Source organism: Microbulbifer aggregans (genome assembly GCF_020524005.1).
GTDB lineage: Bacteria > Pseudomonadota > Gammaproteobacteria > Pseudomonadales > Cellvibrionaceae > Microbulbifer > Microbulbifer aggregans_A.
The window spans coordinates 173,015-230,685 of sequence record NZ_JAIVKK010000004.1 but is presented as its reverse complement, the minus strand read 5'-3'; the positions used below and the strand labels follow the sequence as shown (position 1 = coordinate 230,685).

Genomic DNA, 57,671 nt, shown 5'->3' with positions numbered 1-57,671 from the left:
CGCTGCGGCGAGAACGGTTTTGATGGCTTCCACCAATCGCTCGTAACGGGGGCGGGAGATTTTGCCTGCAGCAGTTTGCGGGCGGATGCCTGCCATGAACAGGGCTTCGCTGGCGTAGATATTGCCGACGCCGACGACGATACGGCCGTCCATGATGAAGGTTTTGACCGGGGCTTTACGCCCACGAGAGGCACTGAACAGGTAATCGGCGTGAAAGTCGTCGCTCAGTGGCTCGGGACCCAGGTGCGCGATGAGCTCGTGTTCTGCGGGATCTTCGGTTGTCCACAGCAGGGCACCAAAGCGACGAGGGTCATGGAAGCGCAGGCGCTGTCCGCTGTCCAGCAGCCAGTCGATGTGGTCATGCTTTTCCGGGGGCAGGCTCACATCCACCATGCGCAGGCTTCCGGACATTCCCAGGTGCCAGATTGCCATCCCCTTATCCGTTTCTACCAGCAGATACTTGGCGCGACGATCCAGGCGCAGGATACGCGCGCCACGAATCTTCTCAGCAAAATCCGCATCCACCGGCCAGCGCAGACTGTGCTGGCGGATTTCGCACAGTTTTACCTTGCGGCCTTCCAGGTGGGGGGCCAAGCCGCGTTTGGTGGTTTCTACTTCTGGTAGCTCGGGCATCGTTCGGGTTCCGGGGAAGCCAGTTATTTAGTCTGGTGGCGGCTCCGCTACCGGTAGCCCTTTGCCAGACACGCCGTGAACCCATCCATGGGGGCTCTGCAAAAACATCCTGTTTTTGACAAAACCCGCAGGGTTTTGGACGCCAAAGGCGCCCGCAGGGTGAGGGCCAGTATTGGCCCGAATCAACGTCTGGCAAAGGGCTACCGGCATCGAAGCCTTCGCTTCTAGCTTTCGTCCGTTCGACAGACACAAAAAAGCCCGGAAAACCGGGCTTTTTCGCGAACTAGCAAGGCAATCAATTACTTGATTTTGCCTTCCTTGTACATAACGTGCTTGCGAGCAACGGGATCGTACTTTTTGATCTCCATTTTCTCAGGCATGTTGCGCTTGTTCTTGTCAGTGGTGTAGAAGTGGCCGGTACCGGCGCTGGAATTCAGGCGAATCTTGTCACGCATTGCTCTATCTCCAATCTGCTATTAAAGCAGCAATTAAACTTTCTCGCCGCGCTTACGCAGCTCAGCCAGAACGGTATCGATACCTTTCTTATCGATAATACGCATACCTTTAGTAGAAATGCGCAGCTTAACGAAGCGCTTCTCTGCTTCTACCCAGAAACGGTGGGACTGCAGGTTCGGCACGAAGCGACGCTTGGTGCGGTTTTTGGCGTGAGAAACGTTGTTTCCGGTTACCGGGCGCTTGCCGGTTACCTGACATACCTTGGACATCTGATTGGCCTCTATAAAACTCTCGTGCCCTCAGCACTGAGGCGGGGCAGGGACTAAATTCGTTATCCAGCGGACCGCGGGATCTGTACAGAATCTGGCCCGGCCGCAAAGAGCGGCGTTTTATACCAGAACCCCCTATGCGGGGCAAGTTTTGATCAATATTTTTACTGTCTGGGCGGCCACTTTCGGTCGCCTCAATGAAGCCTCCCGCCTCGGATCACGGGGCCTGCGGCCCTTAGCCGTCACACGGACTCGAAAGCAGCAATCAAATCAAGCCCCGCTCCGCAAAGGAACAACCCTCGCCCTCACCGACAATCAAATGGTCCAGCACCCGGATATCCACGAGGGCCAGCGCATCTTTCAGCCGCCTGGTTATGTGAATATCCGCCTGGCTGGGCTCACTGACCCCGGAGGGATGGTTGTGGGCAAGGATAACCGCAGCGGCACCTTTGCCCAGCGCGGCCTGTACTACCTCCCGGGGATACACGCTCGCAGCGTTCAGGGTACCCTCAAACAGCTCTTCAAAGGCAATGACGCGGTGCTGACTGTCCAGAAACAGGCAACAGAACACCTCGCGGGTGCGATGCCGCAGCTGCGCGGACAGGTAGTCACGCACCGCCTGGGGGCTGGTCAGGACATCGGAGCGCTTGAGCTGCTCCGCCAGATGTCGGCGCCCCATCTCCAGCACAGCCTGTAACTGTACAAATTTGGCATCGCCAAGCCCTTTGCCCGCGCAGAATGCCTTGCGATCAGCTTCCAGCAGCGATCTCAGGCCACCAAAATCCGTTAATAGCTGTCGCGCCAAATCCACCGCGGAGACCCCTCGCAGCCCGGTGCGCAAAAAGATCGCCAGCAACTCCGCATCGGATAAATTACCCGCGCCCTTCGCCAGCAGCTTCTCCCGCGGACGTTCCTCCGGCGGCCAGTCGGTAATCGCCATCTTTCCTCCCTGAATAAGTGAATACTCGCTTTCCGTGCGAGATGCGTCAGACATATTGCCCGCCGCACTAAAGTGGTAACCTTACCGGCTACGCCTTTGTAGAGTTTCACAAATATTTCGAGTTACGGAAACGCAAAATATGTCCTCCCTGGCCAACAAACGGATATTGCTGGGCGTGTCCGGCGGCATCGCCGCCTATAAAAGCGCCGACCTGGTACGAAGGCTCCAGGATCGGGGCGCCAATGTGCGTGTGGTCATGACCGCAGGGGCACAGGAATTCGTGCGCCCGCTGACGTTCCAGGCCCTCTCCGGCAACCCGGTGCACACCGACCTATTGGATCCCGCTGCCGAAGCTGCCATGGGGCATATCGAGCTGGCCAAGTGGGCCGACTTTATTCTCATCGCGCCGGCCAGTGCCAGTGTCATGGCACGGCTCGCCGCCGGCATGGCCGATGACCTGTTGTCCACGCTGTGTCTCGCCTCGGAAGCGCCGCTGATACTCGCCCCGGCAATGAACCAGGCGATGTGGCGGCATCCCGCAACCCAGGCCAACGCACGTACACTGCAGGGTCGCGGCGTGACACTGCTCGGCCCGGCTGCCGGCAGCCAGGCCTGTGGGGATGTAGGGCCAGGGCGTATGTTGGAACCGCTGGATATCGTCGAACAGTTGGTTGAAACCCAGTTACCTCCGCAGGTGCTGGCAGGCAAAAAGGTCACCATCACCGCAGGCCCAACCCGGGAAGCGCTGGATCCCGTGCGCTATTTGAGCAACCACAGCTCCGGGAAAATGGGCTTTGCCATCGCCGCAGCAGCGGCAAGGGCCGGTGCCGCAGTCACCCTGATAGCCGGCCCGGTAAAACTGGATACACCCGCCGGCGTGCACCGGGTGGATGTAGTCAGCACCAACGACATGCTGGCTGCGGCCGAACAGGCCGCGGACGATTGCGATATTTTCATCTCCGCGGCAGCGGTAGTGGACTTCCGCCCGGCGGTTGTGGCCGAACAGAAAATCAAAAAGGAAGCCGGCAACGATGCTGACGTTTTATCGCTGGTTAAGAACCCGGATATCGTCGCCACTATCGCCGCACGTACCGCCAGGCGGCCATTTGTAGTCGGCTTTGCCGCGGAAACAGAGAAGGTGATCGCCCACGCGGAGGGCAAGCTTGCGCGCAAGCAACTGGATATGATCATCGCCAACGACGTCAGCGATCCCGAAGGCGGGTTTAACAGTGACCGCAACCAGGTCGTCGTGATAGACCCAAGCGGCCAGCAGGCTCTACCGGCCGGACTTAAAACCGAACTCGCGGCGCAGCTGATCGAACTTATCGCCGAGCGAGCAGCGACAGCTCGCTGATCCGCGGCAGCAATACAACAAAAATACAGATACAACAGCACCCAAGTTATCGCTTAACACATATTGGTCTGGGTAGATTTCGTGGCATCACAAACACAAACAGAAAAAAAACCGCTGCTGAATAGCGGAATACTCCTACCGGCCCTGCTGGTCGCAGCCATTTGGCTCGGAGGGAGCCACCTGCTGTTTACCAATATCATCGCCGAACGCAATGCAGCCAGTGTACAAGCGGCGAGCCAGCAGGCCGCCGATGACCTGGCAGCGCAACTGCAACCCTTTTTCAGCACTCAGAGAAAAAAGCTACAGGATTTTTCATCCGAGCCCGGGGGCTCCACCAGAAGCCGCAGCAGCAAGGTCTTGCCACAGGCATCGGTACAGCTTTTCGCGCCGGAAGAGCTCAGTGTGGGCGTCGGCAAGCCTCCCCTGAGTTTTGCTCTGGTGGACCTGCTCAAGCGCAGCCTGGAGGGACAACAACCGCAACCCGAGTTCCTTCAGGGAAGCGACAGGCAATGGCACCTGTACAATGCCGTTGCCGATACCCGCGGCGCACTTCTCATTGAACAGCCGTTCACGGTGTTCACCCAACAGCTCGACGCGCTCGATCTGAGTGCCGGCAAAGTACAGATCAGCCAGCAGTTTGCCGACGGCCCGGCGCGATCGCTGTGGACGTCACCCGTTTCCGAATCCACGGGTAACGCAGCAACTGCCAAGGTGCCTGGCAGCCATTTACAAGTTTCGCTCAGTCCCTCTGCTGCGTTCGTTGCTCAACACAGTATCCCCGCCAGCTGGATCTATACGCTGGCGACACTCGGTCTACTGGGCACCCTTTATGTCCTTTGGCGCAATACGCCTGGTGACACGGCAGCCCCCTGGGAAAAGGCGGCGCGACGCGGCTCCACCGCCAAGGACAAGCTGCGCAAAGAGGACCTCGAGGCCAAGCCCACAGCCGCGCAACCCGCGGCAGTGGCAACGGAGCCTCAAGCCGCGGCCGCGGCACCGCAGGCCGAGGAGGGGACGGCCGACCACCGCGCGCTGATGCGCACGCCCAGCACGGACTTCCCGCGCCACGTATTTCGCGCCTACGACATCCGTGGCGTGGCAGGGGAAGAGATCAACGAACCTTTTGCCTACCAGCTCGGCCGCGCACTGGGCACGCTTGCGCTACAGGCCGGCGAGGAAATCCTGCTGATCGGCCGCGACGGCCGCAACAGCAGTGAGATGCTGAGAGACTGCCTGATCGAAGGTATTCTGGAGAGCGGCTGTAATGCTGTGGATCTGGGGCTGGTGCCATCCCCGGTACTGTATTTCGCCTGCGCCAAAGCCAAAAACACCAGTAGCGGTGTGGTAGTGACCGCGAGTCACAACCCGGCAGATTACAACGGCTTCAAGATGGTACTTGGCGGACGCCCCCTGGCCGATGACAAGCTGGCGGACGTTTACGAGCTGATGAAGTCGGGCAAAGTGGCCAGCGGCCAGGGCAGCCACCACCAGCAGGATGTCAGCGAAGCCTACATCGATGAAATCTTCAATGACGTCGCTCTCGCCGGACAGCCCCAGATCGTGATTGATGCCGGTAATGGCGCCACGTCGGAGCTGGCACCGGAGCTTTTCGAACAACTTGGCTGCGCCGTAGAAACGCTCTACTGCGAAGTGGACGGCAATTTCCCCAACCACGCACCGGATCCCTCACGCCCGGAAAACCTGCAGGCGCTTATAGAAGCGGTAAAAAATTCTGGTGCCGACCTGGGTATCGCCCTCGACGGCGACGGCGACCGGGTAACCCTCATCACCAGCAGCGGCCGCATCGTCTGGGCCGACCAACTGGTAATGCTGCTGGCAAGGGACATCCTCGCCCGCAACCCCGGTGCCGATATCGTATTCGACGTTAAGAGCTCCCGTGCACTGGGCGACCTGGTCAACCAGTATGGCGGCCGCCCAATCATGTGGAAAACCGGCCACGCGCCGATGAAAACCAAAATGCTCGAAACCGGCGCCCTGCTGGGTGGTGAGCTTTCCGGGCATATCTTTATCAAGGATCGCTGGTACGGTTTCGACGACGGTAGCTACGCCGCGGCCCGTGTACTCGAAATCATGGCACTGCGTGAACAGTCACTCGACGAGCTGATTGACTCTCTGCCGCAAATGATCAATACCCCGGAAATCCTGCTGCCGGTAGCGGAGAGCGAAAAATTCGCGCTTGTCGACCGGTTGCGTGCATCGGGCAAATTCGGCCAGGCGGACCTCAACACCATTGACGGCCTGCGCATAGAATTCGCCGATGGCTGGGGCCTGGTACGCGCTTCGAATACCACCGCGGCATTGACCCTGCGTTTCGAGGCCGACAACGAACAGGCGCTTGAGCGCATCCGCCAGGTGATCGCCAGCCAACTACAGAAACTCGATCAGTCCCTGGTACTCCCGGGCTGATCACACTATCCCAGCAGTAAGACCCGAGCGGTAAGGAATACGCCATGTCCCTGGATCAGAAGTCCGCCCTGCGCGTCGCGCAGGTTCTCAATGAAGCGCTGCCCTATATCCAGCGCTTCATCGGTAAGACCGTCGTAGTGAAGTTTGGCGGCAACGCCATGGTGGACCAGGAACTGCAGAACAGTTTCGCCCGCGATGTCATTCTGATGAAGCTGGTGGGCATGAACCCGGTTGTGGTGCACGGCGGCGGGCCACAGATCGGCGACCTGCTGGACAAGCTCAGCATCGAATCGCGCTTTGTGGATGGCATGCGGGTTACCGATAGTGAAACCATGGACGTGGTGGAAATGGTGCTCGGCGGTACCGTCAACAAGCAGATCGTCAACCTGATCAACAAGAACGGCGGCCGCGCCGTGGGCGTTACCGGCAAGGATGGCCTGCTGATCCGCGCGAAAAAGCTCCGCCGCAAAGAGGATTCTGCGGGCCTGCACGCTTCCGAGATCATCGACATCGGCCATGTGGGCGAAGTAGACAGCATCGACACCGGCGTGATCGATATGCTGATCAACAGCGACTTCATCCCGGTAATTGCCCCGATCGGGGTAGGTGAGCATGGCGAGTCCTACAACATCAATGCGGACCTGGTCGCCGGCAAGATTGCCGAATACCTGAAAGCGGAAAAGCTGATGTTGCTCACCAATGTCGCGGGTTTGCAGGACAAGAATGGCGAAGTTCTCACCGGTCTTTCGACCCTGGAAGTGGACGGCCTGATCGCCGACGGCACCATTTACGGCGGCATGCTGCCAAAAATCGCCTGTGCGCTTGATGCCGTAAAGGCGGGCGTCACATCCGCGCACATTATCGATGGGCGCGTGCCGCACGCTGTGCTGCTTGAGATCTTCACCGACACCGGCGTAGGCACCCTGATCACCAATAGCACCCTGAGTCCCGCGTGAAATTTGTCACATTAACGATGTTAACAAGCGCTAACAATTGATGGCGCGGCGGCGAATGGTTAGGATTCCGCCGCCGGCACAAGGCTTTTCAGCGACATTCGACGGGCTTCTGACACCCAGCGCCGAAAACCGATCAACAAAAAAGCGGGCACAACAACAAAATCAGTTCCCGGCTGAACTCCCGGGTATAGGCAGTCAATGAGCAGCGAAAAAATCAATCGGCGCCAGCAGATACTGCAGGCCCTGGCCCATATGCTGGAAGCCAGCCCCGGCGCCCGCATTACCACCGCGGCACTGGCCAAAGAGGTGGGCTTTTCCGAGGCGGCCCTCTACCGCCACTTCCCCAGTAAATCCAAAATGTTCGAGGGACTGATCGAGTTCATCGAAGAAACCATCTTCAGCCGGATCAAGCTGATTGTGCAGGAAGAGCCCAGCGCGCTGGCGCGCTGCCAGAAAATCCTGCACCTGCTGCTGGCCTTCTGTGAGCGCAATCCGGGCATTACCCGGCTGCTCACCGGCGACGCCCTGACCGGCGAAACCGAGCGCCTGCACGGCCGTATCCTGCAGCTGTTTGACCGCCTGGAAACCCAGCTCAAGCAGATCCTGCGCGAGGCAGAGTTGCGGGAACAGTTGCGACCGGCGATTCCTTTGACCGCAGCGGCGAACCTTCTGCTCTCCAGTGCGGAAGGCCGGATCGTTCAGTACGTACGCAGTGGTTTCAAACGCCGCCCAACCGAGCACTGGGCGGAACAGTGGCCTGTACTGGTCGCGGGCTTTTTCCGCGAGAGTGCGCTGGCTGCGCAGGCGTAAAGACGGCTGCGGAAAGTGAAGAAAGCAGCCCTGAGCGGGAAGAAAGAAGCTCTGAGCGGGAAGAAAAAAGCCGGCTACTTGCCGGCTATTTCCTGATATCGGTTGGATGCCTGGTCATACTCGCCGTTGATCGCCACGGCTTCTTTTTCGCGCAGTGAAAGCCGTTCTTTGACCACACCGACCTCGGTGCGCAGGTTTTCGATACGCTCCAGGAGCTCTGGAGAAACCGTGTCACCATTGCGCTGGGTGCGCGCGGCAACCGCCTCTTCGCTCTCGATCTGACGTTCCAGGCTGACCAGATTGGAGCGCAGGATCGCCATATCCTGCTGCACGATTGCGAGCTTGCGCTTGCGCGCAGATTCGATGTCGGCAACGCTGTTGTAGCGTTTGAGCAACTGCAGATCGGCGGCCTCACGGGCCTCACGGCGCTTCTTTTCCGCCAGTTGCTTGCCGGTGAGCTCCGGCTCAACCACTTCAAGTACCCGCCCGGACGGAGTCATCACCTCGTAACCGCCGGCCACATACCGTGGGGGCACGAGATCGTCCAGCACCTGGACGCCGTGTTCGTTGGTATAGCGGTAGAGAACCTTGCCATCCCAGTTCTTCTCTGCAGCACTGACATCCATTGTCAGCAGAGCGCCGGCCAGTGCCAGCGCAAATGCGGTATTCACGAAAACCTCATTTTTTATTCTGTTTTTCATTTTACTTCCGACCTGTAGCGACAATCCCTTCGCGCCGCGCTTAGGCAGGTACTATACACGCTTCCCGGGTTACCCCCTGGAACTGACGCCGTAACGCTGCCGGTAGTCGATAATTCGTGCCAGCAAATCGTCGCTGCCGGCTTCCGCCTTAAGATAGGCAATAATATCGTCAAGTTCCACAATACCGATCACAGGAATGCTGTATTCCTGCTCAACCAGCTGAATTGCGGACATGTCGGTATTGTCATTGGCCTTTTCCTGACGGTTGAGACCGATCACCACTCCCGCAGGTTCTGCGCCCTGCTGGCTGATAATCTGCATGACCTCCCGCACTGCGGTACCCGCGGTAATGACATCATCGATAATCAAAACCTTGCCTTTGAGCGGCGCACCCACTAAGGTTCCGCCCTCGCCGTGGTCCTTGGCCTCTTTCCGGTTATAACAGAAGGGTTTATCAACCCCTTTCTGCGCCAATGCCACCGCGGTTACCGCACCCAGCGGGATGCCTTTGTAGGCCGGCCCGAATATGACATCAAACTCCACTCCTGAGGCAATAATCGCCTCGGCATAGGCGTTGCCCAGAGCGGCCAACGCCGCACCGCTGTGGAAACGGCCGGCATTGAAGAAATAGGGACTCTGGCGGCCTGATTTCAGTGTAAAGTCCCCGAAACAGAGCACATCGTGCTCCAGGGCCAGTTGGATAAAGTCGCGCTGGTACTGCTGCATGGCAATTTGATAACTATTGGCTAAGGTGAAGGAAGATCCCCACGGAATGGGGAGCGGCTATAGAAAATGTTCAGACGAATAACGACTGCAATTTTACACAGTCCGCTGGTAAGGGGCTAATAATGCGAATAGTGAGTTTGTCCGTAGATGGCGTGCACCAGGCTGCACAGCGCGGACTGTATGATTGGCTGGCAGAGCAGGACGCAGACATCATTTGCCTGCAAGATCTACGCTCACTGGAACCGGAACTCGATCACCCGATATTCCATCCGGATGGCTACTACAGCTACTTCTTCGATTCCGGGACGCCCCACGAAAACGGCGTCGCCATCTATACCCGTGCGCAGCCAAAAGCGCTGATCTATGGCATGGGCTTCGCGAATGGCGTTGATATGTACGGCCGCTACCTGCAGGCCGACTTCGAGCGCCTGAGTGTGGGCTCTCTGCTGGCGCCGGTGGCAACCGACGAGGCCTCTCTGGAGGTCAAAGTACAGTTCTTCGACGATATGCAGGCCCATTTGGCCAAAATCAGCCGCAAGCGCCGCGACTTTATCTTCTGCGGCAACTGGGGCATGGCTCACCGCCGCGCAGACGTCCAGAACTGGCAGGATCACCAGGACACCCCCGGGTTCATGCGTCACGAACAGCGCTGGCTCGACCAGCTGTTCAATGAAATCGGCTATGTGGACTCTTTCCGTCGCGTGGTGAAAGACGCCGATGAGTTCACCTGGTGGCCCAGCGGCGAAGTCGGTAAGGGCGACGGCTGGCGCACCGATATGCAGATCGTGTCGCAGACCCTGAAAAACAAGATCGAGTACGGGGCCATTAACAAGAATGTGACCTTCTCCAGCCACCTGCCGGTGATCATGGATTACGACCTCGAGGTCTGAGGCGCGGGCACTCGCCATACGACACCATGAAAAGGGCGCTCTCGATGCGCCCTTTTTTGTGCCTGAAAATCGCTGCCTGAAATGTGCCCGGCGCTAGCGTATACGCGACGCCTTCAGCTTCACATCCGCATTGCGCCACGCCTTTTTGAAGCGGGCGCCTATCAGCTCTGCCTCATCGTGTTTCCGCTGCTTGCGCAGGGCTTCAGCGAGGCCGTACAGCGCCCAACCATTGTCCGGGTATCGGTTCAGGTTCTGCCAGTAGACCGTTTCTGCCTCGCCTGCGCGGCCTGCCTCCAGCAGCACGGCCCCCAGGGCGAGGCGCGGTGGGTAATGCCATTCGGTGGGCTCGGTGTAAACAAGCCCTTCTTCAAGGCGCACAGCGCGCTCGAGATGCCCGACTGCGGCATCAAACTCACCCCTGGCCGCAGCAATTTCTCCCGCCAGCACTTCCGGCGCAATCGCCAGGACGGCAGCCGCGCTGTTCGGGGAAAACATCGTGTAGTCCATCCCCTTGTCCGCAGCGATCTTCTGCACCTGCTCCAGCTCCTTTTGCGCCGCATCCAGATTACCTTTTCCCACCTGCGCAAGACCACGCACATAGTGCCAGGCACCGGTCAGGAACAGATCCTTCGGCGGCTCCGGTAGCGCCAGGACCTCATCCCACTTGCCGAACCGTGCCAGAGCCCAGTAGGGCACCACGCGAAAGCCCGCCAGCAGGGGCATTTCCGCCAGCGCCTCGTCAGAAATCTGTGCCGCCGTCTTGTTGGCGGCGTCTATCGCGGCCTCGCTGCGCCCCTGTGCGGTGGTCGCAAACCACAGGAAGTGGATGTTGTGGGGGTAGTAAGCCATCGGGTAAATCCCCTGGGCACGACACTGGCTGATGTAATCCTCGTCGGCTGCAATGGCGCGCTCGTTGGTCTTGGCGGAATCCTCGTAGCGGCCCACCCGCTGGTAGATATGCGCCGGCATATGCACGATATGCCCGGCGCCCGGCATCAAGCCGCTGAGGGCATCGGCAGCCTTTTCCGCCCGCTGTGGCTGATTGGTGGGCTCAATCAGGTGAATGTAGAGGTGCAACGCCCCGGGATGCTTGGGGTTGCGCTCCATTACCGATTCAAGCAGCCCAACAATGTCTTCTGTACCCTCGTAGGGAGTTCCGTCTCGCATCCAGTAATTCCAGGGGCGCAGGTCCATCATGGATTCCGCGTAAAACGTCGCGATATCCAGATCATCGGGAAATTGCCTGGTGACCTCTGCCATGGCGCTGGCATAGTCGCTATCGCCTTTGGCACGGTCTGTGGGATCTCCGCTATAGCGCTTCGACAGCGCGCCAATCAGGGCGCGCTCGCGGTCATTCAGTCCGCCCTGCAGGGAAACCGCCTGCTGTACCAGTTCGTAGGCCCTGGGTTCATTTTCCTGATCCATGGGCACATTGATATTTGGCCCAAGTACCAGAGCCTGGCCCCAGTAGGCCATGGCGCATTTGGGATCCAACCGCGCCGCTTCGCGGAAAGAGCGACCCGCTTCTGCGTGATTGAAGGCGTAGGCGAGATTAATGCCCTGATTGATAAATTGCTGCCCGCGTTCCGAGGCACAACTCACGGGAAAGGTGTGGCGGCCCAGATTCTGCAATCGTGGCGCCACTGCTCCTGAGGGTGCCGGCTTGTCCGCCACAGGTTCGCGGTAGTGTTTATGGTGGGGTTTGCTTTCCTGTCGGAGGTGCTGGGCGCTGGACGCGCCCGTGGTCAGCAGGGCGACAATCGCCACTAGCACCACAGGGGAAGTTACAACCAGGCTGCTATTCATTGTTCATTCTCATCCATATCCTGGGTCTGGGTGAGAAGCCTAATGGCAATTCGGACGGGGCGCGGCGGTTAGAAGTGGCAGGACCTGCCAAATTTTTTAGTCGGGGAGGGCGTACGCGCCTGACACAGTAAAATCGCGTCGCAGTCCTTAGCCAACGCCAATGCGTTCGCCAAACTGCCAACGGCGCGCTGCCGCCAACACCCTTTCACCGGGTGCCAGCGGCATCTCAGGTTACTCGGCCAGTGCTTTTTTCTGCAGACTGATGAGCTCCTTGATACCAGCCTTACCCAGGGCCAGCATCTCGGCAAATTGATGCTCGGTAAACGGTGCACCCTCGGCGGTGCCCTGAACCTCGATCATACCGCCATCTTCCGCCATCACCAGATTCATATCGGTATCCGCATTACTGTCTTCCGGGTAGTCCAGATCCAGCACCGCTTCGCCGTCGTAAATACCGACAGAGATCGCCGCTACCATATTTTTCAGCGGGTCAGTCGCAATCATTTTTTCCCGCTGCATATAGCGAATGGCGTCAACCAGAGCGATACAGGCGCCAGTAATGGAAGCCGTACGGGTGCCGCCATCCGCCTGGATGACATCGCAATCCAGCGTAATCTGGTGCTCGCCCAGCAGCTTCAGATCTACCGCCGCGCGCAGGGAGCGGCCTATCAGGCGCTGGATTTCCACGGTGCGCCCGCCCTGTTTGCCACGTGCCGCCTCACGTCCCATCCGGGTGCCGGTAGAGCGGGGAAGCATGCCGTACTCGGCGGTGATCCAGCCGCTGCCCTGCCCACGCAGGAAACGCGGAATGTCCGCTACGACCGTCGCGTTACACAACACCTTGGTGTCGCCGAACTCCACCAACACGGAACCCTCCGCGTGGCGCGTGTAGTTGCGGGTGATACGCACTTCGCGCAATTGCTCTGGTTTGCGGCCGCTCGGTCGCTGCATAAGACACCTCAGTTTTGCGTCAAATCATTCAAGGCCCGGCATTATAGCCATCAATTCCCCTAATCACCCTGTGCTATGCTGTGCCGCTCTTTTTCTAGTAAGCAGCTTTTCTGGAGCACGGCAGTATGGCCAACAACAAAGTGCGCAGCATGACCTCCTTCGGCCGTGCCGAAGTGAACTTCTCTACCGGCACCACCGTGTGGGAAATGCGCTCCGTCAACCATCGCTATCTGGAACCGCACTTCCGCCTGCCGGAGGCCGCCCGTTCACTGGAACCCAAACTGCGCGAAGTCCTGCGCAAGACTCTGAACCGCGGCAAGGTGGAAATGACCCTGAACCTCAAGGCCACCAGTGGTGAAGTTACCGGCCTGCAGGTAAACCAGGCACTTGTCGACCAGTTAATCAAAGCCGCAAAACAGGTGGCACCGGACAACCCGCCATTAAATCCACTGGAAGTGCTGAAGTGGCCAGGGGTCATCGCCGAACCGGAAACCGATGCCGACGAGCAGGCCAGCGCAATCCTCGATGGCTTCAAGCAAGCACTCAAACAGATGGTGGAAAATCGTGAGCGCGAAGGCGCAGAGCTGGCGGGTTTTATCGAAGCCCGTCTCGTGAGTATCGACGAACAGGTCACCACCGTGCGCGCACTGCTGCCACAAATTCTGCAAAACCAGCGTGAAAAACTTAAAACGCGCCTGGAAGAATTACTGGAAGAAATCGACAGGGATCGCATCGAACAGGAAATCGCTCTGCTCGCACAGAAGGCGGATGTCGATGAAGAGCTCGACCGCCTGGACGCCCATATCACCGAGACCCGTCGTGTATTGAAAAACGGTGGTCCCATCGGACGGCGCCTGGATTTCCTTATGCAGGAATTCAATCGCGAAGCGAATACGCTCTCGTCAAAAGCCGTAGTGACAGACACCACTCAGGCCGCGGTGGAATTGAAAGTCCTGATCGAGCAGATGCGAGAACAGGTGCAAAACATCGAGTAATTCGCCGGTGTATTTCTGCAGAGCACACTCAAAAACCGGGCGCGCCGCACCTACAAACCTCACAGCCAGACCATGAGCACATCCGCCAAACGGGCGCTGCTGATCGCCAAGCAGTGGCCCGAACCCAACTCTACCGCTGCCGGCCGCCGCACCCTGGATATTCTCCAGTTGCTCAAGGAGGCAGGCTATCAGGTGGACATCGGCAGCCCCGCCCAGCCCACGCCCTTTCAGGCAAAAACCGGTTACGGTGAGCACCAGATCGAAGTCAATGACGAGAGCTTTGATCACTGGGTGCGCGTATTGGCCCCATCCGTCGTGATTTATGATCGCTTTATGATGGAAGAGCAGTTTGGCTGGCGGGTGCGTGAACAGTGCCCGAACGCTATTACACTGCTCGACACCAGCGACTTCCACAGTCTGCGCGAGGCCCGTCACCAGGCGCTTAAAAGCGGCCAGCCGTTAAATCTGTTTCACCCGACGGCTGAGCGCGAAATTGCGGCCATGGCCCGTTGCGACCTCACAATAATGATCTCCCAGGTCGAGCTCGACCTGCTGAGACAGTATTTTTACCTGCCCGAATGGCAACTGCACTATCTGCCATTTCTGGTGCGAGAACTACCCGACCAAAAGGCTCAGCCTGGCTTCGAAGAGCGCCAGCACCTGGTGATGATCGGTGGCTTTAAACACGCCCCAAACCGCGATGCCACCATCTGGTTTGCCGAGGAGATCTGGCCGAAACTGCATGGACTACTGCCCGGCGTTGAGTGCCACGTATACGGCGCCTATTCAGATCACGCGATGCACCGCCTCAGTGACCCGACAACAGGATTTCGCGTACATGGGCGCACGGAAGATGCTCTCGCCACCTTGGCACGCTACCGGCTGAACCTGGCACCGCTGCGCTTCGGCGCCGGGCAAAAGGGCAAAATATTGGAAGGGTGGCTCAGCGGCACGCCGACAATTACCACGCCTATCGGTGCCGAATCCATGGCTCCTGACGATGCCTGGGGCTATACGTTGAGCGATGCTCCCGATCAATTTGCCGCAACGGCCGCACGTTTGTATCAAAAAAAATCGGCCTGGCTGTCCGCACGCGACGCAGGTAACCGCGCACTTGAACGCGGATTTTCCTATAGCGATCACGCCGGTGCATTTGTCGAACGACTGGAAGAGATCGCCGCAAACTTGGAAGCGCATCGCAACCGCAATATCTGGGGACGCATTCTCCGGCGCACTGAACACCGCGCCGAAGAATTTATGAGCCGCTGGATTGAAGCCAAGAATAAAGACACAAAAGAGTAGTATTACGCCCTTAAGTATCTTCTAGCTGTGCCAGCAAAATGCCCACACGCCAATTAATTTATCCTTATTAAAAGGCATCATCCGAACAGGCAGCCTTTGTTACTGTATTTGTTGCACCCGTTCTACGTAATCTTGGTAGGCGGGTATTGCGATTGCGGCAACCATTCCGATGTAGGCTGTGCCAAGCAGGATACTGATAATGAAAGCAACAATTACGCCAGCAGAATTGTTCCTGACTTTCGGTCCGTGGCGGTTTACCCCTGCATTACCGGGGAAAAACAACAGATAGAGCGCAAGCCCGAAGTTAACCAGCGGCACCAGGATCACAATTGACCACCATCCAGAATGGCCAAGGTCATGCAATCGGCGGACATAAAGCGAAAAACCATAAATAGCACAGAGTGCGAAAAATAGAACATTGACGGCTACCAGGAAGGTGATACTTATCGGCGCTAATAATGCGCCAACAAACCCGGCCAAAATCATAAGTAACATCGAAACCATCACACCATAGGCCGCAAAGCGAATCCGGCCAAGCCGCCCACCAAATGAAAAGATTTTAGGAATGCCCTCCTGCACACCGTCAGCCGGGGCCAGATCCAACGTTTTTGGCGAAGCGTAGGGATTTTCTGCGGTAGTCATAAATAATTCCTGTTGCACTAATTATTAAACGTGCCTGTTTAACGCAGCTCAAATAATACAAGGTCAAACCCTAATTGGCGCCATAAGGGTCTTTTATTTTTCTTTAGTACTTCGCCCCCACCCTGAACTTACTGCGGGTTGAACCGATCCAGTTTTCTGATTTTCCAGACTTTCGCAAGCACCCTGCTGAAAAAACCTACTAATGGTTAACAAACGTACCAATTACCGCCTAAATTTGGCGCGAATTACAAAGAGTTGTCCTTATTTCTTGGTGAGGCGGAGAGTCAATGCCTCGTTAAACCATAACCTTAGGAGGAAAGCGTCGGAGCCATTTTCCGGCAGCTGAATTTTGAGGGGCACTGCCCAGGAGTTCCGCAGTGGAAATGTCGACGGTGTGCTCGCGATTTCGTCGGCAAAAAAATAATTAAGGAGAACCTTACAACAATGAAATTATTACCATTCCTGAAAAGGCAGCCCGGGGCGATTATCGGCGCCGCTGCTCTTCTGCTGGGAACATCCTTTTCTGCCCACGCGGTCGAACCGCAATTGTCTTCGATGTCAGTGGCTCCGGCGGAAGTGGTCACGGACCGCATTATCATTAAATATAAAAATACAATTGCCGGCGCCAATGCGACAACCATGTCGCAAGGCGCTGTACAACGTGCGGCGCACAGTGCCGGTCACGGTTTCAAACACATGCGCAAGCTGGCTACCGGTGCCCAACTGCTAAAACTGGAAAAGCGCACCAGCAAGGCCGAGTTGGATGCCATCATCAGCCGCCTGCAGCAGGACCCACAGGTCGAATACGCCGAGCCCGACCGTCTTATGCAGCCGATGGCCACCCCCAACGACCCCTATTACAACCAGCAGTGGCACTATTTCGAATCCACCGGCGGCCTGAACCTGCCGACAGCCTGGGATGTGACCCAAGGTGAAGGCGTGGTGGTTGGTGTCATCGATACCGGCTATCGCCCGCACGCCGACCTGGTTGCCAATATCCTGCCAGGGTACGACATGATCTCAGACACCACCGTTGCACAAGATGGCAACGGTCGCGACAGCGACGCCAGCGATCCCGGTGACTGGTCACCAGCCGGTGCCTGCGGCAGCGGCCAAGCCGCTCGCAACAGTAGTTGGCACGGTACCCATGTAGCCGGAACTGTTGCAGCGGTTTCCAACAACGGCACCGGCGTAGCCGGCGTTGCTTACAAAGCCAAGATTGTGCCAATCCGTGTGCTCGGTCGCTGCGGTGGTTACACCTCCGATATCGCCGACGGCATCATCTGGGGCGCGGGTGGCAGCGTCAGCGGCGTACCCACCAACGCGAACCCGGCGCAGGTACTTAACCTGAGCCTCGGTGGCGGCGGCAGCTGTGACACCACGACCCAGAATGCGATCAACACTGCGCGCAGCCTGGGCACTACGGTCGTCGTTGCCGCAGGTAACTCCAGCGATAACGCCGGCAATTACAGCCCGGCCAGTTGCTCCGGGGTCATCTCAGTGGCCTCGACCAACCGAGCCGGCAGCCGCGCCTACTATTCCAACTACGGCAGCGTAGTGGATTTGGCGGCGCCGGGCGGCGAAACCTCCACTTCATCCAATGGCGTTCTGTCTACTTTGAACAGTGGCAGTCAGGGGCCAGGTAGTGACAACTACTCGTTCTACCAGGGCACCAGCATGGCTGCACCTCATGTGGCGGGTGCGGCGGCGTTACTGTATGCAGTGGACAGCAGCATTACGCCCACCGAAGTCGAATCCATCCTCAAAAACACCGCTCGCGCTTTTCCGGGCTCTTGCAGCCAGTGTGGTACCGGTATCGTTGACGCAGCAGCCGCCGTGGCAGAAGCCAACGGGGGCGGTGGTGGTGGTAACCCCAATCCGGGGGATGGTGAGCTGACCAACGGTGTAGCCGAAACCAGTCTTTCCGCCAGCACCGGCACATCGCTTTACTTCACCCTCGATGTTCCGGCCGGCGCCAGCAACCTGAGCTTCCAGATCTCCGGAGGCAGTGGCGACGCGGACCTTTATGTGCAGTACGGCGCCCAGCCCACTACCAGCAGCTACGAATGCCGCCCATACCTCAACGGCAACAACGAGACCTGCACCATCAGCAACGTCCAGGCGGGCACTTACCACGTGATGTTGCGCGCTTACAGCAGCTTCTCCGGCGTCAGCCTGGTGGGCAGCTTTGATGAGGGCGGCAGCGGCGGCGGTGGTGCCACCGGCTGGACCGAGAGCAACCTCTCCGGTAATTCCGGGGCCTGGCAGCACTTCACACTGGACGTGAACAGCGGCATGTCTTCTCTCGAAGTCTTGATGAGTGGCGGCAGTGGCGATGGTGATCTCTATTTGCGCTATGGCTCTCAGCCCACTACTAGCAGCTACGACTGCCGGCCCTATCGCTATGGCAACAATGAAAGCTGCAGCATCAGCAATCCGCAATCCGGTACCTGGTATATCAGCATCCGCGGCTACAGCGCCTACTCAGGTGTAACCCTGCAAGCGGAAGCTGCACCCTAAAGATCTCACTCCTGGCGCGTGAGCTGCGCCTGACCACCTTGTTGTTTTGGCCGGTACTTTACCGGCCTTTTTTATTTTTGGTTTTGACCCAGGGCTCGCAGCGGGATTCGGTCATAAAGTCTCACGGATTTTGAAATCCGCGCTCTCAGGACATTGCCCACCCTTCCCGATGTGGCACCATTAGCTGGCCGGCCAGAGCCAATAAATATAACGATACAAACAACTTTCCGAGGTAGCCGTGAGCCTTGTCACTCTCGCCATTCCGTTTTTCCTGCTTGCCGTTTTACTGGAGCTGGCGCTGGACCGCTGGCGCGGCTGGGGCCTGTACCGGCTGAATGACGCCATCGGCAGCCTCAGCGCCGGCATTCTCAGCCGTATTCTCGGGCTGGTACGTGTGGGCATTCTGATGCTGATCTACATACCGCTCTACCGGTGGTTGGAGCCGGCGTACCAGAATCTCGGCATAGCCTGGTCTGTGGACAATCCCTGGCACCTGGTATTGGCAGTGTTCGCCTACGACTTCTGCTACTACTGGAAGCACCGCATCAGCCACGAAATCAATATCTTCTGGGCCGAGCATCTGGTGCATCACCAGAGCGAGGATTACAACCTCACCACCGCACTGCGACAGTCCAGCGACCTGGTGCCACTGGGGTGGGTCTTCTATCTGCCACTGCTGTTAATTGGTATGCCCCCGGAGGTGTTGATCACGGCAGGGGCCATCGATCTGATCTACCAGTTCTGGGTACACACCCAGAAGTTTCCCAAGGTGCGCTGGATGGAATGGATTCTGGTTACCCCCTCCAACCATCGCGTTCACCATGCCCAGAACAAGATCTACGTGGATCGCAATTATGGCGGTGTGCTGATCATCTGGGACCGCCTGTTTGGCACCTACCAGGAAGAGCTGGACGAGGAGCCCTGTATCTACGGCGTACGCAAACCACTCAACACCTTCGACCCTCTGGCCGCGAACCTGCAGCACTTCAAGCGTATGTGGCTGGACGCGGTGTACACAAAGAGTTGGAAAGAAAAGCTCTCTCTGTGGTTCCGCGCTACTGGCTACCGGCCCGCGGACGCGGAAGCGGCGATGCCGGTGCCCAGTGGTGACCTGGACAACTTTCGGCGCTTTGACCCGCAGATTGCACGCGGCCTTCGCTTCTATGTACTCGGCCAGCATCTCTGCTACTCGGTCGCCACACTGGCCCTACTCTGGTATGGCAAAACCCTCGGGTATGGAGTCACCGCGCTACTCGTGCTGATGCTGGTAGCAGGGCTGGTTCTGAACGGACGTATCCTCGATGGCGAGAGCCGTACACGCCACTGGGAACTAGCACGATTGTCCCTGGTGTGCACGGCCATACCACTTGTCCCGACAGCGGTCTGGCCAGTGCTTCTCGGCTATACCGCCGCCAGCGCATTTCTCTGGTGGCTGTTGGTTTTTACTGGCAAAGACGATAGAGTCTCGCCCGTTAGTCATTAACATTAGGGATCCGCGGTAGCCCTGCGCCTTCCCCAAAAAGGCGTAAAGGTTGTGATTCCGCAGGGAACCCCGGCCGGCCGCGGCGGCGATACCCTCAGGTACTGCCGCCACAAAGCCCAACACACTTTGCCCCCAGCACCGGCCGTGTGGTTGCCTGTTTGCTCACTTCGGCTTAGCCCCCGGGCCCACGCTTTCGTTATAATCCCGCGCTCATTGCCCAATGTTTTACCCGCAACAGGATCTGCCGTGTCTACAGGTACCCTCTATACGGTCTCCGCGCCCTCCGGCGCAGGCAAAACCAGTCTCGTGAAAGCACTGGTGGAAAGTGACAGTCAGGTCACCGTATCCGTTTCTCACACTACCCGCCCGATGCGCCCCGGTGAGACCGACGGCATCAACTATCATTTTGTCGATCGCGACGAGTTCGTGCAGATGTTGGGGAAGGGTGATTTCCTGGAACATGCGCAGGTATTTGAGAATTACTACGGCACGTCCAGAGCCTGGGTAGAGGAAACCCTCGCCAGCGGGCGCGATGTCATCCTCGAGATCGACTGGCAGGGCGCCGCCCAGGTGCGCAAATTGAAGCCGGAGACCGTAGGGATTTTCATTCTGCCTCCCTCACAGCAGGCCCTACTGGAGCGCCTGACCGGCCGCGGCCAGGACGAGCAGAGCGTGATCGACAAGCGCATGGCTGAAGCCATCAGTGAAATGTCGCATTACCCCGAAGCTGACTTCGTGATTATCAACGACGATTTCACCACCGCCTTGGCTGAACTGCGCGCAGTGATGGTGGCGGAACGCCAGCGCCTGTATCGCCAGCAGTCACGCCACGGCGCACTGTTGCAATCGCTTCTGCGTCAACAGGGCGATTGAGGCGGTTGATCGATTTGCGTACACTGCGCGGTCCGGTAGAATAGCTACCCCCCATCCGTTTGCCGGCGCCCTTGGCGCGCCCGCCCGGATCCTAGAATTCGCACACCTTGCCCGAAGCATCGGGCACATACTGGAACAGAAGATTTATGGCACGTATCACCGTTGAAGATTGCCTCGACCACGTCGACAACCGCTTTGAACTGGTTATCGTCGGCAGCAAGCGCGCTCGCCAGATCGCTACCGGCGGCCGCGACCCGCACGTCCCGGAAGAAAACGATAAGCCCACCGTAATCGCTCTGCGCGAGATCGAAGAGGGTTTCGTTGACGCCAGCATTCTCGACGAGCCGGAAGACGAGCCTACCCCTCGCGCAGCACCGGCGCCGGTGTTCCTGTCCGAACAGGACATGTAATCCGAAACCTATACGTTTGATGCTGATTAGTTAGAGGCGAGCGCGGCTTTGCACACAATCGACAGTCTGGCCCATCGCCTCTCGTCATACCTTCCTCCCGACCAGATCCAGTTCGTCCGCCGCGCCTATTTCTATGCGGAGCAGGCCCATGAAGGCCAGACCCGGCGCTCCGGCGAGCCCTATATCACCCACCCGTTAGCCGTTGCCACGATTCTGGCCGGCATGCACATGGACGCCCAGAGCCTGGCCGCGGCCATGCTACACGATGTGATCGAGGACACCGGCGTACCCAAGGCCGCGCTGGCGGAGCAATTCGGGGAAGAAGTCGCGGATCTGGTGGACGGGGTCTCCAAGCTGACCCAGTTCGAGACTGACAGCCCGGCGGAAAAGCAGGCGGAAAACTTCCAGAAGATGGCGCTGGCGATGGCGCGGGATATCCGCGTCATCCTGGTCAAGCTGGCCGACCGCCTGCACAACATGCGCACACTTGGCGCCCTCAAGCCGGAAAAGCGCGCACGTATCGCCCGCGAAACCCTCGAAATCTACGCGCCGATTGCCAACCGCCTGGGCATGAACGATGTCCGTATCGAGTTCGAGGATCGCGCCTTCTTCGCAATCCATCCGCTGCGGGCCAGCCGCCTGCGCGCGGCACTGGTGGCCGCCCGCGGCAACCGCAAGGAACTGCTGGAGAAGATCCAGAACGCCATCGAATTGCGCCTGGAGCGTGAGAATATCGATGCGCTGGTGATCGGCCGCGAGAAGCACCTCTACAGCATTTACCAGAAGATGCGTTCGAAGAAGAAGTCGTTCAAGGAAATCATGGACGTCTACGCTTTCCGCATCATCGTCGACAGTGTGGATACCTGCTACCGCTCCTTCGGTGTTATCCACAACCTGTACAAGCCGGTCATCAGCGAATTCAAAGATTACATCGCCATCCCCAAATCCAACGGCTACCAGTCACTGCACACGGTGCTGCTGGGCATGCACGGGGTACCGATTGAAGTACAGATTCGCACCAAAGAGATGGACGAGATGGCCAATAGCGGTATTGCCGCCCACTGGCTGTACAAATCCTCTGGCGACGAAGTGCTCAATACCGGCGGTACCAGCCAGGTGCGCGCCCGCCGCTGGGTTCAGGGCCTGCTGGAAATGCAGCAGCGTGCCGGCGACTCACTGGAATTCATTGAAAACGTAAAGATCGACCTGTTCCCGGACGAGGTTTACGTCTTTACTCCCAAAGGCAAAATCATCGACCTGCCGGCCGGTGCCACCGCCGTGGATTTTGCCTATTCGGTTCACACCGATATCGGCAACTCCTGCGTAGCCGTGCGTATCAACCAGCGCCTGGCACCACTGTCGCAGCCGCTGGAAAGCGGCCAGAAGGTCGAAATTCTGACCAGCAAAAACGTGCAGCCAAATCCGAACTGGCTGAACTTTGTGGTTACCGCCAAGGCTCGCAGTGCCATTCGCCACTTCCTCAAGCATCAGCGCCACCACGATTCCATGACCCTCGGCCAGCGCCTGCTGGAAAAAGCGCTGGCGAAGTTCAAGCTGAAAATTGCGGACCTGAGCGAAGAGGATATGCGTCGGGGCGTGAAGGAGGCCAGGTGCGACAACTTCGACAACCTGCTGGAAGAGATCGGCCTCGGTAACCGGGCCGCGTATTCTGCGGCAAAATTACTGGTGCCCGTGGGTACCGAAGAGGGCGAAGCGAGCCATATCTCGTCGCCGCTGACCATTGATGCCCAGGAGGGCATGATGATCAGTTTCGCCCGCTGCTGCCGGCCAATCCCGGGCGACACCATCATCGGTCATATCAGCTCCGGCAAGGGCGTAGTGGTGCACCGGGATACCTGCCGCAACACGGGCGACCTGCGTGAACATCCGGAAAACATCATGGCGGTCAACTGGTCGCCGGATGTAAAAGGGGAGTTCCTCGGCGATGTGCGTGTGGAGGTGGAGTCCGAACGCGGCATCATCGCCCGCCTCGCCACCCGGATTACCGAAGAAGGTGCGAGTATCGAGCAGATCCATGTGGACGAGAAAGATGCGCAGCACAGCGTAATCTCGCTCACCCTGGAGGTCACCAACCGGGTTCACCTGGCGCAGGTGATGAAGCGGTTGCGCAACCTGCCGGCGGTTATTCGGATTGCTCGCCCATAAGCCGCACCGCGCACCGAAGTGCAATGCTAAAGCTCAGATACAGGGGCTGTTCTCGGTAGAAGTACAGCCACCAAATCCTCCACAAAGCTCATAGTAAAGCTGCGTCTTTTTCGCGCCCGCCCCCTCCCGGGATCCACCCGCCAAACAACCTCATCGGCAATCGTTTGTCGGGCGGATCCCGGGAGAGGCCTCCGTGAGATACCGCTATTTCGTTGACTCGAGCTTATTGCGGACAAACCCTCAGAACCCGGCAACGAATCGAAAGAAAAAGTTCGGAAATATCGCGAAATAGGGACGGGTTCCGCCTATCGCTGGTCACACGGCGCCAAATCTCCCAATCGCAAAGAAAGCGCGCTATATTCTCCCGCTTCTTTTTTCAGTAAGCAGGACCGAAAGGCCCGGGAGAGAAGTAACCATGCCCAATCGCGCCGTGATAAAAACCGATAAGGCACCGGCCGCAATCGGCAGCTACTCGCAAGCCGTTAAAGTCGACAACACTGTGTATCTGTCCGGCCAGATCCCCCTGGTTCCCGAAACCATGGAAATGGTCTCCGACAATTTCGCAGACCAGGCCCGCCAGGTATTCAAGAACCTGCGCGCTGTCTGCGAAGCGGCCAATGGCTCACTGGATGACATCGTGAAACTGAACCTGTACCTCACCGACCTGAGCAACTTCGCCACGGTCAACGAGGTAATGGAAGAACTGTTTACCAAGCCATTCCCGGCACGCGCAGCCGTCGGCGTCAGCGAGCTGCCCAAGGGCGCGCAGTTTGAAGCCGAAGCGATCATGGTGATCTAAAGGGAAATTTGGTCAGGACTGCGCCGCGAACGCGGCGCAGTTTCAGGCTATCAATCGTTTTCCAGCAGTGTGCTGTAACCCGCACGATAATCCGGATATAGCATTTCGTATCCGCTCTCGAGCAAACGCTTGTTGCTCAATTTCTTGGAGCGCCGCTCACTGGTAGACACCTCTTCACGCAGGTGTGCGCTGGTGTAGCCCATTGATTTCGCCAGCCAGCTCTGCAACTCGTACATGGGTACAGGTGTACAGTCTGCACCGATATACAGTCTTTCCAGCGGCATACCCTTTTTCTGCCCCTCGATCAGGTGCGCCAGAAAACCCACAGCATCATCAACATGAATCCGGTTGCTGAACTGTGGCGGCGAAGGGGGTGCACAGCGACCTGCGCGCACTTGAGATAACAGTCGATCGCGGCCGGGGCCGTATATACCGGCAAACCGAACCACGCAGGATTCCGTGGCCACCTGCTGTACGATCTTTTCCGCCGACAACAGGGACTCACCCTGAAAACTGCTGGGCAGTGGCTGTGAGCGCTCATCGAGCCAGTGGTCGCCACTCTGGCCATATACCCGGGTAGAAGAAATCCACAAAAACAGCCGCGGCGGTTTTTCCAGCTGGGCAATAGCGTTGCGCAGCGCGGTGGCGGTTTCCACATACGCACGATGATATGCCTGGGGAGTGCTTGCACCGGGAGTGAAAGTGGCGATGACAATATCCGCACCGCTGGACAGGTGCCGCTGGATATCCTCGGGCTTGGTAGCATCGCCCCGTCGCCAATTCACCACATCCGCGCGACGCTTGCGCGCCAGCGCCTGCAGTGGATTGCGCCGCACGCCGAACACGGTGTACGCCTTGCGATCCAGCTTTAATGCCAGCCGAGTGCCGAGATCACCGCAGCCGAAGATCCAGACTTTTTCCTTTGTCATAACCGCTTGTATAAACCTCCAGACTCCGTTGCCGGATCCTGTCAATGCTATGCGCCATACCCTGGCGCCTCTGCGGAACTCATCATGTTATCGGATAACGTGCCGCACGGGCACACGGCATTTATAGCCTGTTTCACTTTTTTATTCTGTGAACAGAGCCCGGAAGCGGGCGCCCCCGGGCTCACATCGGGGTCAGAACAGGACGCTAGCTGCGCGACTTCACCATGCGGTAGATGACGAGCAATACGATTGCGCCGATCACTGCCGTGATGATGTCGCCCAGTGAAAACCCCGTCACCGGACCACCAATGCCCACCATGGAACCGAGCCAGCCGCCGATAAAGGCACCGACGATACCGATAATCATGGTGACAATCCAACCACCGGGATCCGGGCCTGGCATGATCCACTTGGCCAGCGCACCCGCGATCAGGCCAAGAATAATCCACGATAAAATTCCCATAGCGATTCTCCGCTCTACATGTATTTCAACACTTGCACATACACGTATAGCAAAAGCAGCGCCATTCCACCGAAATTTAACCGGCAGTTAATAGCAAAAGTTACTATCTTGGGAAGGTTTTAATAGCATTTTTTTCTAGTTTGAGAACTTTAACCGTGCGTTTCACAGTTTTACTGGCCGCTCGGCCGCATTTATGAATAAACTCTATCGCCAAGTTTTACCTGATTGCCTTCACCATGACACTCAACGAATTGCGCTACATCGTCACCCTGGCCCAGGAGCAGCACTTCGGGCGCGCAGCCGAACGCTGCTTCGTCAGCCAGCCGACACTCTCCATTGCCGTCAAAAAGCTCGAAAAAGAGCTGGGCGTCGCCCTGTTTGAGCGCTCCAAGACGCGTGTACAGGCGACCCCTCTGGGGGAGCGCATCGTGGCTCAGGCACAACTGGTGCTGGAGCAGGCGGCTGCGATCAAGGACATCGCCAGCGCCGGCAAGGATCAGCTCAGCAGCCCGCTGTCCGTGGGCGCGATTTTTACCATCGGCCCCTACCTGTTCCCGCACTTTATTCCGCAGCTTCAGCAGCTGGCGCCGCAAATGCCGCTTTACGTGGAAGAGGGTTACACCTCCACGCTGCGTGCGCGCCTGCGCAAGGGCGAGCTGGATGCGGTCATCATTGCACTGCCATTCACCGAACCGGATGTAGTGACACAGCCGCTTTACGACGAGCCGTTCGTCGTCCTGATGCCCTCAGATCACCCGCTGGCAAAGTACGAGACGCTCACGCCGGAACAGCTATGCGAGGACAATGTGCTGCTGCTCGGTGAAGGGCACTGCTTCCGCGACCAGGTACTCGAGGCCTGCCCCCAGCTACAGCAGTCCATCGAAAAGGAAGCGGGCAGCGGCCACATCCGCACCGCCGCCGATGGCAGTTCGCTCGAAACCCTGCGCCACATGGTGGCCTCGCGCCTGGGTATTACCGTTCTGCCGCTTTCCGCGGCCGCAGCCTCGCAGTACGCGAGCGGCGTGTTGGTAACCCGCCCATTCGCGGCACCGGCGCCACAGCGCACTGTGGCCCTGGCGTGGCGCGCGAGCTTTCCTCGTCACCGCGCAATCGACATGCTGCGCAACGCGATTAACCAGTGCCAACTTAAGAGTTCGTGAACGCGCTGACGTGAACCGGGAAACAAAAACACTGGCGGAGATCCCCGTCACCGCGCTCAAGGGCGTGGGCGCCAGGCTCGCTGAAACCCTGGGCAAGCTGCATATCAGTACGCTGCAGGACCTCATGTTCCACCTGCCGGCGCGCTATCAGGATCGCACCCGCGTGATTCCACTGGCCGGGTTACGCCCGGGCATGGATGCTGTAATTGAAGGCGAGGTGCGCGCTGCTGACGTGGTTTTCGGCCGCCGGCGCAGCCTCGCGGTACGTCTGCAGGACACCACCGGCAGCGTAACCCTGCGCTTTTTCCACTTCACCGCTGCGCAAAAAAATCGCCTGACTCCGGGCACCCGTGTGCGCTGCTACGGCGAGGCCCGCCGGGGCAGTGCCGGTGTAGAGCTGTATCACCCGGAAACCGAGGTCCTCGGTGAAGAGCAGTCGCCAACCGCCGATACCCTGACGCCGGTCTACCCACTGACGGAAGGACTCGGCCAAGGCAGACTCAGGGCTCTGATCGGGCAGGGGCTGGACTGGCTCGCCGAGGGAAACGTCACCGAGCTGCTGCCGCAGCAGTTACTTCCCGGCCAACTGCAGCTCCCCCTGGCCGGGGCGCTGATGTACCTGCACCAGCCACCAGCCAACGCAGACCTGGCGCAACTTTCCGAAGGGCAACACCCGGCACAGCAGCGCCTGGCGCTTGAAGAGCTGCTGGCCCACCACCTCAGCCTGCTTGAACTCCGCCGCAGTGCGTCGGCTATTGCCGCACCGCCACTTGCCTCCAACTTGGCGCTGGAACGGGACTTCAATGCCCGCCTTCCATTCACGCCAACTGGCGCCCAACAACGGGTTGGCGAAGAAATCGCACAAGACCTGCGTCAGACAAAACCGATGATGCGCCTGCTGCAGGGCGACGTTGGCGCCGGCAAAACCCTGGTGGCCGCGAAGGCCGCACTGCAGGCGATAGGAGCCGGCTACCAGGCCGTGGTCATGGCACCGACGGAAATTCTGGCCGAGCAACATCGCATCAACTTTTGCGGCTGGCTGGAGCCTCTCGGTATTACGGTGGCGTGGCTTACCGGCAGCATGAAAGCCGGCGAGCGCCGCCAGCAACTGGCCGCCATTGAGAGCGGCGAGGCGCAACTGGTTGTGGGTACCCACGCCCTGTTTCAGGAAGGGGTCAGCTTTCACCGGCTGGCCCTGGTCATCATCGACGAGCAGCACCGCTTTGGCGTACGCCAGCGCCTGCAGCTGCGCGAAAAGGGCAGCACGGAGGGCACACAGCGCACCCAGCCGCACCAGCTGATCATGACCGCAACCCCCATACCACGCACACTGGCGATGTCCGCTTTTGCGGACCTCGACTGTTCGGTAATCGATGAGCTGCCCCCCGGGCGCCAACCGATCAACACAGTCGCCATCTCCAATGAGCGCCGCGACGATGTCGTCGCGCGCGTCTACGGCGCCATTCAGGAGGGTCGCCAGGCGTACTGGGTCTGTACCCTGATCGAAGAGTCCGAAACTCTGCAGGCGCAGGCCGCGGAGTCCACAGCAGAAGAGCTTGCCGACGTACTCAACGGCGCCCGTGTGGCGCTGGTTCACGGGCGCATGAAGCCCGACGCCAAAGACCTGGTCATGAAAGCCTTCAAGGCTGGTGAAGTGGACCTGCTGGTGGCCACAACCGTCATCGAAGTGGGCGTCGACGTGCCCAATGCGAGCCTGATGATTATCGAAAACCCCGAGCGGCTCGGCCTCGCCCAACTGCACCAGCTGCGCGGACGGGTAGGGCGGGGAAGTATCGCCAGCCACTGCGTGCTGCTCTACAGCACACCACTGTCAGCCAATGGCCGCGCGCGCCTGCAGGCCCTGCGCAGCCACTCGGATGGCTTTGCTATTGCCGAGGAAGACTTGCGTCTGCGTGGTCCCGGTGAAATTCTCGGCACCCGGCAGACCGGTGAAATCCAGCACCGTATTGCCGACCTGCAAAGAGATGCCCATTTGCTACCACTGGTGCAGAAAATTGCCGCCTCCAATGCGCTGGATGAGAACCAGCGCAGAGCCATCGTACGCCGATGGCTGCACAATAAACCCCGATTCGCTGAAGCATAACGCCCATTCCCGGGCGAAATCAGGTCGACAGGCCATAAATACGACCAATTGGTCATGCGTGGTCACCAATATTTTTGCAATGCTCCGCATGCGGTGGCAGCCTGTCACCAAAATAACCAGGGCGGATGCTTATCCAGTCGTACACCGCCCGAAACGCATCACCCTTTCAGGGTAACCATCAATCTCTGTCTAAAGATTTCAGGAAGGTTTCCGTGAATACCTCACATGTGCGCGGCATTTTTCTCGCAGGCCTGCTGTTGTCCTCTTCCATTGCCAGCCAATCCACCCTGGCCCAGGGTTTATTTGGCAGGGGTGGTGAGGAGCCACCCGTTCCACATATCACGCTGGCCCGCGCAGAAATTGCCCTCGAAATCCCCACGCCCCTGCAGGGCAACGATTTCGATGCCCTGCTGGCCCAGGCTACCGCCGGAAGCGGCGCATCAGCAGCAAAAGAAGCGGCGACCCGTCGCCATACCGATCACCTGCGCCAGACGCTTGAGACCCAGTTGCGTGCTTTTTTTGCCGACGAAGAAGTGCCGCTGATTGCCGACAACACGGCCCTGACCCTGCACAACTTCATTGATGTAGTAGTAGTGAAACAGTTAAGTGGCCTGAAAAGCACCAGCGAGTATGAGCTTGAGCGAGGCAACCTGAGCATCAATGGCGAATTCCGTTTCCGGGTGCACGCGCCGAGCGGCCAGGTTCTACACGAGAAGCGCCTGGATCTGGCAGACCTCTATCTCAAGGAAAAATACGAGATCAAATCTCCGGCGGATGGCAGCAGCAGTGAAGATAACACCGATGAGAAACTGGACAAGTTACTCGCTCAGCTCGTAGACCGCCTACTGGCAAAAATCGATAACGACCTCGAAGCCGACAGCTTGCGCGAGCTAAACAGCAGCGACAATTGACCCCCATTCTGCGGGCTTCGGACGACAATTAGCGTAGCCCGCAAACTCACAGCGAAAGACCTACAGCCACCCGGCACTGCACTCGCTGGTCTGCCTGGCACTCCCTCCAAATATCCACTACCAGCCACCGCTTGATCCTTTTTAGCCAGGGGACTTACCCCATATCGACTTTAAAAACCACAAAATGACGCACAACAACACCTAATGACGCCTAAGTCATCGAAAAATTTTGCTCTTCATCGCAATAAATGGCAGCCTGTTACCGCTAATTAAATAATTCAGAGCGAAAACAACTTCGCCAGCTACCTATTCCCATACAGCACAAAAAAATATTGGGGAGTGACGAGTGAATACGTTCAAGATCCGCAGCCTGGCGCTCGCCGGACTGCTCAGCGCCGTCAGTGCGCCCGGCATGGCCCAGGGCGGCCTGTGGGGTGGCGATGAAGCCAACCCAAGCATGACCATCGCACCGGCCCAACTGAAGATTGACGTCCCGATGCCGGTATCCAGCGGCAATCTGCAGTTGATGCTGGCCCAGGCCACCAACGGCGGCGGCCTCGCCGACCTGAAGCAGGAGGCGGTACGCAAATACACCCAGTACCTGCACAGTGAATTCGGACGAGAGCTCGATGAGATGCTCGAAGACGAGGATGTACCGCTCGTGTCAGAAGACGGCGTCCTCAATCTTCAGAACAACCTGCAGCTCAAGGTCATCAAGCACCTGGGCGGTATGGCCCCTCGGGGGAGCTACGACCTGGAAAAAGGAACCATCCAGCTAACCGGGGAATTCAGCTACACCCTGAGCAACCGCACCGGCAGCGCCCTGCGCGAACAAAGCATTGATCTCGAAGAGCTGAAAATCAAAACGAAATATCTGGTGCGAACACCGCACGACGGCTCTGCTGCTGACGACAATACCGAAGAAGCGATCAAAAAAGCGCTATCGGAAATGGTTGAAGAGCTGGTCGAGCGCATGGAAGAAAGCCTGGATGCGGAGCACCTGCGGGTACTTGCGGCACTTTGATCCGGCCTCACAGCCGGCAATCCGGCCCATCACGAGACCCACGCCCAATAAAAAAAGCGAGCCCGAAGGCTCGCTTTTTTGCGTCTCAAGTCCAACTATTTTGTTTGGCATTCGCGAAGGTCAACCGGCAGCGGATGTATTGCGCTCGCCATCGTTCATCACGCTGTGGTACGTGTCGTCATTGAAGGTTTCGAGATCCATAGCGCCTTCACTCTTGGCAACAATGGCGGTAACCACGGAATCCCCGGTAATGTTCACCGCAGTGCGCACCATATCCAGCAGGCGGTCCACGCCCATTACGATCGCGATACCTTCCAGTGGTAAGCCCACCTGCTGCAGCACCATCGCCAGCATGATCAGGCCAACGCCCGGCACACCCGCAGTACCGACGGATGCCAGGGTCGCAGTGAGGATTACCGTCAGGTATCCCATCAGGCCGATATCGATGCCGTAAAGCTGCGAGATAAATACCGTCGCCACTCCCTGCATGATCGCGGTGCCATCCATATTGATCGTTGCCCCCAACGGGATGGTGAAAGACGCCACTTTGTTATCCACGCCCAGGCGCTTCTCCACAGTGGACAGAGTCACCGGAATGGTGGCGGCTGAAGAAGCGGTACTGAATGCGAAGACCATGGCTGGGCGCATTTTCTTCAACAGCTGGATCGGATTCAGGCCGGACAGCAGCTTCAACAACAGCGGGTATACCCCCAGCGCATGGATCAGCAAGGCAGCCAGCACCACAAGGAAGTACTTCATCAACTGCACAATGGCGTCCAGCCCAAGCTGCGCAATCTTGTTGGCCAGCAGGGCAAAAACGCCGTAGGGCGCAAATACCATCAGCACACCGACCATGCGCATGATCACTTCGTTCAGGTCATTGAAAAACCCGGCAATACGCTGGCCTGGCTTGCCACTGCGGGAAATCGCATAGCCCATCAACAGGGCGAAGACGATGATCTGCAGCATATTGCCCTTGGCCATGGCATCCACCGGATTGGTGGGGAAAATATTGATCAGGACCTCGGAAAGCGGCGGTGACGGCTTGGGCTCAAAGCTCGCATCGCCCGCCATGACCTCCATGCCCGCACCCGGCTGTATCACCAGTGCGAGCAACAGCGCCAGGGATATGGCAACCGCCGTGGTACACAGGTACAGCAGCAGCGTTTTACTGGCGAGGATCCCAACACGGCTGCCCTCGGACAGCGCGCAGGCGCCGCACACGAGTGAAACCAGTACCAACGGCACCACCATCAGCTTCAGCGATGCGATAAAAATTCGACCGACGATGTCGAACAGCCCGGTGGTCAGGTAGTTATTGATGAACCCGCTGACGCCGGCACCAAGTATCTGACTGGTATTGAGGAAATTAAACAGCAGACCGACCGCGATACCCGCGACCATTGCCAGTACGATTTTTTTGGTAAGCCCCATGGTTCGTCCTGTTGGTTATCCGGTATTTGCCGGATATTTATTGTCGATTCAAAACGTGTGAACGCGATACAAAGCGCTGCTGTGGAGCAGAGCAACACCCCCACACCCTCTCGCAAGCGCCTCAGGCAGACCGCCACTATATCGGCAGGGTGCGAAGGGGGCAAAGCCCGCCGGTTTCCTGCTCGCGCAGGTCGGTTACAATGGCGTTTTTTAAGCCCGCGCGGAGTCAGCGTTGTTCCACTCCCCCTATACCGCCACCGGTGACTGGCATCCACAGCCTCTGGAAAGCCTCCACGGCCACACGCCCCCGGGGAACCTGCTGCCATGGCTGCTGCATCCGGGCTCCCTGACCGCGGCACTCAAACATCTCAGTGACGGCGAATTCAGTGTGAAGATCCTCCACCAGGGCTGGCAGCAGCCGCACCCGGAAGAGCGCCGAGCCCTGAACCTGCGCGAGCGCTCCCAAGCCGTTATCCGCGAAGTCCTGCTGTGCGGCAAAGGCCAACCCTGGGTCTACGCCCGCAGCGTGTTGCCCGAGCGCACCCTCGGGGGCAAGAGTCGCTACCTGCGCACCCTCGACAACCGCCCACTCGGTGAGCTCTTGTTCAGCCAACCGGATACCCGGCGCGGCCCGATCGTCCTCAACCGTCTCGAGCGCAATCCCCGCTGTCAGCTCGCCGAGCTCGTCGATATGACACCACGCGCCTGGGGGCGACGCTCCACTTTTTGGTTGCACGACAAACCCCTGCTGGTTGCAGAGACCTTCCTCAGCAGCTTCAATCCACAATCACCACCGATGACCTGAGCCCCCACGGGGGCGGACACGAATGAAATGCAAGTGATCAGCCAACAGCTCCAGCGACGCTGGCCCCAGGCACTGCCGTACTGGCAACTGGCGCGCCTCGACCGCCCAATCGGCTCCCTGCTGTTATTGTGGCCTACCTGGTGGGCACTGTGGATCGCCGCCGAGGGCTGGCCGGGACTGCACCTGTTCGCGGTGTTTACCCTGGGGGTCATTTTCATGCGCGCCGCCGGGTGTGCGATCAATGATTTCGCCGACCGCAAAATCGATGGCCATGTAAAGCGTACCGCCGCGCGCCCACTCGCAACCGGAGCTGCCACCCCGAAAGGGGCCCTGCTGCTGTTTGCCGGACTCAGTCTGGCCGCGTTCTTACTGGTGCTGACCACCAACAAGCTCACCATATTGATGTCACTGCCGGCTCTGGCACTGGCATTCTGCTACCCCTTCGCCAAACGCTACACCCACATGCCGCAAGTGGTGCTGGGGGCCGCGTTCAGCATGGGGATTCCCATGGCCTTCGCCGCCGCAACGGGCGAAGTACCCGCAGTGGCGTGGTTGATCTTCACCGCCAACCTGCTGTGGACGGTGGCCTACGACACCTTTTACGCCATGGTGGACCGCGATGACGATCTCAAAATCGGTGTCAAATCCACCGCCATCCTGTTTGGCGAGATGGACAGGGCCATGACCGCCAGTCTGCAGGTCATGGTGCTGGTCGCACTGCTGATGCTGGGTGACCGGGCAAACCTGGGAGCACTCTACTACTGTGGGGTCACCGTTGCTGCAGCGCTCTTCGCCTACCAGCAGTGGCTGATCAGGGACCGTCAACGTGAGCCTTGCTTCAGGGCTTTCCTGAACAATAACTGGGTCGGCGCTGCGGTTTTTGCCGGAATTTTTTCCCACTACCTCGCCATTTAGGGCGATTTCTTCGATTTTCCCGTCGTGATCGGGACCCTGCTGTCATATATTTGTCATTAAAGTGACGTTAAATGGCCACTCTAAGAACGAAGTCAGTTCACTGACGATGTAATCAGCTAGGGTATGGCAGGCAAATGCACAGCAAGACGATTCTGATAGTCGACGATGAAGCCCCGGTAAGGGACATGCTGCGGGTTGCCCTGGAGATGGCGGACTACCGCTGCCTCGAGGCGGAAAACGCCCAAGCGGCCCACGCACTGGTGATCGATGAAAAGCCGGACTTGATCCTGCTGGACTGGATGCTGCCGGACGTTTCCGGCGTGGAACTGGCTCGTCGCCTGAAGCGCGATGAGCTGACCTCATCCCTGCCGATTATCATGCTGACCGCCAAGGGCGAGGAAGACCACAAGATCAAGGCTCTGGAAACCGGCGCCGACGATTACATCACCAAGCCGTTTTCTCCCCGCGAGCTGGTAGCGCGCCTGAAGGCGGTACTGCGCCGCGCCGGCCCCAGCACGCCGGAAGAACCGCTGACGGCCGGTGGCCTGGTACTGGACCCGATCAGTCATCGCGTAACCATCAACGGCAGCCCCGTAGATATGGGACCGACCGAATTCCGACTGCTGACCTTCTTCCTGTCTCACCAGGAACGCGCCTATACCCGCACACAGCTCCTCGACCACGTCTGGGGCGGCAATGTGTATGTGGAGGAACGCACGGTAGATGTCCACATCCGCCGCCTGCGTAAAGCGCTCACCATTGACGGCCACGAACGCTACATCCAGACGGTGCGCGGCACCGGATACCGCTTCTCTGTACAGACTGTGGAAAGAGTGTAACCTCTAGCCCCAAATGCCATGACCGGGACCATCATATTCAGCCCGGCGCGGGCTAAATACCGGGCAGCATCCTGTGAGGATTCCTTGCGGATCACTCTCACTGCGCCCCGTATTCGACGGGCCTGCAACAACGCCCCCGCCCGGCACTTTTACCTTTGTATTCAAAGCCTGCAGGCTTCCGCCCGTGCGGAGCAGCCTGCAGCGAAACAACAGATGGCCCAACCATCATGCTCGATCGAAGTTTTGGCGAGTTCGCACGTTTCGTGGTGATCGCCCTGGTTACCACCATTCTCGGCTTTGCGACCGGCCACTGGTGGCTGGCGCTCTGTGCCGGCCTCGCTGTTTACCTTTTCTGGGTGCTCTGGCAACAGAATCAATTCGACCACTGGCTCGCCAATGGCCGCCGCGGTCCCGCCCCCACCAGCTTCGGCGTATGGGGAGATATCTCCGACGACTTCTACCGCATACAGCGCCGCCACCGCAAAGAAAAACAGAAGCTGCATGCCATGTTGCGCCGCGTACAGGACAGCACCAGCGCGCTGCGCGAAGGTATTGTGGCCCTGGAAGACGAGGGGACCCTGGCCTGGTGGAACCCCGCCGCAGAGCAGATGTTGCGCCTGCAGTCGGATGACGCCGGCCAGCCGCTGGTCAATTTTGTGCGCGACCCGCGCTTTGTGGAGCACATGTACCAGCGTGTAACGCTGCAAAAAACCGGCAACCAGGAGCCCATCACGCTGCCCGCGCCAGGAGATGACTCCCGCATCCTGCAAATGGAAGTGACCCGTTTCGGGCAGGACGAAGCGCTGGTAATCGTGCGCGACATCACCCGACTGCATAACCTGGAGCAGATGCGGCGTGATTTCGTCGCCAACGTTTCCCACGAGCTGCGCACCCCACTGACCGTGATTGCCGGCTATCTGGAAACCCTGCAGGGCAGTGGACAGGCGCCGAAAAACTGGGATCGGCCACTGGCGCAGATGAGCGACCAGGCAACCCGTATGACCAGCCTGGTAAACGACCTCTTGCTGCTGGCACGTCTGGAAACCTCTGAGCGCGACAGTGGGCGCGACAAAGTATCCGTACGGGAACTGATAGAACGCGTGGCCGAAGAGGCTCGCGCACTGAGCGGCGAGAGCCACGCGATCACGGTGGATTGCAGTGAAGACTGCGTCATTACCGGTGACAGTGGCGAGCTGCATAGCGCCTTCGCCAACCTCGCGTTCAATGCGGTGAAATACAGCCCGGATGGAGGGCCCATAGAGCTGCGCTGGACCCAGGACGCGCAGGGTGGGCATTTTGCGGTAAAAGACAGCGGGATTGGTATTGATCCGATGCACATCCCGCGCCTCACCGAGCGCTTCTACCGCGTGGACGCGGGTCGATCGCGCGAGAGCGGCGGCACCGGCCTCGGACTCGCGATCGTCAAGCACGTATTGCTCCGCCACAGTGCCACCATGAACGTCGCCAGTACTCCGGGGCGCGGCAGCACCTTTACCCTCAACTTCCCGGCGCACAAACTGACAGCCGCGAGCTCAGCCTGAACAAACTGTTCCGCCATTAAAAAAGGGGCCCAACGGGCCCCTTTTTCCTACGACATAGCCAAGTGACTACAGATCGATTCCGAACTGCAGCGCTGCGCCCAGCGTGTCATCGGAAGACTTGATCGCCGACACGTGCAACTGCAACACGTCGAATGGCGAAAAGCCCACGCCAACGGTTACCGCACCGTCAAAGGTGTCTTTCAGATCGTGGCGGTAACCGACACGCAACTGCGCCCAGTCAAACATATCCACCTCCGCGCCAATACGCGCAACCTGTACCTCGCCGGCACCGTCAAACAGCTCCACGGCATTGAGGTCGAGATCTGCCAGCACGGTAAGCGTTTCACCGGTATAACCGAAACCTGCCGTCACCTGCGGGTCCAGCTGGATTTTCATACCGCCGAGGGTCTCATATTCCTGCGCCAGGCTGTTGCGCACCGACAGGCCGCCCTGCAGCTCGCCCCAATTGATGGTCGCGCCAAGGTCGAGGTTGAAGTTGCTGTCCTCGCGGGTGTAGTCGTCGACTTCGAAGTCGTCGTCATCGAAATCAGCCACCGTCTCGATATATTCGATGGTTTCAACCAGCTGGTGTTTCGGCGTGGCCCCCAGGGAAACCTTGTATTCACCAAAGGTGAATTCACGGGCAAGCGCTACGCCGACTTCCCGCATGCTGTAGCCAAAAGCACCCGCTTCGGATTGAAGGTCGTTTTCATCGAACAACTGCTCGCCGAAATTGCTTAGCAGCTCCACATCCGCGTCCGCCAGATTGATTTCGGTGGAGATGAACGCAGACTGGCGTACAAACAGCATGCTGGAAACGACGTTATTGGGGATGGCAATGGTGAGCTGGGCACCGGCATCCAGGGTCAGGCGGGACTGATCCAGCGTACGCAGAGACTGGAGGATAAAATCTGCGTCGCCCTGATTCGCCGTCAGGCCGTCGATATCATCCAGGTAATCGCTCAGATCTTCGGCAGTATCAATGAATTCATTCTGGTCATTGGCAAGCAAACCAAAATCAAAGGTCAGCGCGAAATCGTCGTTTTCCTTGAAGTTGGTGGCAGTGGCCGGATTTACCAGCGCACTGTAGCTGTACTCACCACCGGCAACGCCCGCACCGGCCATCGCACTACCGCGGCCAGAAAAAACTTCAGCGGCTACCGGCGCCGCCCCCAAAATAGCGCCCGCAGCAACAATGCTGGCAATTCGGTTCTTGATCCACATGATCAACCAGATCCCTTGAATAAGTGTTGTCAGAAAATTTTTAGTTTTGCGCCGGTTATTAGATTTTTGGCGGCGCCAAAATACACGCCGGCGTCGGCGCAATCAACGCTTATCGGAGATAAAGTGTGACGCAATCGGTTGATTGCTATTGGAAATCTTCTATTCGAGGAGGTTCACGAGGAGGGGGCAACCCCGAATGGCAACGCCATCCGGGTGAGTGAATGGTTACTCCAGCTCTTTCAGCGGCCGTTTTTCCCCATCCAGCATATAAAACGCTTCACCACTGTCCAGAGCTTCAACATCGACGTTGCCGATAGTGATGTGGACGAGCTTCCGCTCCCCATCGCGGAACATCACGTGCTGGCGGCCCTGGTCATCCTTCGGCAATACACGCGCCCCGGCCAAGCTGTCGCGCAGGGCGCGCAATTGCGGAACATCACGATAGCGATCGAGATCCTTGGACAGCTTGCGCTTCATCCGCTCGGACTCTTCGAGGGCGGCCACGGTCTCGCGGTATTTACCAAAGAAAAACACGGCGGCAATCGCGGCTACGATTGCCAGTGTCGCTTCAAACCATGCGGGCATAGTAGGCTCCTATCGGTATTCAGGTCTGTCGATATTCGGATCTTGATTCACACGCTGTTTAAATATTCGTCATGTGAGAACTGTTCGGGTTTAGCCAGCGCAGCTTCAGCCCGTGTATTTCCATACCAGCAACTGATTGTTCGCGGGCAGGTAGTTATTCTCTGTACGAGCGAGACCCGCGCTGGCGGCGAGCGCGTCCAGCCACTCCAGGTCGCGGATGCCTCGCAGAGGGTTCTGCTCCTTGAGCCACTCATCAAAACCGGCATTGCCGGGACCAATATACTCGCCCGCGATCTTCACCGGGCCGTATACGATCAGCTGACCGCCGGGAGCCAGTACCGATGGCAGCCGGCGGAAGAAAACCTCCACCGCCGCCGCGGGCATTATATGCAGCGTATTGGAGGTAAATACGGTATCCACCGTGATCGCAGGCCAGCTGCCCGTCACGTCCAGCTCGATGGGTTCACGCAGATTTTTCGCAGGCTGATGGGCGATCCACGCCGCCACCTCGTGCAGATTCTGTTTGCGCTCGCTGGGATACCAGCTGAGATGCGTCAGGCGCGGGGCAAAATACACCGCATGCTGGCCGGTCCCGCTGCCAACCTCCAGCACGCTGGCGCTTCTGCTCAGCAAGCGCTGCAGCTCGCCTAAAATCGGCTCCCGGTTACGCTCCGTAGACGGCGCATCTGGCAAGTTTTCGTCGCTCATAAAAATCAGGCTGGCTGCTCGTCGCGCAGGAAAACCCAGTCGTTGCCCTTGGAATCCTTTTCGCTGAAGTAGTAACCGGCCACGTCAAAGTCTTTCAGCTGCTCCGCCTGCTTCACCCGGTTATCAATAGCCCAGCGGCTCATCATCCCGCGCGCTTTCTTGGCAAAGAAACTGATCATCTTGTACTGGCCGTTTTTCCAGTCTTTGAAGTGGGGAGTAATGACTTCCGCTTCAAGATTTTTTGGTTTTACCGACTTGAAGTATTCATTGGAAGCCAGGTTCACCAGTTCCTTGCTCTTCAACGCCTGCAACTGCGCATTGAGCGCAGCAGTAAGCTTGCCATCCCAGAATTCATACAGGTTTTTGCCACCGGCATTGGCGAACCTGGTCCCCATCTCCAGCCGGTACGGCTGCATTAAATCCAGCGGTCGCAACAGGCCATAGAGGCCGGACAGCATGCGCAGGTGTTTCTGGGCAAAAGCGAAATCCCGCTTGTTCATGCTTTCCGCTGCCAGCCCGGTGTAGACGTCCCCTTTGAAGGCCAGCAGGGCCGGACGCGCATTAGCCTCAGTAAAAGGCCGTTTCCAGGCGTGGAAACGGTCGTAATTGAGTACGCCCAGCTTGTCGGAGATTTTCATCAGACTGGAAATATCCTGCGGGCTGAGCGCACGCAGCTCCTTGATCAGCGCCGCCGATTCCTTCAGAAAATCCGGCTGGGTCGTTTCCAGCTGGGGTATCTCGCTCTCATAGTCGAGGGTTTTTGCGGGGGAAATGACGATAAGCATATAGGTTCAACTGCTGATGAATTTCGTCATCCCGGCGCAGGCCGGGATCCAGAGTCCGGAGTGCTGGATTCCGGCATACGCCGGAATGACGGTATTTGTATGAAGTCGGTTTTATTCTGGTTTCAGGATATCTTGCCACCAGTTCAATGGTGTTTGCCCGTCCACCGGGTCGTAGACATTGCCGTAGTACCAAACACTGTTGGCACCATCGCAGACGCTGTTCAGGATTTTTTCAATCTCGGCGAAGCCACAGCTCACATGGATGCTGTAAACCAGCAGGCGCGGGCTTTCCATATCCAGCTCACCGCCCAGCTTTTCCAGTTGCGGGGTCAGCTGGTCCGAGAGTTTGGTACTGTCACCGCGACAGAATACCCGTACGGCCAGGTTGCCGGAACGCTTCACCAGCTCAAAGGTGGGCTTCTCCGGATCCTCGCGATTGACCTTGATGGAGTCACCGCTGGCCAGCCCCTTGATGAAAGCCGGTGAACGCACCAGCTGTACGCTGTCGTCTTCATTGACCCGCACCTGCATCCTTTCCACGACGGGCTCTCCGTCCGGATTGGTGCCGGCAAACAGTTCGATAATTTGCAGTGCCGTCGTCATAACCTCACTCCCGGGACTGTGTACAATAACGCGCTAAGGCATAAACCGAACATTATACAGGGAGGGGAAGCATGTTTCCGCGTTCCATATCCAAAGGCCTGATGGCCAGTGCGATCACCACCGTCATGGCCCTTGGCGTGACCAGCTGTGCCGTCAATCCGGTGACCGGGAAGAAAGAGCTCTCGCTCATGTCCCAGAACCAGGAAGTGGCCCTGGGCGCCCAGGAATACCCCAAGGCCCAGCAACAACAGGGCGGTGAATACCTGGTCGACCCCGCCCTGCAAAGCTACGTCAGCCGCGTAGGGCAAAAACTGGCCAAGGTCTCCGACCAGCCTACGCTACCCTATGAATTTGTCGTGCTGAACAACTCTGTGCCCAACGCCTGGGCGCTGCCCGGTGGCAAAATCGCCGTCAACCGCGGATTGCTGGTATTACTAGAGGACGAGGCGGAGCTCGCCGCCGTGCTTAGCCACGAGATTGTGCACGCCGCCGCACGCCACTCGGCGGCCGCCATGTCCCAACAGCAGATTCTGGGTGCCGGTATCGCCATCCTCGGCGCCACGACCCAGAACACCAATTACGGCGATCTCGTCTCCCTGGGCAGCCAGCTGGGCGGTTCAGCCTATATCGCCAAGTATGGCCGTGAGAACGAGCTGGAGTCAGACCAGTACGGCATGAAGTACATGGCTGCCGCCGGCTACGACACCCAAGGTGCCGTGCGCCTGCAGCAGAAATTTGTTGCGCTCTCCAAAGGCAAGCAGTCCGGGGGCCTGGAAGCCCTGTTTGCCAGCCACCCGCCGTCCCAGGCGCGGGTAGACGCCAATAAAAAACATGCATCCAAACTGTCCGCCGGTGGCACCGCCAACCGTGCGCAATACCAGCAGGCCATCGGGCAACTGAAACGTGATGCGGATGCGTACAAGAGCTATGACGAGGCTGTCGCCGCGGTAGGCAACAAAGAATACGACCGCGCCCTCACACTGACCCGTCAGGCTCAGAAGCAGCAACCCAAGGAAGCCGCGTTTTACGCCTTGGAAGGCGACCTGCTGGCACAGAAAAAGCAGTACCAGTCAGCCCTGAAATCCTACGAGACCGCGGTACAGAAAAATCCGACACTGTTTTCCAACTGGCTGATGCGCGGCATGTTGAATGCTCAGTTGAAAAACTACACCGCCGCGGAGCGCGATCTGAACCGCTCTACCCAATACTTGGATACCGCACATGCGCACTATTATCTTGGGCAGGTATATGAAGGGCAGGGCAATACAAAAAATGCATTGAGCCAATACCAGATCGCCGCGCAATCTGAAGGGGAGATTGGTACCAAGGCACAGGCACGAGTGCAGGCATTGGGCAGCAATGGCTGACGAATAAGTTTATTCGGGGGGACCCTGAATAAGTGACATAAAAAAAGCGGGTGAATTTCTTCACCCGCTTTTTTATTGGTAATTTCCTGTAGAGAAATTACAGCTGCACGGTTACGCCCAGGCTGAACACGTCAGCATCGTTGTAATCGGCATTGGAACCATAAGCCACTTTAGCCGCAACATTGCGGTTGAAGAAGTGGGTGGCATTCAGCTCATAGTCTTCGTTGTCGTCATAGGCCGCGCCGATAGAAGTGTTCTCATCGAAGTAGAACTCCACTTCTCCACCCCAGTACATATCGGTATCGTCGCTATCGGTCAGAGACAGCTCTGCAGTGAAGTAGCGGCCGCCAGAGAGTGCAGTGAAATACTTGGAAGAAACGCTGCGCTGATCCAGGTCGTCATCAATTTCCGCGGTGAATCCGATGTAATCGTTGCCGCCCAGCTGATGGTTGTATTGGCCACGGAACACAAAATCAGTGTCTTCATCCTCTGCTTTTACCGCTTGGACTTCAGCAAGAAGATTCGGGGTAAACAGGAAGCCCAGGCCCGCGGAGTAAACACTGTACCCGTCGAAATCTGCGATCTGACCGGAAACTTTCCACTGGCCGGTAAAGTATTCACCACCAACAGTCAGCATATCTGCATCGGAACCGTCGGTATCATAATGAGCCACGCCGCCGTATATATTGGATACCGGAAGAATATAGGAAAATTCTTTGCGCGGACCCAGGGTATTCAGGGCGCCGAAATAGTACTGGGAACCCACTGACAGCACATCGACATCACCAAAATTGGTGTCGATGTTCGTGTAGTCGGCATCGGTGAAAGAGTTGTACTGCTCTGCGGAGGCAATAGCAGAAACCAGCATGAGCGGAAGTGCTGCAAACTTGAACTTCATGGAAGTGTTCCCTGTTTAAATTACATCTGTACTTGCGTACTCGCGCATATCCCCATGGGGCAAATGCGGCGCGGATTGTAGCAAACAAAATTTCCCGCGCAATCATTAGTCTTGACTGTGACGGCCGTCTCAATTACGCGGTGTAGCCTGTAGTTGTTACCACGTGCTGATACCATTTATCGCACTTTATGTCTTAACCGTAGCTGAATAGATCAGTATAAATATGCGTTAAGAACTCAGGAATCATTTACTAATTTGAAACGGGAAAAAGGGGAGGAAAGAGAGACGCTTGAATTTCGACAACCAATAAACCACAAGCGCCTAAAAATATTTGATTAGAATTCTTTGGATACAGAGAAAATCGTACTTGATGGATCAGCGAATTCTGTCTGGAACACGGTATATTCCACGCTCAATGCCCAACTATCTTCACGATAACTGGCAATCAAACCGGCATATGGATCGCTGCCATCGGTGGATCGTGCATAATCAACAAGTTGCGTTTCTGAGGATACAACGACCGCCCCCCCAGATTCGTTTTCGCCCACAATCTGCTGCCATTCATCAATGGCCCTCACGCGCTCCTCAAGGGTCCATACATGGAAACCACCTTTAACGCCAACTGCAAATCGGCGCGCGACAGACGTGGACAGCACTACGCCCAAATTTCCGGTATTACCCGATACTCTTGCCTTGGTGCGATAATGGCCAGCGATGCCATCCAGCATCAAATTTCCGTAATAAGCCTTATCCTCAATTGTCGAATCACCCCAATCGACAAGTCCGCCTTCAATAGCAATATAGGGATTTAGTTGATAACCAAGTGCTAAACTAAGGCCTCGCGCAAAGCCAAATTGTTCATACGCCCCCAGTTCGTTAGATAACTGCTGTTCAAGAATGCCGGCATCCGGGTCAGTTGCGCCATAGCCAAATTTTAAATACCAGGAACTCTCTATCGCCTGCGCAGACATTGTTGTACACAAAGCAATTGCGCCAATTAATAACTTTTTCAACTTCGCCCCCTAATTATATTTAGCATCAAAAACAACCAGAAACGGTCGCGCAGGACTTTAATTGCGCTAAATACAATTATCAATAGAGCGTTATTCTATTGGCTTGGTATTGGCGAGGTATTGGCGGATAAATCCACCACTAGTTAATTATTTTAACTTTTTGCTCAATAAAGTTATCGCAATTTCGCTTCATTACCATGGCGAATATCTGCACCTTCAACGAGATAAACAACCTGCTCGCAGATATTCTTGGCATGGTCACCGATACGCTCGAGGGAACGGAGTGTCCACAGCACGTTCATCACCCGGGAAATACTGCGCGGGTCTTCCATCATATAGGTAATCATTTCGCGCACTGCACTGCGGTAATCCATATCCACCTGCTCGTCTTCGGCGAGGGTTTCCATTGCAGATTTGACGTCGAAACGCGTATACGCATCGAGGGAGTCGTTCAGCATTTTGCGCACGGCATTGGCGATATGGCGAATCTCGGTGTAGCCGCGCGGTGCGGTACCTTCCTCGGTCAGGGCAATGGCCATTTTCGCGATTTTGCTCGCTTCATCGCCCACACGCTCGAGATCGCGGGCAATGCGGATGATGGACATCACCATGCGCAGATCCGACGCCGCTGGCTGGCGCTTGGCAATAATCAGGGTGGCGTGCTCGTCCAGCTCCATTTCGCAGCGGTCGATTTCCTCTTCCACGCGCAGGACTTTTTCTGCCAGCTCGCTGTCTGCGGTAGCCAGTGCTTCCACGGCATCGGCCACCTGGCGGGTAACCATACCGCCCATTTCCAGCATTTCCGTCTTGATGCTTTCAAGGTCTTCGTTGAACTGGCGGGAGATGTGTTGATCGAAATGCATTTCCATAATCTTTTGTCTATTCCCCCAAACCTTAGCCGAAGCGGCCGGTAATGTATGCTTCTGTGAGTTCGTGTTCCGGGTTGGTAAACACGGTCTCGGTATCGTTCACCTCTACCAGCTTGCCCAGGTGAAAGTATGCGGTGCGCTGGCTCACACGAGCCGCCTGCTGCATGGAGTGGGTAACAATGGCGATGGTGTAGTTCTCGCGCAGCTCGTCAATAAGCTCTTCGATGCGCGCGGTGGCGATTGGGTCCAATGCAGAGCAGGGCTCATCCATCAGGATCACCTCAGGGCTCACGGCGATGGCGCGGGCAATACACAGGCGCTGCTGCTGACCACCGGACAGGCCGGTGCCCGGCTTGTCCAGTCGGTCTTTGACTTCGTTCCACAGGCCGGCGCGACGCAGGCTGTTCTCAACGATTTCATCCAGCTCCGCGCGGCGGCTGGCAATGCCGTGGATCTTGGGGCCGTATGCGACGTTGTCGTAAATGGACTTGGGGAAGGGATTCGGCTTCTGGAACACCATGCCAACCCGTGCGCGCAGCGGCACAACATCAACCTTGGGGCCGTAGATGGCTTCACCGTCCAGCGTCAGTTCACCCTCGACACGACAACCTTCAATGGTGTCGTTCATCCGGTTCAGGCAGCGCAGGAAAGTGGATTTACCACAGCCGGACGGACCGATCATGGCAACCACTTCATTGCGGCCGATATCCAGGCTCACATCGTGAATAGCCTGCGTCTCGCCGTAGAAAACATTCACGTTGCGCATGCGCAGCTTGGCCTGGTCACTGAAGGGCTGGCCTACAGTTTTCACGATTTCCGCATTGGTCTTCACAGCATTCTGCTCCGCGGCTGGATTTTTGGCTTGGTCACCGGCAGCTACGGCCGGGCCTGCATTCAGGGTCATGGTAGTCATGGCTCTTTCTCAGGTCGCTATCTTAGCATTGGCCCGCGGATTACCAGCGGCGCTCAAGTTTCTTGCGCAGCCACACTGCGCAGGTGTTCATGGTGATCAGGACTGCCAGCAGTACCATGATCGCGGCGGAGGTGCGCTCTACGAAAGCACGCTCCGGGCTGTCGGCCCACAGGAAAATCTGTACCGGCAATACGGTGGACGGATCGGTAATCCCGTGCGGCACGTCGACGATAAATGCCACCATGCCGATCATCAGCAGCGGCGCGGTCTCGCCCAGAGCCTGGGCCATACCGATGATGGCGCCAGTGAGCATGCCGGGCATGGCCAGTGGCAATACGTGGTGCAGCACCACCTGCATGCGCGAGGCCCCCATGCCCATGGCCGCTTCGCGGATGGATGGCGGCACTGACTTGAGCGATGCGCGGCTGGAAATAATGATCGTCGGCAGGGTCATCAGGGTCAGTACCAGGCCACCGACCAACGGCGCCGAGCGCGGCATTTCAAAGAAGTTGATGAAAATCGCCAGGCCCAGCAGACCGAATACGATGGACGGTACCGCGGCGAGGTTATTGATGTTTACCTCGATCAGGTCAGTCCATCGATTCTTCGGCGCAAATTCTTCCAGGTAAATGGCTGCCGCCACGCCGATCGGGAAGGACAATGCGAGAGTTACCAGCAGGGTCAGCAGGGATCCCACCAGTGCTGCGCGAATACCCGCCTGTTCAGGCTCACGGGAGTCACCGTTGGTAAAGAAGGTGGTGTTAAAACGCTTTTCCAGTTCGCCGCTTTCACGCAGCTGGCGGATCCATGCCGCTTTCTGCTCCGAGGTGCGACCGAGAAAGCCTTCCGCACTTTTGGAAAGGCTTTTCACATAGGTGTCCACGTCGTCGTCGGCGTTCACCCACACGATCTCGCTCTGACCCAGCAGCGCCGGGTTGCTCTCGAGGCGCTCGCGCAGGTTGAAGCCGGCTCCGTTGGACACCAGGGAGTAGAGCTCGCGCTTGTCGCGGCGACCGGTGACATCGGGGAAGCGCTCGCGCAGGGCACTGCGGATCACACCGTCGAAGTTGGCCCACGCCAGGCTTTCCCCATCGACCTTGTCGATGCCAAGCTCGGCCGGGTCGTAATTCACCTGCAGCTGGATCTGGCTCTGAACAAAGGCGCTGGCGCCCTTGCTGATGATGTCGGTGAACAGCACCAGTACTGCCAGCACCCCAAAAGCGATACTCGCAATACCAAAACCACGGAAGATTTTTTCCTTGCGATGGCGGCTGGCGAGCCGTGCCTCGATACGCTCGCGCACCTGGGTTTGGGTCATATCAGTCATACTGTTCCCGGTATTTTTTCACTACGTGCAGGGCGATGAAGTTCAGGATCAAGGTGGAAATGAACAGCATCAGGCCCAGTGCGAATGCGGCCAGGGTTTTCGGGCTGTCAAATTCCTGATCGCCCACCAGCAGGGTGACGATCTGAACCGTTACGGTGGTCACGGACTCCAGCGGGTTGGCGGTGAGGTTCGCGGCAAGGCCAGCGGCCATCACCACGATCATGGTTTCACCGATCGCGCGCGACACAGCCAGCAATACACCACCGACGATGCCCGGCAGGGCCGCTGGAATCACCACTTTGCGTACGGTTTCGGATTTGGTGGAGCCAAGACCGAGGGCGCCGTCGCGGAGGGATTGGGGCACCGCGTTGATCACATCGTCCGAAAGTGACGACACAAATGGAATGATCATCACGCCCATCACCAGGCCCGCCGCCAGTGCACTTTCACTGGAGGCCTCAAGTCCCACGGACTGAGCGAGATCGCGGATAAACGGCGCAACGGTTAACGCCGCGAAGAAGCCGTATACCACAGTGGGTACACCGGCGAGAATCTCGATCATCGGCTTGGCCACCGCGCGCACTTTCTTGCCCGCATATTCCGCCAGGTAGATCGCCGACATCAGACCCACCGGCACCGCCACAAACATGGCGATGGCAGACACCATCAGCGTACCGGTGAACAGTGGTACCGCACCAAACGCGCCACTGGAACCCACCTGGTCTGCGCGCATAGCCATCTGCGGGCTCCAGTGCAGGCCGAACAGGAATTCAGTCACCGGCACCGCATGGAAAAAGCGAATCGATTCCAGCAACACCGACATCAGGATGCCAACAGTTGTGAAAATCGCCGCGCAGGCACAGGTCAGCAACACCGCCCGCAGCACCTTTTCCACTTTTTCCCGCGCGCGCAGTTCCGGGGTAATCCGCAGCAAGGCAAAGGCACCGAGACCGGCGGAAAGGATCAGGATCAGGGCCGTCTGCATGTACTGGCCGTTCTGGCGCAGGCTTGTCAGGTGCGCCGCAGCGGCCTGCAGTTGCGGGGTTATTTCACCGAGCTGGTTACCAGCGGCCAGATTCTGGATCTGTGCGTACAGCAGGTTCTGCCCGGAAATGCTCGCCGGCTTGTCGGCAATGCCACCCATCACCAGGGCGCGGATGATCGCGTCGTCAAACGCCAGCCAGGTTCCCAGCAGGATAAGTGCTGGCAGACCGCACCAGAGTGCGGTGTGCACACCGTAATAGCTGGGCAGCGACGCCAGGCTGCGGATACCACCGCGGCTGCGGGCGGCGGCGATGGCGCGGCTGAAACCGGTGCCGTAGGCCACCAGGATCAACAGCAGCAACAGGGCGAATAAAGTGGGTGTCTGCATCGATTCGCTCGGTTAAAAAATTGGCCGGCAATTATCCGGTCTTCTGGCGATTTTTAAATGACACTCTCTGAATGACACAGTGAAAAATCGCACTCTTTTATATATGCAAACGGCCAAGCCCTGTGGGCTTGGCCGGTAATTCCCTTTACCTGGTCTGGTTGCCGCGGTTACTTGGCAGCCAGGTTGGTCAGGGTATTCAGCTTGCGTACGTCCATGGCAACCTGCTGGCGCTTGGCCGTAGGCAGCGGGATCATGCCCTTGTCTGCCAGGTAGCCTTCGTCACCCCAGGCGCGCTCGTTGGTGAACTCGGCCAGGAACTGCTTGATTCCGGGCACCACGTTAACGTGCGCTTTTTTCACGTAGACGAACAGCGGGCGGGACACCGGGTAACTCTGGTCAGCAATGGAGTCGAACGTCGGCTCCTGACCCTCGATAACAGAGCCCTGTACCTTGTCAGCGTTCTGGTCGAGGAAGCTGAAACCGAAGATACCCAGCGCGTTCGGGTTGGCGGCCAGCTTGTTCACGATCAGGTTGTCGTTCTCACCGGCTTCAATGTAGGCGCCGTCTTCACGGATGTTGTGGCAGATGGCCTTGTAGGCGTTCTTGTCGCTGCTTTTCTTGGCCGCGATCCAGTCGAACTTCTTACAGCCACCTTCCATTGCCAGCTCGGCAAATGCATCACGGGTACCGGAAGTCGGGGGCGGGCCCAATACTTCGATTTTGTGCGCGGGCAGAGTCGGGTTGACGTCTTTCCAGGTCTTGTACGGGTTCGCAACCAGGGTTTCGGAACCGTCCGGGTTGGGAACATCCTTGGCCAGTGCCAGGAAAATGTCCTTGCGGCTCAGCTCGAACGGCTCGGCGGTCTTGGCGTTCGCCAGCACGATGCCGTCGTAGCCGATCTGTACTTCCACCACGTCAACACCGTTGCCGTTACACATCTCCAGCTCGGATTGCTTGATACGGCGGGAAGCGCCGGTGATGTCGGCGGTATTTTCACCCACACCCTGGCAGAACAGCTTCATGCCACCGCCGGTACCGGTGGATTCAACCACTGGTGTCTTGTACTGGGTTGCACGGCTGAAGCGCTCGGCCACCACCGTGGTGAACGGGTAAACCGTAGAAGAACCGACGATGCTGATGTGGTCACGCGCCGCCAGAGCAACGTTAGAGGCCGCAATGGTCAGGGCGGCCAGGGCCGAGGCGAGGACTTTCTTGTTCGCAGAACGCTTGTTCATAAGTGTCTCCAGGGTGTTCAAAATCTCTGCATGCGGCGCATGCTATGTCGAACTGGTGACGATTCTATGAATGAAAAGTTACAAACAGGTTACAGTCGTCTGCGGTAATTTTACGAGGCGCAGGCAAGATCAATCTCCCATGTCCGGGCATGCCCGATGACCGGCGCTGGCGTCATTCGTGACCAGAGGGTACGCTCAACGGGATAACGAAAAAAACAATATTCAGGGATTAGAGAAAACGGGTATGTCGTTACTGTTACGGGCCGCTGACGGCCTCGACCGGTTCGCTGCTACCAGTGGCCGCGCGCTGGGTTGGTTCACTTTGTTAATGGTGCTGATTCAGAGCCTTGTGGTGGCGTTGCGCTACGGCTTTGACGGCGGTTCGCTGGCGCTACAGGATACGGTCGCTTACCTCCACGGCGCCGCCTTTATGCTTGGCCTCGCCTATGCGCTGCGCAGTGGCGCGCACGTCCGGGTGGACGTGTTCTATCGCACCATGCAGCCCCGCGGCAAAGCCTGGGTGGATGCGGTGGGCTGCCTGATTTTCCTGCTGCCGCTGTGCATATTCATCGCGGTGGGCGGCTGGCACTTCGCCGCCAACAGTTGGGCAGTGCACGAGAGCAGCGCTAGCGCCGATGGCCTCGGCGGAGTCTACCTGCTGAAAAGCCTGATTCCACTGGCTGCTGCCACCCTGATCCTGCAGGGAATTTCCCAATTCGCCCGCGCGTTAAATACGTTGATGCGGCTGGAAGTGCCGGTCGGCGCCCCCCTGTCTGCAACGGGGGCGCAGGCGGAACCCATCCCGCTTAAAGGGAATTCCACAAGGCATCAGGCGCCCGGAGAACTACACAGCGAGGTGGGCGCATGATGGAACTGATCCCTCTACTGATGTTCCTCGCCGTGTGCATCGCGCTGATGTTTGGTTACCCGGTCGCCTTTACCCTGGGCGGCACCGCGCTGATCGCCGCCGGGCTCGGCATTGTTGGCGGGGTTTTCGATGGCGAGTTACTGCGCGCTTTCCCCGATCGTCTGTTCGGCATCATGCAGAACGGTACCCTGATGGCCGTACCACTGTTTGTATTGATGGGGATCATGCTCGAACGTGCGCGCATCGCCGAGGAGCTGCTGGTGAATCTCGCCCGGGTATTCTCCCGGGTACCGGCCGGGATGGGCATCTCGGTGGTGGTGGTTGGCGCCCTGCTCGCAGCCAGTACCGGCATCGTCGGTGCGACGGTAGTGACCATGGGCCTGATGTCGCTGCCCACCATGCTCAAGCGCGGTTACTCGCCGCAGCTGGCCACTGGCACCATCTGTGCCACGGGTACCCTGGGGCAGATCATCCCGCCTTCGATTGCACTGGTGCTACTGGGCGACACTCTGTCCAACGCCTATCAGCAGGCGCAACTGTCCCAGGGCATTTTCAATCCACAACCGGTCAGCGTGGGCGACCTGTTCGTCGGCGCGGTAATTCCGGGGCTGCTGCTGGTCACCGCGTATATTGCCTACCTGCTGTTTATTTCACGGCGTGAGCCAGTGCTTGCGCAACGCAGCAGCGAAGAGATCAACCTGGCGGAAACCCTGAAGAGCCTGTTCCCGCCCATTGGCCTGATGCTGCTGGTGCTGGGTTCGATTATCACGGGGGCGGCTACGCCGACCGAAGCCGCGGCCATTGGCGCCCTCGGCGCCGGTATCCTGGCCTGGGGCCGTGGCGCGCTGAACTGGAAGCGCGCTGGCGAAGTGGGGCAGAGCACCCTGCAGGTCACCGCGATGGTGTTCGCGATCCTGATCGGTGCCTCGCTGTTTTCGCTGGTATTCCGCGGTTTTAATGGCGAGGAAGTGGTCACTCACTTATTCAACAGCCTGCCCGGTGGTGTGATCGGCGCGACCCTGCTGGTGATGCTGGTGATCTTCCTGCTTGGGTTTATCCTCGACTTTATCGAGATCACTTTTGTGGTGGTGCCCATTGTAGGTCCGGTGTTGCTGGCGATGGGGCTGGACCCGGTGTGGCTCGGCATCATGATTGCATTGAACTTGCAAACGTCTTTCCTGACCCCGCCCTTTGGATTCGCGCTCTTTTACCTGCGCGGGGTGGCGCCGGAGGAAGTGGCAACGGGAGCGATTTACCGGGGGGTGGCGCCATTTATCGCCATTCAGTTACTAGTGATGTGCCTGTTGGCATTGTGGCCTTCGCTCGCCACCTGGCTGCCGGGATTGATGACAGCACCCTAAGGCCTGCCGTAGCAGATAATACTCTGGAACGGGGGATTTTTGCGATGTACTGCTCTGGCTAATTTGTACCCACTTTGTGCTAGAATGCGCCACCCTGCGGGCCACACTATCAGCCCTGCCGGATCAATAAATCTAAGAACCGTGAGCACTTCCATGTCGGCCATCGATGAAGAACCAAAACCCAGCGGCACCCTGACCCTGCAGACCCAATCCATGCCCCGGGACACCAATCCCCAGGGTGACGTTTTTGCCGGTTGGCTGATGTCTCAGATGGACGTCGCTGGTGCCATCCTCGCCCAGAGTATCGCTCGCGGTCGCGTGACTACCGTTGCGGTCGGCAGCATGGTGTTTCTGCGCCCGGTAACGGTAGGCTCTACCGTCAGTTGCTATGCCGAGGCCCTGGAAGTAGGGCGCTCCTCAATCAAGACCCTGGTGGAAGTGTGGCTGACTCGCGTGGATACCGGCGAGCAGGTAAAAGTGACCGAAGGCGAGTTCGTGTTTGTGGCAATCGATGACCGCGGACGCACACGACCGCTGCCCTGATCCAGATCTCAAGCAGAAAACGGCCCGGATAGCGTACATTGCGGGCCGTTAGTGTTCGCGCTAACTCTGCCCAGGAATTTCACTTTCCTGACTGACGGTATCACAATTACCTGAGCCGGCCGGAACAGATTTAATCCAGCCGCGGAGCGAGCGGAACGTCAAACGATCACACTGCTCAGACAACACAACCCCACGTTCGAACTTCTTTTTTCCGCCATGTAGATAGCTAAGCGTTTGCTGCTTGTTTTTCTCAGCATGCAGACCTTGTAGCTCTGCCTCCAGAATAGAGAAGGAGGTAACGAGCAAATCGCTGGCGGTCTTAACCAAGTCTTCCTCTGCCAGTGCCGGCGCAGTATCGCCAGAGATCGATACCACCTCGATCAGGTTTTGATAAGCCGGAGCTTCTGGGCTGTCTTTTGTCGTCAGGGTAATGGCATTTTTCAGGGTCAGGGTGTGCTGATCCTGCGACATCACGAAAACCGGCTTGGCGGTAATGATCCACTCACTATCAGAATTTTCATTCCAGGGACTGAACTCATAGGCAGAAAAACTTGAACTACCTAATGCAGCAAGAATCAGGCCCTCTTCTTTCATGCCCTCTATCGCCGACGCGTACGGTACCAGAATTTTATCTGCTTCTTCTTGCGCTTTCGCCTTCTTGCTGTCATTTGCAGAATCAGCAATAAGGGCATGAGCCAGCACTGATGCCGCAAAAACGCCTGGAGTATTCGCTACGTACATCATCGAACCGTGGTCGGCATTCACATCGTCAAGATCCGTTTCTCCGTAGAATTCCACGGGAGCATCAGATTTAACTTTAACCAATAAGATCGAGCCTGGAGACACATTAGCCGTGCGCTCTACGTGCTTTACATAATTCTGGTTTTTTGAGCTGGCGCAAGCCACCACAAAAATGGACAGGCCAATAATTAACAATTTTTTCATATCATTTTTATTTATAAATTTTTCTTAGAAAAAGAAGCTGGGAACCAATACTGTTAGGACGAAACAAAAAGTTAACAAGCCATGATTCCCATCACTTGGACACATATAAAAAAAGGTACATCTTATTGCTAAGATGTACCTCTGGGTCGAGAAAGTTAAACTCAGTTCTCAGCCGCTTGGCTATCCAGTGAAGATATTATAATTTCTTTACCTTCCGCTATCGCCTGGTAATACGCATTGGTCAGCGCCGGGAAGGTGGGAGCCTCATCCCATTCTTCCGTCGCAGCCTTGGTTACATTTACAGGCTTATACCATTCATAGGTGTTATCTGAGAGATCAACTAAATATCCCAGAGCGCTGAAATAGCCTTTCGGGTCGCTTGTAGAGACATAGCCGGAATAAGCACGATGCATACCGACTGCGTTGATATCCAGCACCAACAGGTGACTGATATTGTAACGATCCTTATAAGCAGCGAAATTGCGCTTAGCGGTATTAGGAACCTCAGACTTGAATTTGGGCAGCTTATTCACCGCGAGAGGCTCGGTAACTTCAACCACCTCCACATTTTTGGCTTCCAGCAGTTTTTGTAGTTCAGCCTTCAGAGCCTGGGCGTCTTCGGTAGAAAGTGTTTCAGTGTGTTTGCTCAGTGATGAATTCGCTACTTCTGCAGCAGCCAAGCACAGCAGACAGCTGGCTCCGGGCAGGTATACATTAGGATTAGGGACATCAGAAACAGCTACACCAATACGCTTGCTCGGCTGCTGCCAAAACATAGAATCCGGTGTAACTGGCATTTGCGGCGTACCTGCACAACCTGACAGAAGCACAACCCCCAAGGCCAATAGGCCCATTAACTTCAACTTCATTTGCTCTTCCCTTAAACCTGGAGTTATTTGATTTTTCCTATTCACCTTACCTAATCTGGCAGGAAGCCCGATTATTAAACAATTTGCCCTATTAAAAAAGTGCGATCGACCAAGTAACCCGACGGCATCCTGAAACCACTCCCCACAAGTGGGGCGAATGTACCAAATATAGATTCGAGAGATGATCGGGATTTAAATCACTTTTTGGTAGGAAAAAATTTTGTAGCATCCACCACTTCCCCACCTATTACGACAAGGAAACAGTCGATGAGCATTCCTGCTTTAGCTATTGCCCTCACTTGCACCAATATTTTTTATTTTGGCCTGGCAATTGCCAGACTGGCTCGAAGAAAACTTTTCCGAATAATTATTCGCATTGGAGCCGTGATAGCGACCATTTTATCGATTGGCCTTGTACCGTATTTTATGAGCGAAAGCTTAGTGACAACTGAGAAGGCTGGGTATTACCTGTTTTACCTACTAATTTTTGGGGCGTTAATTTATAAAATTTTTCTGACCAGAATAATTCCTCTGGCATCAGAAAAATAAGAACTCCAACCCCATATGTATCCCGGTCCAAATATGGACGTTTTTATATAAAAACGAGATTTCTAGAAGTTAGCAACAGCGTTTCCAAAAATAATTGGAAGCATTTTACTAGAAATGGATAACACAACGGATCGTGAACTTCAAAAAATACTATCTATCCCAGAATACAAGCCTGAATATCTATTTCCAGTGCGGTAAAAAAGCTGTGCAATATAAAAATGGGTTGCCCTCGGGCAACCCTTTTTTATATATGAATGGCGACAGGCTAGCCGTCGCCATCCTGACCGTCAGTGCAAGGTAACCTTGCGACGACGGATCAGGCCCGCTGCTGCCAGCAGGGCCAACAGGTAGTAAACCGAACCACCTTTTTTCTTTTTCTTCACAGGCTCAGGATCAACCGTAGTTTCTCCGCCAGAGCTGCTCGAGCTGCTGGAACCACCGGAAGAACTGCTGGAGCTACTGGAACCACCGGAGGAACTGCTTGAGCTACTGGAGCTGCTGGAACCACCGGAGGACGAGCTGCTCGAGCTGGTAGTACCGCCGGAGGAGCTGCTTGAGCTGCTCACCGGAGCCATCACTGTCACAGTGACGCTCGCTTCAGAGGTCAATGCCCCATCGCTTACGGTTACCATGAAGGTGTGCTCACCTTCCGCCAGGCCAGTTACGGTCGGAGTCGCGGTGTCCGCGCCCTCGATCGAACCCGGGCCTGTCCAGCTGAAGCTGAGCTCGTCGCCGTCGGCATCTGTACTCATGCTCGCGTCGAGCAGCGCACTTTCGCCTTCGGTAACGGTCACATCACCGGCTACCGCTGCCACCGGAGCGTCAGCGCTGCCCACAACGGTCAGCATGAAGGTGGTGGACGTCGCGTCGTTGGGGAAGGTTGCGTCGGCAACGGTAACCGTTACTTCAGTGGTACCACTGAAGTCTGCAGCCGGAGTCAGGTCGAAGGTCGAGCCAGACTCACTGCCGTGCACTTCGGCACTGACGTTGTCACCAGTTACGGTGATTACGTTGGAGCCGTTGTCGTCATCGGCGTAGAACACTTCGATACCAGCCAGTACTTCGTCTTCATTCACCTGCTGGTCGGCAATCTCACCCAGGGTGATATTGCTGGCGACATTGATATCCGCGGTCACCTGCAGGGTATCCAGTCCATCTACCGCATTGGCGATGTCGATGGTCTGTACCGTGCCGGTGGCTTTGGCATTCACACGTACCTGGAAATTAACCTCGAAGGACGAGGTTTCCGGGCCGCGGTAGTCGAAGCAGAATACCTGGTTGTCGTTCAGCACGGACGGCAGGTTGCCGTTACCGATGGCCGTAGACAGGTCGCCGTATTCACCGATACCGCCAAAGGCATCCGCCGGTGCTTTCATACCGCGCACACCCGCTGAAGCGTACTCACCAACCGTCAGCGGGCCTGCGAGCTGGGAACCCCAGTTCAGATTGTCGTACGTGAGGTACATCTCGTAGGCACCTTCGTCGTGGTCGTAGCCGCGGCTCAGGATGAACTCCACATCGTGGTGGTCGTCCTTCGGTGTCATGGGCGAGGTGGACGGATCAATGGTGCCGATGCGGTCCCACTCAACAATCAAGTGATTGTCGGTATACGCCACGGTAGTACCGGAGTTGACCTCGTCGTCGGCGCTCGGGTTATACAGCGCGCCAAAGACACGCGCTGGTGCACCGTACCACATGCCACCGACAACCTGGAATGCGGTACCCAGCGTATAGCTATAGTCACCGAACCAGGCGTTCGTGCCAGAGTTTTTTGACAGAAGTCCATTAAGGTCGATGGCGCCGTTCGGATGTACATAGATGGCATCGGTCGCAAGCGCCGGCGCTTCGGTGTTCATATAGAAGCTGTAGCCTTCGAAGCCCGGCCATATCCAGCTGAACGGGAACGGCGTTACCCCATCGGTCCAGTTCTCACCAAAGTAGTCACTCGGGTAGAGACCTACCTGCTTCAGGTCAATATAGCCACCGCCAGCATTGACAGGTTTTCCGTTTTCTTGTGTGACTATTGGTGCGCGACACATGCTGTCTTCCAGCGAGTTGGTGACAACATATTCCGGCTCCCAGTCAACCGAGCTGGGCTGGCTACCGGTCACCACGAAACCGTTGTCGGTTTCCACGACACCGCCCTGGTATTGGCTGTAGGCAGCGACACTACCGCTGACGAGTGACAGACCTTCCGGCAATGTGCTCGCCAGCTCGAAGCTGCGGTCATAACCACCCAGGTTCGGCTGTACCTTGACGGCAACATCAATTACATCGCCCACGCGCGCGCGGGTCTGCGAGGTTTCAATGTCCACATCGTTGGCACCGCGAGTGATCTTGAACGGCGCCATGCCCAGGTTGCCGGCGTTGATCGGACTGTTGCCCAGGTCGAAGGCACCGTAATAGAACTCGCCTTTTTCCAGGCCCAGCTCCTGCCAGCTGATGCTCAGGTCGAAGGCTTCACCGGCTTCTGCGCTGGAAGGAATCGACAGGCTCAGATCGCTTGCTAGCTTGTCGGTGACAACACCGGTTGCCACGCGGAAGCTGTCTACCGGTGCTTCGCTCAGGCTGGCTGCCTTGACGGTATGGTTTTGCCAGGCGATCCAGTAGTTACCGGCTTGCGGGTAGTTCACGTTACACCAGTCCTTGGCATCGACACTAGTGAGGGTCGACATACATACGGCTTCCGAGTCGAACTGGGGAATGCCGTCACCGTTCAGGTCGATACCTACATACAGGCCCAAATGACCGTAAACGCCGACTGCGGGAGGCTCATCGCCGCGCAGGTTTTCCACCACTTCGGCGACCAGGCGCACGGCGTTTTCCGGAACGGAAACCCAGCTAATGTGTACCGAAGGATCTTCGACATCGTTGGTAACAGAGAACAGGTTGGTACCGCTGCCGCTTAAACGCTGCGGTACGTCGATGGTCTCGATGGTCGGTGCGGTTTTGGCGAACACGCGGCCAGTCAGCTGCGGTGCATCTTTCACCTGTACGCCGGACAGGGTGTATTTGTCCTGATCGCGGTGGGCAGTGATATTGATGTCGGTGGGCAGATCGCCTGCGGCCAGGTTCATTTCCACCGGCATACGCGCCGCGGTTTCACCTGGGGTACCGGCGTTCTCGAACAGCACCTCGCCAAAAACGCTTAGGCCGTAAGGTGTAACCCCGAAGCTCTGGGAGTCGACCCATTTGCCAGTGATTATCACGGTCTGCTTCTGGCCCGCCTGCAGGGTGAAGGTGGCCGGGCTTGCGCTCAGCTCCACACTGACCTCACCGGTATTGGTGGAGACGTTCCAAGTACCGTCTACGGTGGCTTCTACGGTGCGCACCCAGGTACAGCTAAGACGACAGTTCATGTCGATCATGTACGGGGTGTTGAGAGCCCCCACGTTGCCGCCGT

Annotated in this window: 53 protein-coding genes (2 of these 53 running past the window's edge); 26 read left to right on the top strand and 27 right to left on the bottom strand. The window is 57.5% G+C overall.

The features are described 5' to 3' along the window. From mutM to radC, 4 genes are all read right to left on the bottom strand, one after another. Nucleotides 1–633, bottom strand: the 5' portion of a protein-coding gene (gene mutM, locus LC093_RS08600; RefSeq protein ID WP_226664176.1) for a bifunctional DNA-formamidopyrimidine glycosylase/DNA-(apurinic or apyrimidinic site) lyase. Its footprint begins 183 nt before the window's first position; only the first 633 of its 816 coding nucleotides appear in the window; the start codon lies at nucleotides 631–633; the stop codon falls past the left edge of the window. A 299-nt stretch (nucleotides 634–932) separates the two neighbouring features. Then, complete coding sequence (gene rpmG / locus LC093_RS08595) at nucleotides 933–1,088, bottom strand: 50S ribosomal protein L33 (protein WP_043319942.1); 156 nt, start codon at nucleotides 1,086–1,088, stop codon at nucleotides 933–935. A gap of 33 nt (nucleotides 1,089–1,121) precedes the next feature. Further along, on the bottom strand, nucleotides 1,122–1,358 hold the full coding sequence (gene rpmB / locus LC093_RS08590; RefSeq protein ID WP_160151975.1) for a 50S ribosomal protein L28: 237 nt from the start codon (nucleotides 1,356–1,358) through the stop codon (nucleotides 1,122–1,124). Nucleotides 1,359–1,623: 265 nt separating this feature from the next. Continuing rightward, nucleotides 1,624–2,298, bottom strand: a complete 675-nt coding sequence (radC, locus tag LC093_RS08585) for a RadC family protein (RefSeq protein ID WP_226664743.1) — start codon at nucleotides 2,296–2,298, stop codon at nucleotides 1,624–1,626. 139 nt (nucleotides 2,299–2,437) lie between these two features. On the opposite strand from radC, the gene coaBC reads away from it, so the two are divergent. The 4 genes from coaBC to slmA all read left to right on the top strand — a co-directional run bounded on the left by coaBC (nucleotide 2,438) and on the right by slmA (nucleotide 7,845). Next, on the top strand, nucleotides 2,438–3,652 hold the full coding sequence (coaBC, locus tag LC093_RS08580) for a bifunctional phosphopantothenoylcysteine decarboxylase/phosphopantothenate--cysteine ligase CoaBC (RefSeq protein ID WP_226664174.1): 1,215 nt from the start codon (nucleotides 2,438–2,440) through the stop codon (nucleotides 3,650–3,652). Between the two features lie 81 nt (nucleotides 3,653–3,733). After that, nucleotides 3,734–6,079, top strand: coding sequence for a phosphomannomutase/phosphoglucomutase (locus LC093_RS08575; protein WP_226664172.1), 2,346 nt, complete (start codon nucleotides 3,734–3,736; stop codon nucleotides 6,077–6,079). Between the two features lie 44 nt (nucleotides 6,080–6,123). Continuing rightward, entirely contained in the window at nucleotides 6,124–7,035 is a 912-nt protein-coding gene (gene argB / locus LC093_RS08570) for an acetylglutamate kinase (RefSeq protein ID WP_226664170.1), read from the top strand. A 198-nt stretch (nucleotides 7,036–7,233) separates the two neighbouring features. Next, nucleotides 7,234–7,845 carry a nucleoid occlusion factor SlmA gene (slmA, locus tag LC093_RS08565; protein ID WP_226664167.1) on the top strand — a complete coding sequence of 204 codons (612 nt, stop codon included), beginning with the start codon at nucleotides 7,234–7,236 and terminating at the stop codon, nucleotides 7,843–7,845. Nucleotides 7,846–7,919: 74 nt separating this feature from the next. Here the strand turns inward: slmA and LC093_RS08560 are convergent, their stop codons facing one another. Together LC093_RS08560 and pyrE are read right to left on the bottom strand one after the other, a co-directional pair. Further along, nucleotides 7,920–8,546 carry a hypothetical protein gene (locus LC093_RS08560; protein WP_226664166.1) on the bottom strand — a complete coding sequence of 209 codons (627 nt, stop codon included), beginning with the start codon at nucleotides 8,544–8,546 and terminating at the stop codon, nucleotides 7,920–7,922. Nucleotides 8,547–8,615: 69 nt separating this feature from the next. Then, complete coding sequence (pyrE, locus tag LC093_RS08555) at nucleotides 8,616–9,272, bottom strand: orotate phosphoribosyltransferase (protein WP_226664162.1); 657 nt, start codon at nucleotides 9,270–9,272, stop codon at nucleotides 8,616–8,618. Between the two features lie 122 nt (nucleotides 9,273–9,394). On the opposite strand from pyrE, the gene LC093_RS08550 reads away from it, so the two are divergent. Then, entirely contained in the window at nucleotides 9,395–10,162 is a 768-nt protein-coding gene (locus tag LC093_RS08550) for an exodeoxyribonuclease III (protein ID WP_226664160.1), read from the top strand. 93 nt (nucleotides 10,163–10,255) lie between these two features. On the opposite strand, the gene LC093_RS08545 is transcribed toward LC093_RS08550, so the two are convergent. Further along, complete coding sequence (locus tag LC093_RS08545; RefSeq protein ID WP_226664159.1) at nucleotides 10,256–11,968, bottom strand: hypothetical protein; 1,713 nt, start codon at nucleotides 11,966–11,968, stop codon at nucleotides 10,256–10,258. Nucleotides 11,969–12,199: 231 nt separating this feature from the next. After that, nucleotides 12,200–12,919, bottom strand: coding sequence for a ribonuclease PH (gene rph / locus LC093_RS08540; protein WP_226664158.1), 720 nt, complete (start codon nucleotides 12,917–12,919; stop codon nucleotides 12,200–12,202). Nucleotides 12,920–13,044: 125 nt separating this feature from the next. Here rph and LC093_RS08535 point away from each other — a divergent pair, with 125 nt between their 5' ends. Together LC093_RS08535 and LC093_RS08530 are read left to right on the top strand one after the other, a co-directional pair. After that, nucleotides 13,045–13,914 (top strand): YicC/YloC family endoribonuclease, encoded by an 870-nt coding sequence (locus tag LC093_RS08535; protein WP_226664156.1) that lies wholly within the window; start codon nucleotides 13,045–13,047, stop codon nucleotides 13,912–13,914. Nucleotides 13,915–13,986: 72 nt separating this feature from the next. Beyond that, the gene (locus LC093_RS08530) at nucleotides 13,987–15,216 is read left to right on the top strand and encodes a glycosyltransferase (protein WP_226664154.1); all 1,230 of its coding nucleotides are present in this window, start codon (nucleotides 13,987–13,989) and stop codon (nucleotides 15,214–15,216) included. A 99-nt stretch (nucleotides 15,217–15,315) separates the two neighbouring features. Here the strand turns inward: LC093_RS08530 and LC093_RS08525 are convergent, their stop codons facing one another. After that, complete coding sequence (locus LC093_RS08525) at nucleotides 15,316–15,858, bottom strand: DUF805 domain-containing protein (RefSeq protein ID WP_226664152.1); 543 nt, start codon at nucleotides 15,856–15,858, stop codon at nucleotides 15,316–15,318. Nucleotides 15,859–16,302: 444 nt separating this feature from the next. Between LC093_RS08525 and LC093_RS08520 the strand changes: the two genes are divergently transcribed. From LC093_RS08520 to LC093_RS08495, 6 genes are all read left to right on the top strand, one after another. After that, on the top strand, nucleotides 16,303–18,378 hold the full coding sequence (locus LC093_RS08520; protein WP_319004914.1) for a S8 family peptidase: 2,076 nt from the start codon (nucleotides 16,303–16,305) through the stop codon (nucleotides 18,376–18,378). A gap of 238 nt (nucleotides 18,379–18,616) precedes the next feature. Then, entirely contained in the window at nucleotides 18,617–19,861 is a 1,245-nt protein-coding gene (locus LC093_RS08515) for a sterol desaturase family protein (RefSeq protein ID WP_226664150.1), read from the top strand. 246 nt (nucleotides 19,862–20,107) lie between these two features. Further along, entirely contained in the window at nucleotides 20,108–20,734 is a 627-nt protein-coding gene (gmk, locus tag LC093_RS08510) for a guanylate kinase (protein WP_226664148.1), read from the top strand. 146 nt (nucleotides 20,735–20,880) lie between these two features. Next, nucleotides 20,881–21,144 carry a DNA-directed RNA polymerase subunit omega gene (gene rpoZ / locus LC093_RS08505; protein WP_226664147.1) on the top strand — a complete coding sequence of 88 codons (264 nt, stop codon included), beginning with the start codon at nucleotides 20,881–20,883 and terminating at the stop codon, nucleotides 21,142–21,144. 48 nt (nucleotides 21,145–21,192) lie between these two features. After that, entirely contained in the window at nucleotides 21,193–23,310 is a 2,118-nt protein-coding gene (locus tag LC093_RS08500) for a RelA/SpoT family protein (protein ID WP_226664145.1), read from the top strand. Nucleotides 23,311–23,725: 415 nt separating this feature from the next. Then, on the top strand, nucleotides 23,726–24,109 hold the full coding sequence (locus tag LC093_RS08495; protein ID WP_226664143.1) for a RidA family protein: 384 nt from the start codon (nucleotides 23,726–23,728) through the stop codon (nucleotides 24,107–24,109). 50 nt (nucleotides 24,110–24,159) lie between these two features. Here the strand turns inward: LC093_RS08495 and LC093_RS08490 are convergent, their stop codons facing one another. Together LC093_RS08490 and LC093_RS08485 are read right to left on the bottom strand one after the other, a co-directional pair. Next, nucleotides 24,160–25,038: an NAD-dependent epimerase/dehydratase family protein gene (locus LC093_RS08490; protein WP_226664141.1), complete on the bottom strand. Its 879-nt coding sequence runs from the start codon at nucleotides 25,036–25,038 to the stop codon at nucleotides 24,160–24,162. 205 nt (nucleotides 25,039–25,243) lie between these two features. Continuing rightward, nucleotides 25,244–25,501, bottom strand: coding sequence for a GlsB/YeaQ/YmgE family stress response membrane protein (locus LC093_RS08485; RefSeq protein WP_226664140.1), 258 nt, complete (start codon nucleotides 25,499–25,501; stop codon nucleotides 25,244–25,246). A gap of 236 nt (nucleotides 25,502–25,737) precedes the next feature. On the opposite strand from LC093_RS08485, the gene LC093_RS08480 reads away from it, so the two are divergent. From LC093_RS08480 to LC093_RS08465, 4 genes are all read left to right on the top strand, one after another. Then, nucleotides 25,738–26,661 carry a hydrogen peroxide-inducible genes activator gene (locus LC093_RS08480; RefSeq protein ID WP_226664138.1) on the top strand — a complete coding sequence of 308 codons (924 nt, stop codon included), beginning with the start codon at nucleotides 25,738–25,740 and terminating at the stop codon, nucleotides 26,659–26,661. Between the two features lie 10 nt (nucleotides 26,662–26,671). Next, on the top strand, nucleotides 26,672–28,765 hold the full coding sequence (gene recG / locus LC093_RS08475) for an ATP-dependent DNA helicase RecG (RefSeq protein WP_226664136.1): 2,094 nt from the start codon (nucleotides 26,672–26,674) through the stop codon (nucleotides 28,763–28,765). A 212-nt stretch (nucleotides 28,766–28,977) separates the two neighbouring features. After that, complete coding sequence (locus LC093_RS08470; RefSeq protein ID WP_226664134.1) at nucleotides 28,978–29,676, top strand: hypothetical protein; 699 nt, start codon at nucleotides 28,978–28,980, stop codon at nucleotides 29,674–29,676. A gap of 346 nt (nucleotides 29,677–30,022) precedes the next feature. Further along, nucleotides 30,023–30,700: a hypothetical protein gene (locus LC093_RS08465; protein ID WP_226664132.1), complete on the top strand. Its 678-nt coding sequence runs from the start codon at nucleotides 30,023–30,025 to the stop codon at nucleotides 30,698–30,700. A gap of 120 nt (nucleotides 30,701–30,820) precedes the next feature. On the opposite strand, the gene LC093_RS08460 is transcribed toward LC093_RS08465, so the two are convergent. Further along, nucleotides 30,821–32,134: a dicarboxylate/amino acid:cation symporter gene (locus LC093_RS08460; protein ID WP_226664129.1), complete on the bottom strand. Its 1,314-nt coding sequence runs from the start codon at nucleotides 32,132–32,134 to the stop codon at nucleotides 30,821–30,823. Between the two features lie 232 nt (nucleotides 32,135–32,366). Here LC093_RS08460 and LC093_RS08455 point away from each other — a divergent pair, with 232 nt between their 5' ends. From LC093_RS08455 to phoR, 4 genes are all read left to right on the top strand, one after another. Further along, the gene (locus tag LC093_RS08455; protein ID WP_226664128.1) at nucleotides 32,367–32,939 is read left to right on the top strand and encodes a chorismate--pyruvate lyase family protein; all 573 of its coding nucleotides are present in this window, start codon (nucleotides 32,367–32,369) and stop codon (nucleotides 32,937–32,939) included. 27 nt (nucleotides 32,940–32,966) lie between these two features. Further along, nucleotides 32,967–33,854, top strand: a complete 888-nt coding sequence (gene ubiA / locus LC093_RS08450) for a 4-hydroxybenzoate octaprenyltransferase (RefSeq protein WP_226664125.1) — start codon at nucleotides 32,967–32,969, stop codon at nucleotides 33,852–33,854. 134 nt (nucleotides 33,855–33,988) lie between these two features. Continuing rightward, nucleotides 33,989–34,693: a phosphate regulon transcriptional regulator PhoB gene (phoB, locus tag LC093_RS08445; protein WP_226664123.1), complete on the top strand. Its 705-nt coding sequence runs from the start codon at nucleotides 33,989–33,991 to the stop codon at nucleotides 34,691–34,693. Between the two features lie 227 nt (nucleotides 34,694–34,920). After that, the gene (phoR, locus tag LC093_RS08440; protein ID WP_226664122.1) at nucleotides 34,921–36,234 is read left to right on the top strand and encodes a phosphate regulon sensor histidine kinase PhoR; all 1,314 of its coding nucleotides are present in this window, start codon (nucleotides 34,921–34,923) and stop codon (nucleotides 36,232–36,234) included. A 66-nt stretch (nucleotides 36,235–36,300) separates the two neighbouring features. Here the strand turns inward: phoR and traF are convergent, their stop codons facing one another. The 5 genes from traF to LC093_RS08415 form a co-directional block, all read right to left on the bottom strand. Continuing rightward, nucleotides 36,301–37,458, bottom strand: a complete 1,158-nt coding sequence (traF, locus tag LC093_RS08435; RefSeq protein ID WP_226664120.1) for a conjugal transfer protein TraF — start codon at nucleotides 37,456–37,458, stop codon at nucleotides 36,301–36,303. Between the two features lie 225 nt (nucleotides 37,459–37,683). Continuing rightward, nucleotides 37,684–38,043, bottom strand: coding sequence for a hypothetical protein (locus LC093_RS08430; RefSeq protein ID WP_226664118.1), 360 nt, complete (start codon nucleotides 38,041–38,043; stop codon nucleotides 37,684–37,686). Nucleotides 38,044–38,148: 105 nt separating this feature from the next. Continuing rightward, nucleotides 38,149–38,751 carry a DUF938 domain-containing protein gene (locus LC093_RS08425; RefSeq protein WP_226664116.1) on the bottom strand — a complete coding sequence of 201 codons (603 nt, stop codon included), beginning with the start codon at nucleotides 38,749–38,751 and terminating at the stop codon, nucleotides 38,149–38,151. Nucleotides 38,752–38,756: 5 nt separating this feature from the next. Further along, complete coding sequence (gene yaaA, locus LC093_RS08420; protein ID WP_226664114.1) at nucleotides 38,757–39,536, bottom strand: peroxide stress protein YaaA; 780 nt, start codon at nucleotides 39,534–39,536, stop codon at nucleotides 38,757–38,759. Between the two features lie 111 nt (nucleotides 39,537–39,647). Then, nucleotides 39,648–40,139 (bottom strand): DUF4265 domain-containing protein, encoded by a 492-nt coding sequence (locus LC093_RS08415; RefSeq protein ID WP_226664112.1) that lies wholly within the window; start codon nucleotides 40,137–40,139, stop codon nucleotides 39,648–39,650. Nucleotides 40,140–40,210: 71 nt separating this feature from the next. Between LC093_RS08415 and LC093_RS08410 the strand changes: the two genes are divergently transcribed. Beyond that, nucleotides 40,211–41,506, top strand: coding sequence for a M48 family metalloprotease (locus tag LC093_RS08410; protein WP_226664110.1), 1,296 nt, complete (start codon nucleotides 40,211–40,213; stop codon nucleotides 41,504–41,506). 97 nt (nucleotides 41,507–41,603) lie between these two features. On the opposite strand, the gene LC093_RS08405 is transcribed toward LC093_RS08410, so the two are convergent. From LC093_RS08405 to LC093_RS08375, 7 genes are all read right to left on the bottom strand, one after another. Next, entirely contained in the window at nucleotides 41,604–42,404 is an 801-nt protein-coding gene (locus LC093_RS08405) for a putative porin (protein ID WP_226664108.1), read from the bottom strand. A 335-nt stretch (nucleotides 42,405–42,739) separates the two neighbouring features. Further along, nucleotides 42,740–43,417 (bottom strand): outer membrane beta-barrel protein, encoded by a 678-nt coding sequence (locus tag LC093_RS08400; RefSeq protein WP_226664107.1) that lies wholly within the window; start codon nucleotides 43,415–43,417, stop codon nucleotides 42,740–42,742. Between the two features lie 173 nt (nucleotides 43,418–43,590). Further along, the gene (gene phoU, locus LC093_RS08395; RefSeq protein WP_226664105.1) at nucleotides 43,591–44,286 is read right to left on the bottom strand and encodes a phosphate signaling complex protein PhoU; all 696 of its coding nucleotides are present in this window, start codon (nucleotides 44,284–44,286) and stop codon (nucleotides 43,591–43,593) included. 25 nt (nucleotides 44,287–44,311) lie between these two features. After that, entirely contained in the window at nucleotides 44,312–45,052 is a 741-nt protein-coding gene (gene pstB, locus LC093_RS08390; protein WP_264192985.1) for a phosphate ABC transporter ATP-binding protein PstB, read from the bottom strand. A gap of 187 nt (nucleotides 45,053–45,239) precedes the next feature. Continuing rightward, on the bottom strand, nucleotides 45,240–46,526 hold the full coding sequence (pstA, locus tag LC093_RS08385; RefSeq protein WP_226664102.1) for a phosphate ABC transporter permease PstA: 1,287 nt from the start codon (nucleotides 46,524–46,526) through the stop codon (nucleotides 45,240–45,242). Next, the gene (gene pstC / locus LC093_RS08380) at nucleotides 46,519–47,898 is read right to left on the bottom strand and encodes a phosphate ABC transporter permease subunit PstC (protein WP_226664100.1); all 1,380 of its coding nucleotides are present in this window, start codon (nucleotides 47,896–47,898) and stop codon (nucleotides 46,519–46,521) included. The genes pstA and pstC overlap by 8 nt, the downstream gene beginning before the upstream one ends. Nucleotides 47,899–48,065: 167 nt before the next feature. Continuing rightward, the gene (locus LC093_RS08375) at nucleotides 48,066–49,133 is read right to left on the bottom strand and encodes a PstS family phosphate ABC transporter substrate-binding protein (RefSeq protein WP_226664098.1); all 1,068 of its coding nucleotides are present in this window, start codon (nucleotides 49,131–49,133) and stop codon (nucleotides 48,066–48,068) included. A gap of 244 nt (nucleotides 49,134–49,377) precedes the next feature. Between LC093_RS08375 and LC093_RS08370 the strand changes: the two genes are divergently transcribed. The 3 genes from LC093_RS08370 (at nucleotide 49,378) to LC093_RS08360 (ending at nucleotide 51,905) form a co-directional block, all read left to right on the top strand. Further along, the gene (locus tag LC093_RS08370) at nucleotides 49,378–50,001 is read left to right on the top strand and encodes a TRAP transporter small permease subunit (protein ID WP_226664096.1); all 624 of its coding nucleotides are present in this window, start codon (nucleotides 49,378–49,380) and stop codon (nucleotides 49,999–50,001) included. Continuing rightward, entirely contained in the window at nucleotides 49,998–51,362 is a 1,365-nt protein-coding gene (locus LC093_RS08365) for a TRAP transporter large permease (RefSeq protein WP_226664094.1), read from the top strand. The genes LC093_RS08370 and LC093_RS08365 overlap by 4 nt, the downstream gene beginning before the upstream one ends. 153 nt (nucleotides 51,363–51,515) lie before the next feature. After that, nucleotides 51,516–51,905: an acyl-CoA thioesterase gene (locus LC093_RS08360; RefSeq protein ID WP_226664092.1), complete on the top strand. Its 390-nt coding sequence runs from the start codon at nucleotides 51,516–51,518 to the stop codon at nucleotides 51,903–51,905. Between the two features lie 60 nt (nucleotides 51,906–51,965). Here LC093_RS08360 and LC093_RS08355 read toward each other — a convergent pair whose 3' ends face one another. Beyond that, nucleotides 51,966–52,850 (bottom strand): hypothetical protein, encoded by an 885-nt coding sequence (locus tag LC093_RS08355; protein ID WP_226664090.1) that lies wholly within the window; start codon nucleotides 52,848–52,850, stop codon nucleotides 51,966–51,968. Between the two features lie 161 nt (nucleotides 52,851–53,011). Continuing rightward, nucleotides 53,012–53,719, bottom strand: a complete 708-nt coding sequence (locus tag LC093_RS08350) for a hypothetical protein (protein WP_226664087.1) — start codon at nucleotides 53,717–53,719, stop codon at nucleotides 53,012–53,014. Between the two features lie 267 nt (nucleotides 53,720–53,986). Here LC093_RS08350 and LC093_RS08345 point away from each other — a divergent pair, with 267 nt between their 5' ends. Further along, complete coding sequence (locus LC093_RS08345; RefSeq protein WP_226664086.1) at nucleotides 53,987–54,268, top strand: hypothetical protein; 282 nt, start codon at nucleotides 53,987–53,989, stop codon at nucleotides 54,266–54,268. A gap of 287 nt (nucleotides 54,269–54,555) precedes the next feature. Here LC093_RS08345 and LC093_RS08340 read toward each other — a convergent pair whose 3' ends face one another. Continuing rightward, nucleotides 54,556–57,671: the 3' portion of a S8 family serine peptidase gene (locus LC093_RS08340; protein WP_226664084.1), read on the bottom strand. Its footprint extends 2,365 nt past the window's final position; the window shows 3,116 of its 5,481 coding nt (coding positions 2,366–5,481); its start codon lies beyond the right edge, outside the window; it ends in the stop codon at nucleotides 54,556–54,558.

Bases quoted from the DNA above. Each gene is read 5' to 3' on its own strand.
- rpmG (WP_043319942.1), bottom strand. From the start codon at position 1,088: ATGCGTGACAAGATTCGCCTGAATTCCAGCGCCGGTACCGGCCACTTC.
- rpmB (WP_160151975.1), bottom strand. From the start codon at position 1,358: ATGTCCAAGGTATGTCAGGTAACCGGCAAGCGCCCGGTAACCGGAAAC.
- radC (WP_226664743.1), bottom strand. From the start codon at position 2,298: ATGGCGATTACCGACTGGCCGCCGGAGGAACGTCCGCGGGAGAAGCTG.
- coaBC (WP_226664174.1), top strand. From the start codon at position 2,438: ATGTCCTCCCTGGCCAACAAACGGATATTGCTGGGCGTGTCCGGCGGC.
- argB (WP_226664170.1), top strand. From the start codon at position 6,124: ATGTCCCTGGATCAGAAGTCCGCCCTGCGCGTCGCGCAGGTTCTCAAT.
- slmA (WP_226664167.1), top strand. From the start codon at position 7,234: ATGAGCAGCGAAAAAATCAATCGGCGCCAGCAGATACTGCAGGCCCTG.
- LC093_RS08560 (WP_226664166.1), bottom strand. From the start codon at position 8,546: ATGAAAAACAGAATAAAAAATGAGGTTTTCGTGAATACCGCATTTGCG.
- pyrE (WP_226664162.1), bottom strand. From the start codon at position 9,272: ATGCAGCAGTACCAGCGCGACTTTATCCAACTGGCCCTGGAGCACGAT.
- LC093_RS08550 (WP_226664160.1), top strand. From the start codon at position 9,395: ATGCGAATAGTGAGTTTGTCCGTAGATGGCGTGCACCAGGCTGCACAG.
- LC093_RS08545 (WP_226664159.1), bottom strand. From the start codon at position 11,968: ATGAATAGCAGCCTGGTTGTAACTTCCCCTGTGGTGCTAGTGGCGATT.
- rph (WP_226664158.1), bottom strand. From the start codon at position 12,919: ATGCAGCGACCGAGCGGCCGCAAACCAGAGCAATTGCGCGAAGTGCGT.
- LC093_RS08535 (WP_226664156.1), top strand. From the start codon at position 13,045: ATGGCCAACAACAAAGTGCGCAGCATGACCTCCTTCGGCCGTGCCGAA.
- LC093_RS08530 (WP_226664154.1), top strand. From the start codon at position 13,987: ATGAGCACATCCGCCAAACGGGCGCTGCTGATCGCCAAGCAGTGGCCC.
- LC093_RS08525 (WP_226664152.1), bottom strand. From the start codon at position 15,858: ATGACTACCGCAGAAAATCCCTACGCTTCGCCAAAAACGTTGGATCTG.
- LC093_RS08520 (WP_319004914.1), top strand. From the start codon at position 16,303: ATGAAATTATTACCATTCCTGAAAAGGCAGCCCGGGGCGATTATCGGC.
- rpoZ (WP_226664147.1), top strand. From the start codon at position 20,881: ATGGCACGTATCACCGTTGAAGATTGCCTCGACCACGTCGACAACCGC.
- LC093_RS08495 (WP_226664143.1), top strand. From the start codon at position 23,726: ATGCCCAATCGCGCCGTGATAAAAACCGATAAGGCACCGGCCGCAATC.
- LC093_RS08490 (WP_226664141.1), bottom strand. From the start codon at position 25,038: ATGACAAAGGAAAAAGTCTGGATCTTCGGCTGCGGTGATCTCGGCACT.
- LC093_RS08485 (WP_226664140.1), bottom strand. From the start codon at position 25,501: ATGGGAATTTTATCGTGGATTATTCTTGGCCTGATCGCGGGTGCGCTG.
- LC093_RS08480 (WP_226664138.1), top strand. From the start codon at position 25,738: ATGACACTCAACGAATTGCGCTACATCGTCACCCTGGCCCAGGAGCAG.
- LC093_RS08460 (WP_226664129.1), bottom strand. From the start codon at position 32,134: ATGGGGCTTACCAAAAAAATCGTACTGGCAATGGTCGCGGGTATCGCG.
- ubiA (WP_226664125.1), top strand. From the start codon at position 32,967: ATGCAAGTGATCAGCCAACAGCTCCAGCGACGCTGGCCCCAGGCACTG.
- phoB (WP_226664123.1), top strand. From the start codon at position 33,989: ATGCACAGCAAGACGATTCTGATAGTCGACGATGAAGCCCCGGTAAGG.
- phoR (WP_226664122.1), top strand. From the start codon at position 34,921: ATGCTCGATCGAAGTTTTGGCGAGTTCGCACGTTTCGTGGTGATCGCC.
- traF (WP_226664120.1), bottom strand. From the start codon at position 37,458: ATGTGGATCAAGAACCGAATTGCCAGCATTGTTGCTGCGGGCGCTATT.
- LC093_RS08430 (WP_226664118.1), bottom strand. From the start codon at position 38,043: ATGCCCGCATGGTTTGAAGCGACACTGGCAATCGTAGCCGCGATTGCC.
- LC093_RS08425 (WP_226664116.1), bottom strand. From the start codon at position 38,751: ATGAGCGACGAAAACTTGCCAGATGCGCCGTCTACGGAGCGTAACCGG.
- yaaA (WP_226664114.1), bottom strand. From the start codon at position 39,536: ATGCTTATCGTCATTTCCCCCGCAAAAACCCTCGACTATGAGAGCGAG.
- LC093_RS08415 (WP_226664112.1), bottom strand. From the start codon at position 40,139: ATGACGACGGCACTGCAAATTATCGAACTGTTTGCCGGCACCAATCCG.
- LC093_RS08410 (WP_226664110.1), top strand. From the start codon at position 40,211: ATGTTTCCGCGTTCCATATCCAAAGGCCTGATGGCCAGTGCGATCACC.
- LC093_RS08405 (WP_226664108.1), bottom strand. From the start codon at position 42,404: ATGAAGTTCAAGTTTGCAGCACTTCCGCTCATGCTGGTTTCTGCTATT.
- phoU (WP_226664105.1), bottom strand. From the start codon at position 44,286: ATGGAAATGCATTTCGATCAACACATCTCCCGCCAGTTCAACGAAGAC.
- pstB (WP_264192985.1), bottom strand. From the start codon at position 45,052: ATGCGCAACGTGAATGTTTTCTACGGCGAGACGCAGGCTATTCACGAT.
- pstA (WP_226664102.1), bottom strand. From the start codon at position 46,526: ATGACTGATATGACCCAAACCCAGGTGCGCGAGCGTATCGAGGCACGG.
- pstC (WP_226664100.1), bottom strand. From the start codon at position 47,898: ATGCAGACACCCACTTTATTCGCCCTGTTGCTGCTGTTGATCCTGGTG.
- LC093_RS08375 (WP_226664098.1), bottom strand. From the start codon at position 49,133: ATGAACAAGCGTTCTGCGAACAAGAAAGTCCTCGCCTCGGCCCTGGCC.
- LC093_RS08370 (WP_226664096.1), top strand. From the start codon at position 49,378: ATGTCGTTACTGTTACGGGCCGCTGACGGCCTCGACCGGTTCGCTGCT.
- LC093_RS08365 (WP_226664094.1), top strand. From the start codon at position 49,998: ATGATGGAACTGATCCCTCTACTGATGTTCCTCGCCGTGTGCATCGCG.
- LC093_RS08360 (WP_226664092.1), top strand. From the start codon at position 51,516: ATGTCGGCCATCGATGAAGAACCAAAACCCAGCGGCACCCTGACCCTG.
- LC093_RS08355 (WP_226664090.1), bottom strand. From the start codon at position 52,850: ATGAAAAAATTGTTAATTATTGGCCTGTCCATTTTTGTGGTGGCTTGC.
- LC093_RS08350 (WP_226664087.1), bottom strand. From the start codon at position 53,719: ATGAAGTTGAAGTTAATGGGCCTATTGGCCTTGGGGGTTGTGCTTCTG.
- LC093_RS08345 (WP_226664086.1), top strand. From the start codon at position 53,987: ATGAGCATTCCTGCTTTAGCTATTGCCCTCACTTGCACCAATATTTTT.